The organism is Robertmurraya mangrovi, from assembly GCF_034427655.1.
In the GTDB taxonomy this organism is placed as follows: domain Bacteria; phylum Bacillota; class Bacilli; order Bacillales; family Cytobacillaceae; genus Robertmurraya_A; species Robertmurraya_A mangrovi.
Window position 1 is genome coordinate 173,014 of sequence record NZ_JAXOFX010000005.1, and the last position, 57,671, is coordinate 230,684.

General features: G+C 36.2%; 54 protein-coding genes, 1 other RNA gene and 1 pseudogene (2 of these 56 only partly in view). 19 read left to right on the forward strand and 37 right to left on the reverse strand.

From position 1 onward, the window contains the following. Both SM124_RS10420 and SM124_RS10425 read left to right on the forward strand, forming a co-directional pair. Window positions 1–107 carry the 3' end of a hypothetical protein gene (locus tag SM124_RS10420; RefSeq protein ID WP_322446462.1) on the forward strand. It extends 172 nt beyond the left edge of the window, so 107 of the gene's 279 nt are visible here — the last part of the coding sequence; its start codon lies off the left edge, out of view; its stop codon occupies window positions 105–107. Between the two features lie 16 nt (window positions 108–123). Continuing rightward, window positions 124–495 carry a spore coat protein gene (locus tag SM124_RS10425; RefSeq protein WP_322446463.1) on the forward strand — a complete coding sequence of 124 codons (372 nt, stop codon included), beginning with the start codon at window positions 124–126 and terminating at the stop codon, window positions 493–495. Window positions 496–591: 96 nt separating this feature from the next. Here the strand turns inward: SM124_RS10425 and SM124_RS10430 are convergent, their stop codons facing one another. The 5 genes from SM124_RS10430 to SM124_RS10450 all read right to left on the reverse strand — a co-directional run bounded on the left by SM124_RS10430 (window position 592) and on the right by SM124_RS10450 (window position 4,588). Continuing rightward, the gene (locus SM124_RS10430; RefSeq protein ID WP_322446464.1) at window positions 592–840 is read right to left on the reverse strand and encodes a YusU family protein; all 249 of its coding nucleotides are present in this window, start codon (window positions 838–840) and stop codon (window positions 592–594) included. A gap of 24 nt (window positions 841–864) precedes the next feature. Next, entirely contained in the window at window positions 865–1,635 is a 771-nt protein-coding gene (locus SM124_RS10435; RefSeq protein WP_322446465.1) for an IucA/IucC family C-terminal-domain containing protein, read from the reverse strand. Next, the gene (locus tag SM124_RS10440; protein WP_322446466.1) at window positions 1,628–2,449 is read right to left on the reverse strand and encodes an ABC transporter ATP-binding protein; all 822 of its coding nucleotides are present in this window, start codon (window positions 2,447–2,449) and stop codon (window positions 1,628–1,630) included. The genes SM124_RS10435 and SM124_RS10440 overlap by 8 nt, the downstream gene beginning before the upstream one ends. A gap of 85 nt (window positions 2,450–2,534) precedes the next feature. Then, window positions 2,535–3,587: a FecCD family ABC transporter permease gene (locus SM124_RS10445; protein WP_322446467.1), complete on the reverse strand. Its 1,053-nt coding sequence runs from the start codon at window positions 3,585–3,587 to the stop codon at window positions 2,535–2,537. Continuing rightward, window positions 3,584–4,588 carry a FecCD family ABC transporter permease gene (locus tag SM124_RS10450; protein WP_322446468.1) on the reverse strand — a complete coding sequence of 335 codons (1,005 nt, stop codon included), beginning with the start codon at window positions 4,586–4,588 and terminating at the stop codon, window positions 3,584–3,586. The genes SM124_RS10445 and SM124_RS10450 overlap by 4 nt, the downstream gene beginning before the upstream one ends. A gap of 331 nt (window positions 4,589–4,919) precedes the next feature. On the opposite strand from SM124_RS10450, the gene SM124_RS10455 reads away from it, so the two are divergent. Continuing rightward, window positions 4,920–5,906 (forward strand): ABC transporter substrate-binding protein, encoded by a 987-nt coding sequence (locus SM124_RS10455; protein WP_322446469.1) that lies wholly within the window; start codon window positions 4,920–4,922, stop codon window positions 5,904–5,906. A 417-nt stretch (window positions 5,907–6,323) separates the two neighbouring features. On the opposite strand, the gene rodA is transcribed toward SM124_RS10455, so the two are convergent. The 6 genes from rodA to SM124_RS10485 all read right to left on the reverse strand — a co-directional run bounded on the left by rodA (window position 6,324) and on the right by SM124_RS10485 (window position 11,452). Then, a complete protein-coding gene (gene rodA / locus SM124_RS10460; protein ID WP_322446470.1) occupies window positions 6,324–7,499 on the reverse strand; it encodes a rod shape-determining protein RodA in 1,176 nt (391 codons plus the stop codon). Window positions 7,500–7,749: 250 nt separating this feature from the next. Continuing rightward, window positions 7,750–8,511, reverse strand: coding sequence for a DUF4931 domain-containing protein (locus SM124_RS10465; RefSeq protein ID WP_322446471.1), 762 nt, complete (start codon window positions 8,509–8,511; stop codon window positions 7,750–7,752). A gap of 154 nt (window positions 8,512–8,665) precedes the next feature. Beyond that, window positions 8,666–9,406: a FixH family protein gene (locus SM124_RS10470; RefSeq protein WP_322446472.1), complete on the reverse strand. Its 741-nt coding sequence runs from the start codon at window positions 9,404–9,406 to the stop codon at window positions 8,666–8,668. A gap of 258 nt (window positions 9,407–9,664) precedes the next feature. Further along, on the reverse strand, window positions 9,665–10,147 hold the full coding sequence (locus SM124_RS10475; protein WP_322446473.1) for a spore coat protein: 483 nt from the start codon (window positions 10,145–10,147) through the stop codon (window positions 9,665–9,667). 19 nt (window positions 10,148–10,166) lie between these two features. Next, complete coding sequence (locus tag SM124_RS10480; RefSeq protein ID WP_322446474.1) at window positions 10,167–10,439, reverse strand: hypothetical protein; 273 nt, start codon at window positions 10,437–10,439, stop codon at window positions 10,167–10,169. Between the two features lie 545 nt (window positions 10,440–10,984). Then, window positions 10,985–11,452 (reverse strand): GNAT family N-acetyltransferase, encoded by a 468-nt coding sequence (locus tag SM124_RS10485; RefSeq protein ID WP_322446475.1) that lies wholly within the window; start codon window positions 11,450–11,452, stop codon window positions 10,985–10,987. Between the two features lie 161 nt (window positions 11,453–11,613). Between SM124_RS10485 and spoIIP the strand changes: the two genes are divergently transcribed. From spoIIP to SM124_RS10500, 3 genes are all read left to right on the forward strand, one after another. Beyond that, window positions 11,614–12,741: a stage II sporulation protein P gene (gene spoIIP, locus SM124_RS10490; RefSeq protein WP_322446476.1), complete on the forward strand. Its 1,128-nt coding sequence runs from the start codon at window positions 11,614–11,616 to the stop codon at window positions 12,739–12,741. Next, window positions 12,734–12,922, forward strand: coding sequence for a hypothetical protein (locus SM124_RS10495; protein WP_322446477.1), 189 nt, complete (start codon window positions 12,734–12,736; stop codon window positions 12,920–12,922). Before spoIIP ends, SM124_RS10495 begins: the two co-directional genes overlap by 8 nt. 104 nt (window positions 12,923–13,026) lie before the next feature. Further along, window positions 13,027–13,779 (forward strand): (S)-benzoin forming benzil reductase, encoded by a 753-nt coding sequence (locus SM124_RS10500; protein ID WP_322446478.1) that lies wholly within the window; start codon window positions 13,027–13,029, stop codon window positions 13,777–13,779. Window positions 13,780–13,819: 40 nt separating this feature from the next. On the opposite strand, the gene SM124_RS10505 is transcribed toward SM124_RS10500, so the two are convergent. Then, entirely contained in the window at window positions 13,820–14,893 is a 1,074-nt protein-coding gene (locus SM124_RS10505; protein WP_322446479.1) for a hypothetical protein, read from the reverse strand. Beyond that, window positions 14,890–15,411: a sigma-70 family RNA polymerase sigma factor gene (locus tag SM124_RS10510; RefSeq protein WP_322446480.1), complete on the reverse strand. Its 522-nt coding sequence runs from the start codon at window positions 15,409–15,411 to the stop codon at window positions 14,890–14,892. Before SM124_RS10510 ends, SM124_RS10505 begins: the two co-directional genes overlap by 4 nt. A gap of 441 nt (window positions 15,412–15,852) precedes the next feature. On the opposite strand from SM124_RS10510, the gene SM124_RS10515 reads away from it, so the two are divergent. The 3 genes from SM124_RS10515 (at window position 15,853) to SM124_RS10525 (ending at window position 17,431) form a co-directional block, all read left to right on the forward strand. Continuing rightward, window positions 15,853–16,005: a hypothetical protein gene (locus SM124_RS10515; RefSeq protein WP_322446481.1), complete on the forward strand. Its 153-nt coding sequence runs from the start codon at window positions 15,853–15,855 to the stop codon at window positions 16,003–16,005. Window positions 16,006–16,127: 122 nt separating this feature from the next. Next, window positions 16,128–16,562 (forward strand): MarR family winged helix-turn-helix transcriptional regulator, encoded by a 435-nt coding sequence (locus tag SM124_RS10520; protein WP_322446482.1) that lies wholly within the window; start codon window positions 16,128–16,130, stop codon window positions 16,560–16,562. Between the two features lie 11 nt (window positions 16,563–16,573). Then, window positions 16,574–17,431 carry an SDR family oxidoreductase gene (locus SM124_RS10525; RefSeq protein ID WP_322446483.1) on the forward strand — a complete coding sequence of 286 codons (858 nt, stop codon included), beginning with the start codon at window positions 16,574–16,576 and terminating at the stop codon, window positions 17,429–17,431. 74 nt (window positions 17,432–17,505) lie between these two features. Here the strand turns inward: SM124_RS10525 and SM124_RS10530 are convergent, their stop codons facing one another. The 7 genes and pseudogenes from SM124_RS10530 to SM124_RS10565 all read right to left on the reverse strand — a co-directional run bounded on the left by SM124_RS10530 (window position 17,506) and on the right by SM124_RS10565 (window position 25,348). Then, window positions 17,506–17,673 (reverse strand): aspartyl-phosphate phosphatase Spo0E family protein, encoded by a 168-nt coding sequence (locus SM124_RS10530; RefSeq protein ID WP_322446484.1) that lies wholly within the window; start codon window positions 17,671–17,673, stop codon window positions 17,506–17,508. A gap of 70 nt (window positions 17,674–17,743) precedes the next feature. Further along, window positions 17,744–18,394 (reverse strand): TetR/AcrR family transcriptional regulator, encoded by a 651-nt coding sequence (locus SM124_RS10535; RefSeq protein WP_322446485.1) that lies wholly within the window; start codon window positions 18,392–18,394, stop codon window positions 17,744–17,746. Between the two features lie 158 nt (window positions 18,395–18,552). Beyond that, window positions 18,553–21,681: an MMPL family transporter gene (locus SM124_RS10540; RefSeq protein ID WP_322446486.1), complete on the reverse strand. Its 3,129-nt coding sequence runs from the start codon at window positions 21,679–21,681 to the stop codon at window positions 18,553–18,555. Between the two features lie 2 nt (window positions 21,682–21,683). Then, window positions 21,684–22,145, reverse strand: coding sequence for a MarR family winged helix-turn-helix transcriptional regulator (locus tag SM124_RS10545; RefSeq protein WP_322446487.1), 462 nt, complete (start codon window positions 22,143–22,145; stop codon window positions 21,684–21,686). Between the two features lie 198 nt (window positions 22,146–22,343). Continuing rightward, a complete protein-coding gene (locus SM124_RS10550; protein WP_322446488.1) occupies window positions 22,344–22,529 on the reverse strand; it encodes a Spo0E family sporulation regulatory protein-aspartic acid phosphatase in 186 nt (61 codons plus the stop codon). A 15-nt stretch (window positions 22,530–22,544) separates the two neighbouring features. Beyond that, a pseudogene (locus SM124_RS10560) lies at window positions 22,545–23,353 on the reverse strand (EAL domain-containing protein). A gap of 54 nt (window positions 23,354–23,407) precedes the next feature. Then, window positions 23,408–25,348, reverse strand: coding sequence for a methyl-accepting chemotaxis protein (locus SM124_RS10565; protein WP_322446491.1), 1,941 nt, complete (start codon window positions 25,346–25,348; stop codon window positions 23,408–23,410). Window positions 25,349–25,698: 350 nt separating this feature from the next. On the opposite strand from SM124_RS10565, the gene SM124_RS10570 reads away from it, so the two are divergent. The 5 genes from SM124_RS10570 (at window position 25,699) to SM124_RS10590 (ending at window position 29,668) form a co-directional block, all read left to right on the forward strand. Beyond that, window positions 25,699–26,460, forward strand: coding sequence for a LytR/AlgR family response regulator transcription factor (locus SM124_RS10570; RefSeq protein ID WP_322446492.1), 762 nt, complete (start codon window positions 25,699–25,701; stop codon window positions 26,458–26,460). A gap of 12 nt (window positions 26,461–26,472) precedes the next feature. Further along, a complete protein-coding gene (locus tag SM124_RS10575; RefSeq protein WP_322446493.1) occupies window positions 26,473–27,195 on the forward strand; it encodes a sensor histidine kinase in 723 nt (240 codons plus the stop codon). A 211-nt stretch (window positions 27,196–27,406) separates the two neighbouring features. Next, a complete protein-coding gene (locus SM124_RS10580; RefSeq protein WP_322446494.1) occupies window positions 27,407–28,225 on the forward strand; it encodes an amino acid ABC transporter substrate-binding protein in 819 nt (272 codons plus the stop codon). Further along, window positions 28,212–28,910: an amino acid ABC transporter permease gene (locus tag SM124_RS10585; protein WP_322446495.1), complete on the forward strand. Its 699-nt coding sequence runs from the start codon at window positions 28,212–28,214 to the stop codon at window positions 28,908–28,910. The genes SM124_RS10580 and SM124_RS10585 overlap by 14 nt, the downstream gene beginning before the upstream one ends. Window positions 28,911–28,921: 11 nt before the next feature. Continuing rightward, complete coding sequence (locus SM124_RS10590; protein WP_322446496.1) at window positions 28,922–29,668, forward strand: amino acid ABC transporter ATP-binding protein; 747 nt, start codon at window positions 28,922–28,924, stop codon at window positions 29,666–29,668. A 49-nt stretch (window positions 29,669–29,717) separates the two neighbouring features. Here SM124_RS10590 and aroD read toward each other — a convergent pair whose 3' ends face one another. Further along, the gene (gene aroD / locus SM124_RS10595; protein ID WP_322446497.1) at window positions 29,718–30,482 is read right to left on the reverse strand and encodes a type I 3-dehydroquinate dehydratase; all 765 of its coding nucleotides are present in this window, start codon (window positions 30,480–30,482) and stop codon (window positions 29,718–29,720) included. Window positions 30,483–30,698: 216 nt separating this feature from the next. On the opposite strand from aroD, the gene SM124_RS10600 reads away from it, so the two are divergent. The 3 genes from SM124_RS10600 to SM124_RS10610 are packed head-to-tail and all read left to right on the forward strand — an operon-like array spanning window position 30,699 to window position 34,950. After that, complete coding sequence (locus SM124_RS10600) at window positions 30,699–32,945, forward strand: EAL domain-containing protein (RefSeq protein ID WP_322446498.1); 2,247 nt, start codon at window positions 30,699–30,701, stop codon at window positions 32,943–32,945. Next, the gene (locus SM124_RS10605) at window positions 32,942–34,567 is read left to right on the forward strand and encodes a thiamine pyrophosphate-binding protein (RefSeq protein ID WP_322446499.1); all 1,626 of its coding nucleotides are present in this window, start codon (window positions 32,942–32,944) and stop codon (window positions 34,565–34,567) included. The genes SM124_RS10600 and SM124_RS10605 overlap by 4 nt, the downstream gene beginning before the upstream one ends. An 11-nt stretch (window positions 34,568–34,578) precedes the next feature. Then, window positions 34,579–34,950, forward strand: a complete 372-nt coding sequence (locus tag SM124_RS10610; RefSeq protein WP_322446500.1) for a carboxymuconolactone decarboxylase family protein — start codon at window positions 34,579–34,581, stop codon at window positions 34,948–34,950. Between the two features lie 36 nt (window positions 34,951–34,986). Here the strand turns inward: SM124_RS10610 and SM124_RS10615 are convergent, their stop codons facing one another. The 3 genes from SM124_RS10615 to SM124_RS10625 form a co-directional block, all read right to left on the reverse strand. Continuing rightward, complete coding sequence (locus SM124_RS10615; RefSeq protein ID WP_322446501.1) at window positions 34,987–35,379, reverse strand: GNAT family N-acetyltransferase; 393 nt, start codon at window positions 35,377–35,379, stop codon at window positions 34,987–34,989. A gap of 202 nt (window positions 35,380–35,581) precedes the next feature. After that, window positions 35,582–37,870 (reverse strand): YhgE/Pip family protein, encoded by a 2,289-nt coding sequence (locus tag SM124_RS10620; RefSeq protein ID WP_322446502.1) that lies wholly within the window; start codon window positions 37,868–37,870, stop codon window positions 35,582–35,584. 195 nt (window positions 37,871–38,065) lie between these two features. Then, entirely contained in the window at window positions 38,066–38,638 is a 573-nt protein-coding gene (locus SM124_RS10625; RefSeq protein WP_322446503.1) for a TetR/AcrR family transcriptional regulator, read from the reverse strand. Between the two features lie 300 nt (window positions 38,639–38,938). Between SM124_RS10625 and SM124_RS10630 the strand changes: the two genes are divergently transcribed. After that, window positions 38,939–40,879 carry an alkaline phosphatase gene (locus SM124_RS10630; RefSeq protein ID WP_322446504.1) on the forward strand — a complete coding sequence of 647 codons (1,941 nt, stop codon included), beginning with the start codon at window positions 38,939–38,941 and terminating at the stop codon, window positions 40,877–40,879. Window positions 40,880–40,991: 112 nt separating this feature from the next. On the opposite strand, the gene SM124_RS10635 is transcribed toward SM124_RS10630, so the two are convergent. The 7 genes from SM124_RS10635 to secG all read right to left on the reverse strand — a co-directional run bounded on the left by SM124_RS10635 (window position 40,992) and on the right by secG (window position 49,409). After that, window positions 40,992–42,329 carry a methyl-accepting chemotaxis protein gene (locus SM124_RS10635; protein WP_322446505.1) on the reverse strand — a complete coding sequence of 446 codons (1,338 nt, stop codon included), beginning with the start codon at window positions 42,327–42,329 and terminating at the stop codon, window positions 40,992–40,994. A 298-nt stretch (window positions 42,330–42,627) separates the two neighbouring features. Beyond that, the gene (locus SM124_RS10640; protein ID WP_322446506.1) at window positions 42,628–44,016 is read right to left on the reverse strand and encodes a hypothetical protein; all 1,389 of its coding nucleotides are present in this window, start codon (window positions 44,014–44,016) and stop codon (window positions 42,628–42,630) included. A 680-nt stretch (window positions 44,017–44,696) separates the two neighbouring features. After that, window positions 44,697–45,055: a transfer-messenger RNA gene (gene ssrA / locus SM124_RS10645) on the reverse strand. Between the two features lie 168 nt (window positions 45,056–45,223). Then, on the reverse strand, window positions 45,224–45,691 hold the full coding sequence (smpB, locus tag SM124_RS10650) for an SsrA-binding protein SmpB (protein WP_322446507.1): 468 nt from the start codon (window positions 45,689–45,691) through the stop codon (window positions 45,224–45,226). Between the two features lie 117 nt (window positions 45,692–45,808). Then, entirely contained in the window at window positions 45,809–48,172 is a 2,364-nt protein-coding gene (gene rnr, locus SM124_RS10655) for a ribonuclease R (protein ID WP_322446508.1), read from the reverse strand. 33 nt (window positions 48,173–48,205) lie between these two features. After that, window positions 48,206–48,952: an alpha/beta hydrolase gene (locus tag SM124_RS10660; RefSeq protein WP_322446509.1), complete on the reverse strand. Its 747-nt coding sequence runs from the start codon at window positions 48,950–48,952 to the stop codon at window positions 48,206–48,208. A 226-nt stretch (window positions 48,953–49,178) separates the two neighbouring features. After that, window positions 49,179–49,409: a preprotein translocase subunit SecG gene (gene secG, locus SM124_RS10665; protein WP_322446510.1), complete on the reverse strand. Its 231-nt coding sequence runs from the start codon at window positions 49,407–49,409 to the stop codon at window positions 49,179–49,181. A 105-nt stretch (window positions 49,410–49,514) separates the two neighbouring features. Here secG and SM124_RS10670 point away from each other — a divergent pair, with 105 nt between their 5' ends. Further along, on the forward strand, window positions 49,515–50,549 hold the full coding sequence (locus SM124_RS10670; RefSeq protein WP_322446511.1) for a nuclease-related domain-containing protein: 1,035 nt from the start codon (window positions 49,515–49,517) through the stop codon (window positions 50,547–50,549). Window positions 50,550–50,753: 204 nt separating this feature from the next. Here the strand turns inward: SM124_RS10670 and eno are convergent, their stop codons facing one another. The 6 genes from eno to SM124_RS10700 all read right to left on the reverse strand — a co-directional run. Then, window positions 50,754–52,049, reverse strand: a complete 1,296-nt coding sequence (eno, locus tag SM124_RS10675; RefSeq protein WP_322446512.1) for a phosphopyruvate hydratase — start codon at window positions 52,047–52,049, stop codon at window positions 50,754–50,756. 60 nt (window positions 52,050–52,109) lie between these two features. Further along, entirely contained in the window at window positions 52,110–53,645 is a 1,536-nt protein-coding gene (gene gpmI / locus SM124_RS10680; protein ID WP_322446513.1) for a 2,3-bisphosphoglycerate-independent phosphoglycerate mutase, read from the reverse strand. Continuing rightward, window positions 53,638–54,399: a triose-phosphate isomerase gene (gene tpiA / locus SM124_RS10685; protein ID WP_322446514.1), complete on the reverse strand. Its 762-nt coding sequence runs from the start codon at window positions 54,397–54,399 to the stop codon at window positions 53,638–53,640. Before tpiA ends, gpmI begins: the two co-directional genes overlap by 8 nt. Window positions 54,400–54,477: 78 nt before the next feature. Further along, on the reverse strand, window positions 54,478–55,662 hold the full coding sequence (locus SM124_RS10690) for a phosphoglycerate kinase (RefSeq protein WP_322446515.1): 1,185 nt from the start codon (window positions 55,660–55,662) through the stop codon (window positions 54,478–54,480). Window positions 55,663–55,980: 318 nt separating this feature from the next. After that, window positions 55,981–56,988 carry a type I glyceraldehyde-3-phosphate dehydrogenase gene (gene gap / locus SM124_RS10695; protein ID WP_322446516.1) on the reverse strand — a complete coding sequence of 336 codons (1,008 nt, stop codon included), beginning with the start codon at window positions 56,986–56,988 and terminating at the stop codon, window positions 55,981–55,983. Between the two features lie 52 nt (window positions 56,989–57,040). Then, window positions 57,041–57,671: the 3' portion of a sugar-binding transcriptional regulator gene (locus SM124_RS10700; RefSeq protein ID WP_322446517.1), read on the reverse strand. Its footprint extends 392 nt past the window's final position; the window shows 631 of its 1,023 coding nt (coding positions 393–1,023); its start codon lies beyond the right edge, outside the window; the stop codon is at window positions 57,041–57,043.

Genomic DNA, 57,671 nt, shown 5'->3' on the forward strand with positions numbered 1-57,671 from the left:
TGAATTTAAAAAGTGAATTCGAAAAGTGCGGTCAAATGCACCAAAGACATTACGAGCAAATCCTTTCCCATTTAGACCAACAAAACCAACCATTCATGCAACAATAAGAAAGGACTGATACAGATGAACCAGAATCAAATGCCAAACCAGGGTCAAAGCCAAGGGCAGCAAAAAATTCAAAATCCTGAATCACCTATTGCAAAAAATCCACAAATGAATGATCGTGATTTTACAAATGACCTACTAGCAATGGAAAAATACATGACAGATGCTTATTGTACATACCTCAATGAGGCTAGCCATCAATCACTGTATCAGGATGTATTGAATATTTTTAATGAAACACAAAATGCACAAAGAAACTTTTATGATTTAATGTTCAAAAATGGTTGGTATAGTATTGAGCCAGCAGAACAACAAAAATTACAACAATCCTACCAGCAATTCCAAGGCTACTCTACACAATTTCCATACAGTTTAAATAACTTGCAGTAAGCATAATGTATCTATTTTTCTCAATATACCTCTATCAATTATTTGAAAACAGCCTTACAAAAAGCCGCTCCTACTATAGTGTAGAAACGGCTTTTATTAACTTTGTTTTTGTTGTCGATGTTGATCATTTAGTTGCTTAATCTCACCTATAATTTTCATCATCTCTTCTTTTCCATCCGGGTGCAACTCATTCCAATGTTTCACTAGTGGTGGCATCGACTTACTGATATACGTATATAGTGCCCAAACCTTAATTTTTTCAACTAATTCTTGATCTGCCTCTCCAACCAGTAGTTCCGTATACTTGTTAAGGAGCGCATCAAACTGCTCTTGAAATGTAGACAAAGTAACACCCCCTTTTGTAACTCTTTATTTCTTCCGATTACATGTCTGAGGACAAATTTTACAACGCTCAGATGTCTCTGTAATTTGATAAAAGAAACAGCAGGTTGTTCTTACACGTACGACTTCATCCAAATGCTCAACATATCTTTTCTCATGATAATGTCTTTTAATTGGGTTTTCATGAAACTTTCCAAAGAGAGAACCTGGTGCCTCTTGAACTAGAAAATGTAAGTCTTCCTTCGCTCGTTTTCTTACATCTTCATTTTCGTGCTCAGCAAGAACAGTTTCATATAACCAAAAAATATATATGGCGATGTTTTCCCATAAAATTAATTTTGATTGTTTTGTCACTTTGGTTATTTCGCTAATAACTGGAGAAATGACATTGCTAAAAAAGGATTGAATGCCTTCCCTTCTCCATTCTTCCCTATCTTGACCTGATAACTCCACCGTTAAATCGGAAAAATAAAAAGTAGGTAACCAAATTTTATCTTCATCATTAGTTTGAAGATAAATTTTTTCAAGAGAAGTATTGAACCTTTTATTAAATGCCGTCATTGAATATAAGTAAATAGCTGTAAGAAAAGCATACCTTTTCGAAAACATGGATGCTGTTACTTTCACATTAGGAGATCCAATATGTTTGGTAACGTCCTGAATAAAAGTGAATAGAGTATCATTATCCAATAACTGATCTAATCTTATAGATAATGGCAAATTCGATTGTTCATGTTCGGAGATAAATCGATAATTACTCAGCTCTTCAATTTCATTTTTTAAAAGTTGATTACCCATTGGCTACTCCAACCTCTTTTAAAATGCATCTCCCTTTTCCATATGGAATACATAAAGGAGTTCCAAATAGCGGATCAATCGTTACTTCACAATCCATACCAAATACATTTTTAACTAGATTACAGTTGATAACATGCTCTGGTTTTCCTTGTGCAAAAATTTGCTTATCCTTTATGGCTACAATGTTGTGAGCATAGCGACAAGCTAAGTTTAAATCATGAAGGACCATAACAATCGTTCGGTTTTCTTTTTCATTAAGTTCAAATAAAAGATCTAGTATCTCAATTTGATGTGTCATATCTAAATAAGTGGTAGGTTCATCAAGTAGAACTAGGTCGGTGTCTTGGGCTAAAGTCATAGCAATCCATGCCCTCTGCCTTTGACCACCTGAAAGGGAATCAACAGGACGCTCTTTCAAGTCTTCAATTCCGGTAGCCTTTAAAGCTGCATTTACTTTTTCCTCATCTTCTTGCGTCCATTGTTTAAACCAATTTTGATAAGGGTATCTTCCTTGCTTAACCAGCTGCATAACCGTTAATCCTTCAGGTGCAATAGGAGATTGAGGAAGGATCGCCATTTGCTTTGCCACATCTTTTGTAGACATTTTTGCAATGGCCTTTCCTTCTAACAATACTGCCCCAGACTTAGGTTTTAATAAACGAGCAATCGAGCGAAGAAGGGTGGATTTCCCGCAGCCATTCCCTCCGATAAAAACAGTAATTTCACCTTTAGGGATTTTCACATCTAGCTCATTGATAATAATAGAATCTCCGTAAGACAAAGTTAGACTCTTTGTTTCAATAGCCTGTGCCATTTTATCCGCTCCTTTTAAGGGTTTAGACTTTCTTGGGTAAAGCTTTCCTAATAATTTCTTGAAAGCTATCTATAATAAAACAAACTCATGAATTTCGTGTCTTAAATAATAAATAGATAAAATAAGGTGCACCTATGCCTGCTGTAAAAACACCAGCTGGAATTTCTAGAGGTGAGAATAGTGTTCTTCCAATCAAATCTGCGACCATTACAAGGATAGCTCCAATAAGAGCTGACACTGGAAGTAATGCTCCAAAGGCAGAACCGACTAGTCTTCTTGCCATATGAGGCGCCATTAATCCTACAAACCCAATCCCCCCAGCAAAAGCTACGGAACAACCAACAAGAGCCGTGCTGATCATCAAAAGTATAAATCTTTGACGTTGTACTCTGCCGCCAACACCTGTTGCGATTTCGTCACCTAGTTCTTGAACATTTAACTTACGAGCCATTATGATTGCTACTATAATAAGAATAACAATCCAAGGAACGGCAATGCCCACATTTGCCCAAGTTGAGCCATGAACGGTACCTGTTATCCATATGTTGGCTTGGCTCGCTTTATAAATGGGAGCTAGCATTAACATCATAGTCGTTAATGCTTGCATAAGCGCTGAGATTCCAATTCCTATTAAGACAAGCCTTATAGGAGAAACCCCATTCTTCCATGCTAAAAAATAAACAAGTAATGCTATGAATCCTGCCCCCATAAAGGCTGATAAAGGTAACCAGCTAATACTTAGAGGTTCCGCAGTAAACGTACCGTTAAAGGCTAAAAAGGCTACAACCGCTACAGAAGCTCCCCCCGTCATTCCAAGAATATCCGGTGATGCTAATGGATTACGTATAATCCCTTGCAAGATTCCTCCAGCAACTGCAAGCCCCATCCCCACCATTAATGCCACAATGATTCTAGGGAGTCGAAACGATTTAACGACAAGCTGCTCCATTTCTGTTCCTCCGCCAAAAAACACAGACAAAACAGTAAGTGGGCTTATCTTCATCTCTCCTAAACCAGTGCTTAAGACAAACACGGCAGCCGAGATGACAAGTAAAAGGACAAAAACCTTTATAGCCCTTTTATCTATAAGAAAAGAGACTTTATCTTTATACATTCGAAAACTTTTATAATGGCTCATCGTCCGTTAAACCCCTTTCTCGCTATATAAATAAAGAATGGAGTTCCAATAATGGCTGTCATTACACCAACAGGTACTTCCTGAGGCATAATAATGTAACGGGCCATGATATCTGCTGCTAACAAAAGGATTCCTCCCAAGATACCTGCGTAAGGGATAACCCAACGATGATCAATCCCTACTATAGAACGAGTAATATGCGGAATAACAATCCCAATAAATCCAATTGGACCTGCTATCGCAACAGCTCCACCAGATAAGAGAATAACAAAAAGTGCAACAGCAATTTTTAAAAAGCCAGTATTCAACCCTAATCCTTTTGCCACGTCTTCTCCCATTGAGAGCACATTCATCTTGGAAGCAATTAAAATAGAACCTATCCAACCTACTATTAAATAAGGAAGCACTGATATCAATATCTCAAGCTTTCTTCCTTGGACAGAACCTGCTAACCAAAATAATACTTGGTCTAATGCTGCTTCGTTAATAACGAGAAAACCTTGTGTAAAGGAAGCAAACATGGCTGACATGGCTGCTCCAGCCAATGTTAATTTCATAGGAGTTAATCCTTCTCTACCAAGGGAACCAATGACATAAACACCTATTGCAGCCACTGCTGCTCCTAAAAAGGCAATCCAAGCAAATGCTTGTAAATTCGATATTTGAAATAGAGAAACTGAAATAACGACTGCAAAACCGGCTCCTGCATTGACACCGAAAATCCCTGGTGAAGCTAACGGGTTTTTTGTAAGTGTTTGCATCAATGTTCCAGCGATGGCCAAACTACTCCCCACTGCTGCAGCAATTAACGCTCTAGGTAAGCGGACCGTTTCAAGAACGAGATGTTCATTCGATCCATTGTTACTTTGAAATGCATCCCACGCCATTTTCCAAGTTGTATCTGTATACCCATACACAATGCTCGCGCCTATTAAAAAGATTAATAATAATATAGATACAAAGAGGCCTAGAAATCGTTGGCTATCTGTCTTCAATAACATACAAAAATCCTTCCAACTTCATAATATTTAACAAGTATTTCATCTGATTTCCTTAACGTCTAAATCTTAAAGTTCTACTACCATTAGATTTAGACGTTAAGGAAATCAAAGTTTTTAGCAAAAAAATTTACATTTTAAGTCTATAAAACGAAACAAATACTGTCAATGAGTTTGAAAATCATTTTCATTAATGAACTCTTCTTCTTTGTCACAAATTTGTCACTGCGTATGAAAATCAATCTCAATTAGGTGTTGACAATTGAATCATTCCATTTTATGATTAGGTTGTCATTGAAAATGATTATCATTTACATACCTTTAGGAGGACATTATGAAAGCAAGAACATTAAAAACTTTATTCACGGTTTTATCATTAATGACCGTATTCATTTTAGCTGCATGTGGCGGAGCAAAAGACACTGGCAGTGAAAAGAAAGAGGATACTAATACTAAAACAGAAGATACAAGTTATACGGTAGAACACGCGATGGGATCTACTACACTAGAAAAGACTCCTGAGAAAGTAGTTATTTTAACAAACGAAGGAACAGAAGCCCTTCTTGCTTTAGGAGTTACACCTGTAGGAGCGGTTCAATCTTGGACTCCAAATGGAGATACTTGGTACCAACATATTGCTGAAGATATGAAAGATGTTCAAGTAGTTGGGTTTGAAACAGCTGAGCAAGTTAACTTAGAAGCAATTGCCGCTTTAAAACCAGATTTAATTATTGGAAACAAAATGCGTCAAGAAGCAATTTACGAGCAATTAAGTGCGATTGCACCAACTGTATTTGCTGACACATTACGTGGTAACTGGAAAATTAATTTCGAGCTTTATGCGCAAGCTTTAAATAAAGTAGAAAAAGGTCAAGAAATTATGAAAGCATACGATGATCGTATCGCTTCTCTAAAAACTGAACTTGGCGACAAATTATCTCAAAAAGTTTCTATCGTACGATTCTTAGCTGCAGAAGTACGTATTTATCAAAAAGACTCTTTCTCTGGTGTAATCTTAGACCAACTTGGATTTGCTAGACCAGAAAGTCAAGATGTAAATGAATTCGCTATTAAAGGTGTTACTAAAGAACAAATTCCTTTAATGGATGGAGACATCATGTTCTACTTCACTTATGAAACAGGCGATGGAAAAGCATCTGATGTTGAAAAAGATTGGATTGAAGACCCTATCTTCAAAAACCTAGAAGTAGCTAAAAAAGGTGCTGTTCATAAAATTGATGATGTAATCTGGAATACAGCTGGTGGAGTAAAAGCTGCTAACTTAATGTTAGATGACATCGAAAAGTATTTCTTAAAATAGTTTATTCCTTAACATTGTATATAGAGCGCTCCCTTTATTCCCCCTCTTTATAAATGGAGCATTCCTCAACCCCTTTTAAAAAGAACTCGCGGTACGGCGAGTTCTTTTTTTTCTTAATAGCCGTTGTTGAAATTTGTCGAAAAAACGATATATTGAAAAATCCAATGATATATGGTGCAAAATCGATGATATATTTTTAAATTCGATGATATCCTGAACAGAATCGATGATATAAGTTTAAAACCTATATCATTCCTGAACAAAATCAATGTTTTTTTATAAAAACTGATAGATCACTGAACAGAATAGAGTAATTTTGCTTTTTTTCACTCTAATTTAAGATAATTTTTATAATAACTACCAATTTATTTAAGTACCTCCCCCCAAACAACAAAAAGAGCGAAGGATTTAAATCCCTCACTCATCTTCTCCGAACATATATTTCTTATAATGATATCTAATGGAAAATATCAAACTAATCGCTAGCATACTCCCCATTAAGGAGCTACCACCATAGCTGATAAATGGTAGTGGAATACCTGTAATCGGGAGTAATCCGATTGTCATTCCTATGTTTTGAAACACATGGAATGTAATCATACTAATAACTCCTACACAAATATAGGTGTAAAAATCATTTTTCGTTTCCATACCGACCTTTGTAATATGATAGATCAATAAGAAGAATAAACTAATCAAAATACTAGAACCTAGAAAGCCGAACTCTTCACCTACTACACTAAAGATAAAATCGGTATGACTTTCAGGTAGATAGACTTCCCTAGTTCCAATTCCCTTACCGGTTGTTTCACCTGAACCAATAGCCAATAGTGATCGGGTGAGCTGGAAACCAGTAGAACTTTGATAATTATACGGATCTAACCAAGAATAAATACGCCCAAATTGGTATTCTTTCACTCCAAGGTATTTCACTAGAATATGTGGTTTCCATAACACAAAGTAAAAGATGATAGAAACCAATGAAACGCCTACTCCAAAAATTGGAGCAAGTATTTTCCACGTTACCCCTGAGATAAAAATCATCCCGATCATAATCGCAATAAATACAAGGCTCGTCCCTAAGTCTGGCTGTTGCATAACGAGAAATAAAGGAACTGCCGTAACGATTCCTATTTTAATGAGTAACCATAAATCGGTTTGGATGGTCTTGATTAAATGCTTTTGATGATGATCAACAATAACTCTTGCTAAAGCTAAAATTAGGAACACTTTTACTAATTCGGATGGCTGGATAGACCCCATTCCAGGCACCTTAAACCAGCTTTTTGCACCGTTAATAACGGGGGCAATACTACTTGGCGCAACCATTAGAGCTGAAAGTAAAACAATCCCCAAGCCATATACATACCAAGAAAGCTTTTTTAATTGGTCTGAATCAAGGGTAATGACAGAAATAATAATGGCTATTCCAATCCCGTACCACACCATTTGCTTAAGCAAGAAGTTCTCAGTGTATTGTCCGGTTGTCTGTGCACTATAAATCGCGATACAACTCGAAAGAAATAGAAGAATTAATATAAATACAAGGTTGAAATCTATTTTAGATGTAGGATTATTCGTATTGGAAGTCATGTTTATTCTCCTTTGATGTGTAGGTCTTCTTCTACCTTGCTGAAGATGATATTTAATTAAATCAATTAAATATAACGACCTCTAGAGCAGCCTCTTGAATAAAACATTTTGAAGTTTCTTCAATACTCCATTATATTTTTTCTACGAACAAATCACAACTTTAGTTTAAGTGTTGGGTAATATTACAAAAGATTAACCACAACCTTTAAATACATCACACACCTTACCAGTATTATTAATCCCTCATCCCCTATTTATTAAAGTACTTACCCTTGATATCTTCTTTCATCCACTCTAAATTATTAGGGACCTGCGGAATGGAGTATCCAATGTATATAGGTGTCGTGACGAATCTAGGGACAATTCTTGCATAAATGGATTCTTTACGATGATAAAAGAATAAATTGTAGCTGTTACATTTAAAAGGAAACTGATTCAAGATATAGTGTGTAGCGATTTGTATATAGGAAGAAAATGATTCTATATCCTCTAAGCTTGTCATTTTTACGTTAAATTCATAAAATCCAATCTTCGGTTTAGTTGAAAGAGAAAAATTCGTTCCATTCTCTTCATCTATTGTTAATCCCTCAAAGTATGTTTCTGATATTTTGTCCATGTAATTAATGTCATTCAATCCGACAATTTGCATGTGAGGATGAGAAATGGAACCTCCTGATAATGGTCCATGATTTTTAAAGAAAATAACAGATTCAAATTCCTTGCTCTCTTCTATCCTCATCCAATGCTTTATTCCAAAGGAGATTAGTTTTACTAAATGCTCTTTAGAGTAAAGTGAAAGCTCCCCATGGCAATCATCGGTTTCAATGAGTACCGTTTGATAAGCATTTTCTAATACAGGAAATTTATTTTTCAATAATATGATGGAATCTTTGACGTCAATAATATCAGTTAAATCTTCTGTTGCACAAAAAGGACATTGAACTTCTTTATTCCGGATACTATTTGGTTTTTGTACCCCGATTGATGTATTAAATAATAGATGGCTATTCATATAGTCTCACACCCACTTTGACATGTTCTATTTTAATTGTATTGGATAATAAAGGGTTTTGCGAGTTTGATGTACTGGGAAATTATTAGAAATAACAAAGGGTGAGACACTACAGATGGTGTCTCACCCTTCTAAAAATTATGCTCGACTTCGACTAATGAATGTCAATTAACTCTTCTGAATGCTCATGTAAACCTTCATTATTAGTGGCGTGAATCACTACCTTGTATTGTCCCAGTTTGCTGAAAGTGTACTTCGTTACATATTGTCCTTCTTTTGAAAAAACTGTTTCCACCCATTCTGGAGTGTCTTCTTTTGGTTTATAAATTTCTAGTCTAACAACGGCATTATTGATTGGCTCGTCCTTTTTTCCAAGCTGCACCTTTAGCTCTGTTTCTTTATTTGCGTGAATATGCTCATCTTTTGATAAAGAAATTGTGACATCACCATGATGATGATGGGACGATTCTTCCGCTTCTTCGTGATCATGGCTCTCTTCTACAGGGTTTCCAATTTGGATATTTTCTTTTGGCATAGTGTGCATACTACGAGCCGTTACATGAGATTGAACGGTAAAGATTCCCTCTTTATCAAAGCTCTTAGTTACTGTGTATTTACCGTCTCCAACGGGCTTTGCTTCTATTAATTCACTTTCCTCTTTATGTCCTTCTTCCCAAATTTCAAACTTAACTTCATTTGCATCTTCAACAGCCTCAGCGTCTTGAGTAACTATTACACTAAAAGTAATCTCCTCATCAACTTTTCCTTCTTCAGGCACTTCTAACACTGCTTCAATCATGGCAGGTACTTCTTCACCAGCATTCTTTTTGTCCTCAGATTTACCACAAGCAGTTAAAGCAACTATAGTTAATAAAAATATGAATAGCTTTTTCATTATGTATATCCCTCTCTTTTTCTAATTTCACTCTTGTTAATATAAAGGTCAAATGTGTTAAAAGTATGAAATAATATAGAAATTTTTTATCTGTCTGTTTCTCCTACCTTTTTCTTTTTATAGCCAAATAGTAGATTAGTTAATCTATTTTTTAGCAAGAAAAAAAAGCATTGAAGACTATCCTCAATGCTACAAATATATATATAGGAGGTTGGGTTGTTAGAAAAACAAACTCATAACAAATTACATTTGTTGGCCTTACAGAATATCAATTTCTACTAATAGAGCTAACAATAGTTGGATCATTAATTGTAAAGATACAGCTACATCTGTATCAGTTGTTTCAACTCTAACTTGTCTAGAGTTTTCGATATAGATCTTTTGACGATTTACTTGTTGGATTTGAGTGTATTGAAGTAATTCTTGAGTTACCGCTTCAGCTTGGTCCCCATCAGCAATTGAAAGGTTGATTACTAACGCAATGGCAGCTTGAATAGCTGCTTGCAAGGAAGCTGCTACTTGAGTTTCAGTAGATGTTACTCTAACATCTAAGCTATTTCTAATTACGATATACTCAGAAGAACGTTGCTCAATATCATTTACTTGGTTTCCTTCTTGACGTACATCGTCATCCGTTGTAATTGGAAATACACTCTCAGGATCTAAAGCATCCCATCTCTTACCTCCTGTTGTACCTAGTACGTCACCTCTTGTGCCACAATGGCCTCTTCCACTTAACATAAAATCCTCTCCTTAATTATTATTTTCCTTCTTTTCTTTTCTTCACTACATCCCTTAACGTGGTGCGCGTTTTGTCTTCTACGTCTTCAACTTTGTCTTCTGCCTTTTCTTGGGTTTTCTGTACAAATTGATTTACTTGCTCTTCAAGCTCTTGAAATAAAGTTTTTAGCTTCTTTTTCTCGCTCGAGGAAAGTTTTTTAAACTTTACTCCTTTTTTGTTCACTAAGTCCTTTACTTGAAGGCCCACAAGTTCTTGTGATAATTGTTTTAATTTGTTATTCAAATTTTCCAACACATCTCACCCCCTTGGTGCTTTATACTAATTACATATGATGCTTACCCTAGTTAGTGAGGGCCTTTCCCCCGCTAACTTGAGAAAAGGCATTTGAATCAGTAGATTTGCCCTGTGCTAAGGCAAAGACCACTAATGCTTTTGCCTTTAATACATGTATATAGTTTTTCTAACTATAAGCGAGGGCTTTTCCACTAGTTTTTAATAAAAAGGCGCTTGTACTAATAGAACGGCCTATTGTAAAGAAAACGCTATTATCTAATAGCTTGTTTTTTTTACAATAGGCCGTTCCTTTCCGCTCCAGGCACTTGCTTTCCGCAGGGAGGAAGTCGAGCCTCCTCGCCGTTCCGTCTGTGGGGTCTCGACCTTTCCTCTATATCCTGCTGGAGTCAAGTGCCTTCCGCTTCAATCCACTCAGAAATTCAAATTTTATTAAAAGCAACAATCTTTAATTAGAAAAAGCTAAGAATTAGAACATAAAAAAGCAACACAGTTCTCAACCAATAGGGCAGTTGACATAGTGTTGCTTTGCTTTTCATTCATTTTTAGTTCGTAAACAGTTGAACGGACCTTCTCTTTTCATCATACTTTTCAATAAACTCATTCTTTGTATAGCCTTTGATGACACCTCTCCAAAAGGCTTGAGCATGATAATTTGTTTCTGTTTGTGTGATTTGCCATTTCCCTCTGTAACGATTAAAAATCTCAATAGCCGCCTTTTTTCCGATTCCTTTGCCATTATAGCGGTTTAACACAAAAAATTGCTCGATACTATAATTAAATGGACCATCCTTTTCGATTTTAACAATGACAAACCCAGCGTATTGATTCTCAACCATGATAAAGTAAGATGAATATTGCTCACTTTCCACATATTCTTCAACCTTATCAAATCCGTACTTCCCTTCCTCATTTACATCAATATGTAAATACGGGCTAAATTCATAAACATAGTATTCTAATAAATTGGCTAAAACTGATTTTTTTTCTGATTGTACAGCTACTAATTCCATATGATGAACCCCTTCAATTTTTTTCCTATTTAAATTCTACCGCAGTCCATCGTCTAGTTCCATCTAATCTGGAGAAAGTTTTTTATTAAAATCAATTTTTTTATCCTTCTCCTTCTGAATAGTTGGATAAGCTCATATATTGCTATAGATGGAGGGATGATATGAAAAAAATGAGATCACCATTTTCTTTTTTTAGATTTCTCATTCACGGGTTTATTTTTAGCATATTACTACCATTTCTACTTGCTGGCGTTGTTACAACCTATTCCGCCCCATTCACTTCTGAAACGTTGAAATCTTGGTTTAATAATGTTGAAGTAAACGAGTTATTTATACATTTTATTAAAGCAGAAAATCACTTTTTTATTAATAAAGAAGAAGAGATCCATTCCTATAGTTTATCTAATATAACTTTTAAACTAGCAACTAACATTCAACCTACAGATATTCGGACTTTTTTAGGACGAGAACTCCCTGGGTTTTCTATTTTTGATACGGATATTCTCGTTGCTGGAGAAGGGACGGACTACACAAACTTGCCAATCGAGTCCGCTCCACCAATGGAAGTCCTTTTAAAAGAAAGAGAGATCGCTAAGGAGCAGTTAGGTGAACAAGAAGAAAAACCAACTGTAACAGGAAAAGAGACCGTTCTAATTTATCAAACACATAGTTGGGAAGCCTATCTTCCCCTATTAAATGGTGTTACAAAACCTAATGAAGCAGTGAGCTCAAAAGAACAGGCAAATGTAGTAGGAGTAGGAAAGAGATTAGCGGCAGCGCTACAAGAAAGAGGTATTGGCGTCATACACGACAAAACAAATATGACAGAAAAACTAAAAAATAACGGTTGGAATTACTATCAATCGTATACGATGTCAAGAAATGTGGTTCAAGAAACGTTGGCGACAAATGAGGATTTAAACTTTATTATTGATATTCATAGAGATGCAGCAAGAAAAGAAACGACGACTAAAAAGATAAACGGAAAATCTTATGCAAAGGTTTGGTTTGTAGTTGGGAAGGATCACAAAAACTATGAACAAAACTCAAAAATAGCTCTAGAACTTAACAAAAAGTTGGAAGAAAAGTATCCTGGCATTAGTAGAGGTGTAATCGCTAAAGGAAAATCTCAAGGAGATGGTAGATACAATCAAGATTTATCTGCCCGAGCCATGCTAGTAGAATTTGGAGGAGTCGATAATGACTCAACTGAATTACAAAATACAATAGAAGCTTTTGCTGAAATCTTTAGTGAATATTACTGGAAAGCAGAGATGGTAAATGGCTAACACAATAAAATCCTCTCATTACTGTTTAATATGGACTTTTTTTAGTACGGTCATTGTGTACATGCTATTAGGATTTTCAAGAATAACCTTTGCCTGTTTTCTTGCAGGTTCCATCCTCTCTTTCATCAACTTTATTGAAGATGAAATGAAAAAACATTACGCTGAAAGTGGTTCAGAATAGAGAGTCTAAGTGGGGTTATCCAAGACTGGATAGCTCTTTTTTGTTTTTTCAGTTTTTTTTCGATAAACTTAGGATAACGAAAGATCAGAGTTGGAGTGATAAAAATGAAATATGCTATTATTACCGGTTCATCCAAAGGACTAGGAGCTTCCATAGCAGAGCGATTAATAAAGGAAAACGTGAATATTGTATCAGTTGCAAGAACTGAAAATGAAGGTGTAAGGAAGTTAGCCGCTGAGAAGGATTTGTTTTACAAGCATTTTACTTGTGACCTATCAAAAGTGGATGAGGTTGATTTAGTATTTTCGGAAATCAGTGATATTATTTTTTCTGGTAATACAGAAGAAGTTTTATTAGTTAATAATGCTGGAGTTATTGAACCCATTGATAAAGTGGGAAACTTAGATACGAATAAAGTAAATATAAACATTCAAGTTAACTTATTAGCACCTATTGTCATTTCAAATTTATTTTTACAAAAGGCAAAAGATTGTAAATTAACGATTGTCAATGTAACATCGGGTGCTGGAGAAAGACCTATTCAAGGATGGAGCACTTATTGCAGTACGAAGGCAGCTCTTAATATGTTTACAAAAACAACGGCACTAGAACAGCAGTCAGAACAGTCTAAGCATGTAATCATCGGTTACAGCCCGGGTATTATGGACACTGACATGCAAGTGGAAATAAGATCTTCATCAAAAGACTCTTTCCATGATATTGAGACATTTAAAGGATATAAAGAACAAGGCTTACTAAGAAGTGCAGATGTCGTAGCAAATGCACTAGTGGACCTGCTCATATCTGGTGATGTACAGAGCGGGACGATTTACAATGTAAATGAGCTTCTAAAATAAAGAAGAAGGGTCAGCCCAATTTTTGAGCTGCCCCCTTCTTTTACTCTTTTATTATATTTAAAGGTACTACCAGCTCTTCCTTCGTTTCCTTCACCACGTGTAAATTCAGATCTTTAACCTCTTGATCAAAATATAAGGTAGAGCGGGATTCTAGTTTATAGTCATTAGAATTCACTTGTAATAATCGTAACGGATAAACATTTCCATTATTGTCTTTCAAGTATGGTGAATTCTTTTCATTAGACACCATCTTTAGGAACGCTTCTTCTGAGCCACCCGTTATCTCTAATACCATACGTGTTGGGTAGACAGATAATTTTTCTACGTTAAACGAATTTTGATTTTCTATCTCTATATTTACATTTTGAGCAAGATGTTTTCCTAATTTAATTTTAGATTGGGCTACTGGAACTTCAATACTACTAGTCTTTCCATCAACCGACACATCAAAGGTAAGCGCGTTACGAGGATTGTTCAAAAATTCCTCTACCGAAACTGGGTCAACATATAAAGTATGCTTCATCATGACGTAAAACTCATCTGATATCTTTTGAATTCCGCTTGTTGAAGCCCCACCCGCTACACTTTCTTCATCTCTCTTGAAATCCTTAGACTCAACAGCTACCTCTAAATATTCTCCCATTTTGAAGTTATAACCGTATTTGTCTTTAAAAACGATATCATTGATTCTTCCTCCTTTTACTGCAAGGGTAAAAAAGAGTTCTTTATCCTCTAAATAAAGATGGTCCATCTCCATTTCATACTCTCCAACTGTGAAAGTATACGGGTTTGCAGGTTTATATCCATTCTCTTCTGCTGTTTTTACCCCTTTACTCTCATCGAGTTGTTCAAACCAACTAAGAGCAGCTCCGAGAAGAGGAATTTCCTTTGCATATGTCATTGCCGTTGGTGATAATAACACCGTACCAGCTAAAACAATACCAGCAGCTGCTGCGCCAAGTGAATATTTCAACTTACTACTTCTCTTAGATCTTTTTTTCATCTGAACCCACTTATTAATCCTATTTTCTAACTCATCTGGAACTGGTACTAAATCTAATTTTGTACGGTTCATAATCTCGTCAATTACCTTTTCTTCCTCGTTTGTGCTCATTGTAATGCCTCCCTTTGAACTAATTTCTCTCGTAACTGTTTTAAATTCCGGTAAATTTTTGTTTTAACCGTGGACAATGGCGTATCTGTTACTCTCGAAATCTCCTCAAGGCTGTATCCCAAATAATATTTCATATAAATCATAGACCGTTCAGTTGGTTCAACGGAGTTTAATAACTCTTCCAAATCCTCATTTTTTTCGGGAGTAGCTTTAGAAGGTAAGTTCTCAAACTGTTTCACATCTAACTCCACTACCTGCTGTCTTGAACGCAGAATTTGATTACTCTCGTTTATAACTATTTTTAGGAACCAAGTCTTAAAGTACTTTGGTTCTCTTAATTGATTCAACTTGGTAAACGCTTTTTCCATTGCATTACAAACGGCATCCATACTGTCATGCTCATTATGCAAATAGCAGTAAGCAATTCTATACGCTTGATCTTTAAGTAGCATCATGAGTTGGCCAAAAGACTCATGATCCCCTTTTCTTGCAAGCTTTACGAGTTTAGCTTCCTCCATACGTAATTCTCCTTTTAACCTATTTTTCATTCCAGGCATGCATGCTTCTGAAATAAATACTTATAAGCACTTTCATGTATTAGATACAAAAGATCTGAAAAAGTTTTAGAAATAAGAAATTTTTTTGAAATTATGTAAAGCAATGGATTCACCTATGTGAGAAACAAATTCTTATTTAATTTGAATTCTTAAATTATGTTTATTATAGTGGTATGTAAAGCCCAAATTGTACCAAAAATATGCAATTTTGTAGATGCTTCAACAAAAAATAATATGTAACTAGTTTAGATAATAAATTTTTGGCAATAATGGTAGTACAAGTGTAATTCCCCCTTTTTCTTGACCTCCATTTTGGGAGGTCTTTTTCTATTTCCAGTACATAAATTCCTTTAAAACGCCCTAAACTATAATGGTAAAAACACGAGGAAAAAGGTGAATAGGATGACTAAAAAGTACAACCGCGGTAGTGAAAATCAAAACTCTCCACGAAAAGGAAATGCGAATGCAGCATCTACTGAAGGAATTCAAAGTGGGGACAACAGTAAAGGGAACAAGCGAAATAAAGATCAAAATGATAAAACCGATGTAGACTAACCCGTACTAGTTACGGGTTATTTTTTTGGAGACTTCTCTTGTATTCCAGTTGATTAGCGCACTAACTAGTTGTAAAATATAATTAGTTAGTGCGCTAATTACTATAATGAAAGGAATAGATTATGAATAATCTAGGATATCTTCTTCAATTATCAGCAAAATTAATGAAATACCAACTAAATAAAGAACTAGAACAAAAAGATTTTACTCCAGCACAATGGGCAATCATTAAGCACTTACAAATATTAGAAGAACATGACGCCCCCATTGACCAATTTATGGCTGTATCTATGGCCCATGAACTTGATATGGATAAACCCACTATATCTGGAGTAATTAAGAGGTTAACGGATAAAGGTTTTATTGAAAAGCTACCACATCCTACAGATAAAAGAGCGTTCATTTTATGTCTTACTAGTAAAACAAAAGAGATGATTCCTTCCCTAGAAGAATTAAGTGATAAGACCATTAAAAAAGCAACTACTGGCTTTACCCCTAACGAGTTAGAAGAGTTAACGCGCTACCTAATTCGAGTTAGTCAAAATTTAAAAGAATAGGAGTAATAAGGATGGGAAGAGTTTTAGTTACAGGTGCCGCGGGAAATATTGGTCTATATGTAGTTCGAGAACTTGTAAAAAAAGGTGAAAACGTTACCGCTGGAGTGTACTCGATGGAAAAAGCAAAAGAGATTTTCAGTAATATGGAGATCACGATCGTACCGTTTGATTTTCTCAATACAGATACATTCGAGGAAGCACTTGAAGGGGTGGACAAAGTATTCTTAGTTAGACCTCCAAAATTAGCTAAGCCAAAAGAAGATATGAAGCCCTTTTTAAATGCAGTAAAAGAAAAAGGTATTAAACAAATCGTTTTTGTTTCCTTAATGGGGGTAGAGAAGAACCCTTTTGTTCCTCATCGAAAAATTGAGGATATGATTATGGCAATGGGAATAGATTATACCTTTTTAAGACCCAGCTTCTTTATGCAAAACTTAAACACCACACACCAAGAAGATATTAAACTACGAAATGAATTATATATGCCTGTTGGAAAAGCAAAAACTAGTTTTATAGATACTCGTGATATTGCCTCAGTTGCTGCAGTCTGCTTGACTGAAAATGGACATCTTGGAAAATCCTATACCCTCACAGGTAGTGAAGCATTAGATTATTATAAGGTTGGAGAAATTTTGTCTGAAGTATTAAATAGAAGCATTCATTATAAAAATCCTGGAGTTCTAGAATTTAGGAAGACCCTTGTTAAAAGGGGCACTAAAAAAGAATTTGCCAATGTCATGACGATGCTTTATCTCCTTACTAAAATGAAAACAGCCGAAAAAGTAACAACAGATACAAAAAAGTTACTAGGTAGGAACCCTATTACGTTTAAAGAGTATGCAAATGATTATAAGAGCAGTTGGTGCTGAGCTTGTTTGAACACCATCTAAAAACCCTAATACCATAGGAATGGGCATTAGGGTTATTTTTAAATCTATACTATTTAGTGCTGATAACTTGCTAATTCACTATTTTTTGTCAGTTGATTTAGTAGATGATCCAGTTCAGTACTAAGTTTAACTGTTAACGCGTCAGTGAATCCTTTACTAAGACCAGCCGTAATTAATTCCATTCTTTTTCGTTCAATTTGAGTTAATAGTCGGTCATCCATCGAAACCACTCCCCCGAATACTATATCATTTTTTAAAATATTAATTGAAATGGATAAATAATATGTCGGTCTAGGATGATTGATTGTTAAATAAACATGTTCTTAAATAACTTTTAAAAGTAAGAAATTGGTTTTTAAGAGCTACCCTCTCTGGACCTAAATGGAAGCTACTTATATAAATTCCATCACAAAAGGTAATTATGGTTCGAGCAATGTCTTCAGGAGGAATATCACATTTAAACTCTTGGTCTTCTATTCCTCGTTGAATAATATAAGCCAAACTATTTTTCACCTGTTCAATCCTTGCTTCTAATGAAGGGATATGTTTCTTACTTTCCCAAGCAACAGTAAAATAATATTGATAGAGTGCTGGTACTAATTGGTCTTTTTGATACTCAATCGTGTCGCTTACCGTATCAATTATACTCATTAAAACCTGCCAACTTGTGAGTCCATTTTTATATAAATCTTGAGGCCCCCACACATCTTCAATATCTCTTCGTCTCAGGAGTTCAACAAAGATGTCCTCTGTGTTCTGAAAATATGTATATACTCCACCTCTACTAATATGAGAAGTTTCAATAATATCTTGCATTGTTGTGGCCGTAAAGCCCTTCTTAATGAAAACTTCTTTAGCAGCCTTCAGTATAATATTCTTTCTTTCTTCCCTATGTTTTTCGGAAACAACAGGCATCGAAACACCATCTTCTCTAAAAGTCATGAATGACTTGTTTAGTGTAAAAATAAGAGTCACTATTGACTTTATATTATCATCCTTACTATTAAAGTCAATCCTATTTTACAGAATAATTTTAATTTTTTTACTGCAAAAAAGAGACCACCCTACTTGGTAAGGTGATCGAATGAATCGTTACTTATTTAACTTCCCATGCGCTTAAATGGCCACCAGTTAGCATGACCAAAGTTCTTTACCATTACCGGAATAAATAACGGTAAAATGACTAGGGCGTACAGTAATAAACCAATTAATATAATTGAAGCAATTTGTACTAATGAAAGCATACCAGATGGCATCATAGCAGCAAAAGTACCTCCCAGTATAACTGCCGCTGAGATAATAACCGTTCCCATTTTCCTCATAGAAAGCACCATTGCATCGGCTACGGATAAATCTTTGTATTCGTTGAAGCGATCCATTAAGAAGATACTGTAGTCCACTCCAAGAGCTACGAGGATAATAAAGGCAAAGAATGGAACAGCCCAGCTAATACCTGTGTATCCTAATAAGTCTACGAAAATCACCTCATTAATTGCCATTGAAGTATAGTAGGTTAATATCAATGAAACGATAATATACGCTGGCATAACAATAGAACGGAACAAGAATACTAGAATGAAGGAAATACCAATCATCATATAGACAACGGTTCTAGAGTAATCCTGATCAGACATTGTTTTTAAATCCGCGTTACTACTAGTAATACCATTTACCGCAACGACTGCATTTTCCAGTTTCGTTCCTTTTGTACCCCTGTTTACTGCCTCTTTAATTTCGTCAACTTGAGCAATTGCTTCATTAGAGTACGGATTTGATTTGAAAATAACATCTAAAGTCATTACTTTACGGTCTTTAGACATATACACATCTAATACTTGAGTGAAGTCGTCACTATCTAACACATCACTTGGTAAATAGAAGCCACCTAGATTGTTAGATTCAGATAATCCCGTTAAATATTCTTGTGCAGAGCCTAGACCATCCGATACTTGATTTAACCCGTCAGCACTTTGGATTAATCCATCTGTTAATTGACTAATTTGTCCACCTAAGTCACCAAAACCAGCAAGTAGTTGTTCTTGCCCACCACTAATACCTGCTAATCCGTTCGTTAGTTGAGGGAAACTCTGTACAATTTGGCCTTGGCCGTCAGCTAATTGATTTAATCCAGCCTGTTGTTGACCAATACCATCTATTAGTTGTTGAAGTCCTTTCGCTAACTCAGATTGGCCACCAACTGCCTTTTCAAAACCTTGGTTAGCAGCAGCCATACCATCATTAATTTGAGATAAACCGTTATTTAAATCAGTAAGTCCCTTTGAAGTTTCACCTAGTTTACCTTGTAGTTCCTGAATCATCTTTTTCATACCTAAATACTGTTGGTCACTCGATAAACCTTCATAACTTCCTTCTAAATAACCGAAAAGATTTCCATGAAGCTGCTCCATTCCGCTAGACAATTGTGTGAGTCCTGTCCCAACTTCTTGATATCCTTTATTTAACGTTCCTAAATTACCTTGAATATCTTTATATCCTTTTAATAATTCTTGATAAGCGGCTAATAATTCTTCTGCACCAGCTTTTGTTTGTTCTAAACCTTTTTTAATCTCAGTAGAACCTGCGGAACCTTGACGGATTCCATTTTCTATTTTAGCTAAGTTCGTTTGAATCTCCGTTAAACCTGACTGAATAGCATTGGTTCCCGTAATTAGTTCGTTAATTCCACTTGAGGCTGTTTTTAGTCCTGGTTCTGATTCGGATAGCTTATTTCCAGCCTCTTGAAGACCTTCACTAATTTTAGTAAGACCATCTTTCCCTTCACCTAGACCTTCTTCTAAACTCTCTGCTTGCTTACCAACAAAGAAATCTTCAATAGGTTCACCCGTCGGTCTTGTAACTGAACGAACAGTATCCACTAGATCTACTTTTTCTAATTCTTTGCTAATTTGTTCAGCAATTTCAACATACTCCGTTGAATCCATTTCTTCATCGTTTTTTAATACAATAGTAGTCGGCATAGATTCACCTGGACCAAAGCTATCTGCTATTGCATTAAATGCTTTAATCGAGTTAACATCTCCACCAATTTCTTCTAATGAATTATAAGAAATGTCACCATCATATGTGAATAAGAATGGTGCACAAACGACAGCTACAACGATTAAAGCTCGGAAAGGGTACATAATTGAAAACTTACCTGCAATAGCCCAAAGCTTACTTTCTCCGTGCTCAGCCTTACTTTTTGATGGCCAGAAAATTTTATTACCTAAAACAGCCATAAAGAAAGGTACGATTGTAAATAAAGCGACTAAAAGTATGGCAACCCCGATAGCAACGGCAGAGGCTGATTTATATAAAAGGAACTGTGAAAATCCAATGGTTGCAAACCCTACCATTACAGCTAATCCGCTAAAAAATACGGTACGACCTGCATTGCGATAGGTTTCTACAATGGCTTCTGTTACACTTTCTCTTTGAGATAACTCCTCTTTAAAACGACTTAGTAAGAGAATACAGTAATCTGTTCCAATTCCAAAAAGAATAGCCACTAAAAAGATTTGAGTATAAGTAGATATAGGGAAATCAAATTTATCCACTAGTATAGAAACAATGGATTGGGAAGCTAGATACGTAAAACCTACTGTTAATAAAGGAATAATAGGAGATACAATCGATCTAAATACTAGAAGGAGTACCCCTAAAATAAAGACAACCGTAATTCCTTCCGTTTTCTTAATTCCTTCTTCTGAGCTTCTCATTAAATCTTCGTTTATGAGCCACTGACTCGTGTAGTAATGATCTACATTAAATTCTTCAATCGTACTATATAATACATCGCTCAATTCCTTTGGTTCTCTGTCATTCCAGCTAATAGTTACGGAAGCTAAAATAGACTTTCCATCATCAGAAACGAGTTGTTCTTCTAAACTATCTTCATTAAAATGAGTTAATATATCTGTAATTCCAATTTCGTCTTTCTTATTTTCAAGAGCACGAATGGCTTTTTCAGCCTCGTTAATCTCTTCGTTCGTTAGCTTTTTATCATTATGGAAAACTAGGGCGACCTGGGTTCCGTCTCCCTTCCCTTCATCTTTTTGCACTTCATCCATAATTTCCGATGCTAATCTAGATGAATATCCTTCTGGTACGTTGATTTGCCCTTTTTCTCGAACAAGCTCTGCCATATTCGGAGCTGCTACGAACAATCCCACGACAATAGCAATCCATGCAATCATAACAAGCCATTTTCTTTGTATAATGAAATTCACTGTTATTCCTCCATATTGTCTTTTGCTTCAATCAAAACTTGATTAAGCTTTTCATATGTTTCAATAAATTGCTTAATTTCCTGCTCATCAAATCGCTCAATAAAGGATTCAACTAGCTTATGAACTTTATCTTCTGTTTCGTCAAATAATCCTTTTCCCTGATCAGTTAAGGTTAAGTAAACCACTCTTCGGTCATTATCATCTCTTGTACGCACAATAAGCCCCTTATCGTATAAACGGTTAATAATGGCCGTTATCGCACTTTTTTTCACCTCAAAAGCCTCGGCCAGCTCTGTAGAAGTACAAGAGCCCTTATTATTAATATAACGGAGCATATAGTGCTGATCGCACGTTAGTTCATCACTTTCAATGGTGCCTTTAATTAAAGCCTCAGCCTTTTTCGTTACAGAAAAGGAAACCGCTATGTACCGGTTCACTAAGCTTCCAATATCCTGATTAGACATATTTATCTATTCACCTCGCAGACTAATTATTCTACATATTAACTGTTTTGTTGTTTAATAATTCATCAATTTAATAGTTAAACAATTTAACTATTTTAATTTAATCAATTACTTTGTGGTTGTCAATAAATAAGTCAAAATAAAAAAGCCATTCTCTATTAAAGAAAATCGCTTTTTTATCAAGCCAAGTATATTCTTTTATATTTTGTTTGTGTAATAGTAATTCTTTTCAAAAGAGCTTGCACTATGAGAGATTTTATTAAGCAACCGGTCGAGTTCTTGACTGATTTCAACAGTCATTCTATCTGTAAAACCTTTCGTTAATCCTACAGAAATCATTTCGAGTCTTTTTTGTTCGATTTCTCTCCATATTGATTTACCCATATAAATCCCCCTCATCTATTTTTTAGATAAGATTCGTTCTAATTCATCTGCTGGCATCGGTTTAAAAAAGTAAAAACCTTGTACTCTATTACATTGTTTTTTTAATAAATAGATTAACTGCTCTAAATGCTCTACCCCTTCAGCTACCACCTGTAATCTTAGTTCTGAAGCCAAGTTGATAATGGCATCTAAAACAGGGACTTTTTGTGTTGAATGAATAATTTTCGAAATAAAAACTCGATCCACTTTTAATGTATCAATAGGTAACTTTCCAAATAGCTTAATGAAGAAAAGCCTGTTCCAAAGTCATCAAGAGCTAATCTAAACCCAATTTGTTTTAACCAATCAAGCATAATGAGCAGTTGGCCATTTTCGACAGGAAAACTTTCTGTTAACTCAAACTCAATTTGACTTGGTTGAACTTGATAAAGTTCTAACACTTCCTTAATAAAAGGAATAAGAGATTCATCTGTTAGTTGGACAACAGAGATATTAATAGATAACATTCCTTTGTATCCACTCTGTTGCCATTTAGCTAACTGTAAAACCGAATTTTGAATAATCCATTTCCCCACTGTTATAATTTCCTTTGTTCTTTCTAATTCAGGGATAAACTCATTAGGATTAATAATTTGGTTGTAATGATTTCTTTTCCTTAATAATACCTCTAAGCCTATAATTTCTTGTGAATTTAAACAAATCTGCGGTTGAAAGTATAATACATATGGCGAATGTTTAATATTTGTTATTTCTTCAATCGTTTCTTTCAATCTAGGCGTAGATACTTTTTCCATCTTTCCTCGCCCCTTACAAAAGTTCTTCATCCTCTTGTAAAAATTAGCTCCTCAATCATTGCATGAGGAGCATTAATCATAATTTTAGTGAACCTTAAATTGTGATACTTTGTTTTTTAAATCCTCTACCAATTCGCTGACGTTTGTTGCTGAGGCAATATTTTCTTCAAGAGTCGCCACTTGTTCCTCCGAGGATGCAGCTATCATTCCCATTCCGTCAGTCATTTCTCCGCTTATATCATTTACATTTTGAATTTTCTTATAAGCTATATCCGCCTGTTGATTGATACTTGAGGATGCTTCGTAAATACCTTTTATTTGCTCGTATATTAATTCTACTGACTTTGTAATGTCATCGTAGGAGGAAAGACTAGAATTCATCATTACCCCAACTTCCCCAAAGGAAGAAGCCCCATTTTGAATCACCGTTACTGCTTGGCCAGTTCTCGTCTGGATTTCATCGAGCATAGAAATAATTTCTTCTCCTGCTTTACTAGTGGCTTCTGCCAGTTTCCGAACTTCTTCAGCCACTACCGCAAAACCTTTCCCATGCTCTCCAGCTCTTGCCGCTTCAATGGCTGCGTTTAGAGCTAATAAATTCGTCTGACTGGCGATTTGAGTGATCAATTGAGTAATTTCACCAATTTTTTCTACTCTACTGCCTAATTCTAGTACGACATTAGAGGAATGTTGCACCGTATCGTTTACACGTGCCATTTCACATTGTATCTTAGCGCTCGTCTCTTTTCCTGAGTTAGCGCTCTCTAAAGCATTTTCTACAGAAAATGAAGCAGCTTCTAACTTAGAAGTTACACTTTCTATTTCTGACTGTAATTCTTTTATAATATCTGTCGTGGACTCAACCGTATCTTTCATCCCGACAACATCTTCTGCCATTCTAGTAACAGTCGTTGCTATTTGTTCTGCTGCTTTCCCTGTTTGATCAGAGCCTTCATTTAAATGCTGAGACAGATGTGTGACCTCATTGGTAACTTTTTGTACATCCTTTAGCATTCCACTCATCATCCCATTGGCTGTGTTTAAGTCTTTAGCCAATTTAGCAAATTCATCCTTACCCTTTACTTTAACAACTGTAGTTAAATCTCCTCGTCCAAATCGGTTAATAGCATCTCCCACAATCGAAAGAGCTGTTGCACTTCTGCGTAGGATGATATAGGCAGAAATTAGTCCAAAAGCTGTTGTAATCGATACGATTAGGGCAATAACTGATGCCATTTTATTTACCGGTCCATAAAACTCATGGTAAAAGGATTCACTGGATATAACGAGATCCACACCAGCACCCAATAATTTTTCATTGTTACTCCATGAATCTACTTTTTGCATATTTAGAACCGTTTTATATAGAAGAGAGGGGTCACTGTAATTATCGTTAGCTACACCTGGTAAGGTATTGTAGTTATATTGAAAATCATTTTCTTTATCGCTATCACTTAACATATCAACAACTAATTCTTTATCTAATTTTCCTGCATGACTCCAAAAATCATTTTCTTCAAAAACCATTTTAGCGTATTCTTTAAACCCATCGCTTGGCCATTCGGATTTTTCAAAGTCTTCTCTACTGATAAGCGGAAAGCCTGGAAGTAAATCCTCAGTGACCATTTTGCTGTCCTTATTCCACAAGAATTTCCAACTAAAATCGGATGTATTAATAGCTTGTCCAACTACAGTTCCTTCTCCAAATCGGAACTGGGATTGTGAGGTGTCATGTAGTCCATCTGCACCAACTGGCCCTAATAAAGTATCTTTTGCTTTTTGAATGGCTTGATCCTTCGTTAAGGTTCCTTCATCTACCTGTTTTGCTAGAGAATCTAGAAATCCTTTAGCCATGTTTCCGGTACGAGCCAAGTCTTCTTTACCGCCCTCAATTAGTACATCCTTTGAGTAATAATAAGCAAATATCCCAATGGTAGAACTCGGTATCGTGATACATAAGAGCATTAATAGGAGCATTTTAAATCGAAATGTTTTAACAAATTTTGATACTTTCTGTATTTTCATCTTGTTTTAACTCTCCTTAAAGGTTGTATACTATTTTTCTATCAAATGAACTATTAACTATGGATCTTCGTTTTATAAATTACATCATAAGATGATATTTTCTAGCCTACAATACATACAGGCTAAACTCCCCTATAATAGGGTTAATTCCCACACAAAGAGTAATTTACAAATGATTGGTTATTTTTTTGCCCATTTATGTTATTCATCCTCTCATTTTCGGAATTCATCCATTAATAATCGACAATTATACTTCTAAAAAGGGAAATTCGTGGTACAATCAAGCTATTACAAAAGAACTATAATAATATTGAATATATTAGTTTTAATAGGAAGTGGTATTTAAATATATGAGTAAATGGAAAGTAATTTTAATAGAAGATGATAATGTTATTATGAAGAGAATGAAGAAAATGATTGAGGAAGACACACAAATAGAAGTGATTGGACAAGCTTCATCAGCTAAAGAATTTTACTCTATTTATCTATCATTAAAACCTGATTTTATTATTAGCGACATAGATTTACCTGATTCTGATGGTATACAAATTGCGCAAATCCTCCGTGAAAAACAACAAGACATCCCCTTTATCTTTGTGTCTGGCCATGCTCAATACGCAGTAGAAAGTTATCAAGTTGAGGCTGTTGATTATCTTTTAAAACCAATACAAAGTAGTCAATTAAAAAAATCGCTAGAAAAGATGAAGAAAAGACTTTCAAATGAAAAGATTGAAGTAAAAAATAGAGTACAGCCCTCCACCATTAACAAGCTGTTTGTTAAAAAAGAGGATGGTTTCGTTTTCTTAGATATTCCAACGATCGTTTTAATTCGTAAAGAAGGGAAAAAAACGGCAATCATCACTCTCTATAATGAGGGATCAAAATATTTTACTTCAACATACTTAACGAACCAGACGATGAAGGAGCTGTTTGAAATCCTTGAGCCCCACTCGTTTTTAAGAAGTCACAATAGCTATATAGTTAACTTAAGCTGGATTAAAGAAGTCACCCAATTCACCCCAGAATCCTACAAAATTAAATTTCACAAATTAGAAGAGTACGCATTATTAAATAGAGAGAAATTACCGATTTTAATAGACCAGATCAACTAATGGAGGAACACCATGGTTATTCTAGCAAGTACCTTGTTTGTTATTTTATTAGTCATTGCGATTATAGTTATTGATAAAAAACATGATGAAGATCTTCAAATACACATTCAAGCGGCCGAACAACCGTTAATAGAACAAATAGAGAAAATGTCCTTTCAAATGCGGAGTCATTCTCATGACTTTCATAATCATGTAGAGGTGTTGCAAGGTTTATTAGAAGATGACAAATATGAGGAAGCAAAACTATACATGGAGAGTATACATACGGCTGTTGGAAAAATTCAATCACGTACTTTCCCCTTTCAACAACCGATTGTAAATGCTTTACTCCAAGCAAAAACTACACATGCCGCTCAACAAGGGATTGATATACTAGTTACTAGTAACGAAGCCATTCTCTTCCCTCAAATGATGAGCTACGATATGGTGCGACTACTAGGTAACCTGATCGATAATGCTATTGAAGAATTAGAGGATGTTCAAACTAATCCAAAAACAATTGAAATTATTTACACCAAAAAGTTAAACATTCATATTCTCTCAGTTATAAATAATGGCCCTCCATTAAGTGATGACCAAGCTGAGAACATGTTTACTCTAGGTTATTCAACAAAGGAACATCATCAAGGAACGGGTCTTGCATCCGTTAAGAACATCGTTGAACATTATCTCGGTCAAATTACTGTCTTTAATAAAGAAGAAAAAGTTACTTTTCAAATTGCTATCCCAGAATAAATAAAGATTAATATAATTACCGAGCCAATCTTATGTAACTGTAGCTTCTTAGGCTACAGTTTTTTTGTGTAAAAAAATTATATTGCAGTATAAGAAGCCGTTTATGAAGAAAAATAAACTAAGCCTTCTCGTATTTATTTATTGACTCTATTAGTAAAATTCATTAAAGTAAAAAAGTATTAATTCCAATAAGATTACTGGGGGTTTAAAAATGAAAAGATTACTAGGTATTTTTTCCATTATTTTCTTAAGCTTAATCATTTCTGCTTGTGGAAATACAGATAAAGAACAGGCTGAAAATAAAGAAACAGGCTCTAAAGAAGAACAGAACTTACTTGATAAAGTAAAAGCTGAAGGTAAATTACGAATCGGTACGGAAGGAACATACGCACCATTCACTTTCCATGATGAAAGTGGTAAATTAACAGGATTTGACGTAGAACTTGCAACTGAAGTAGCTAAACGTTTAGGTGTGGAGCCTGAATTTATGGAAACACAATGGGATGCTATGTTTGCTGGTTTAGATTCAGAACGTTTTGATATGATTGCAAACCAAGTGGGAATCCGTCCTGATCGTCAAGAAAAATATGATTTCTCAAACCACTATATTAGCTCTCCAGCTGTACTTATTGCCCATAAGGACAATGATGCAGTAAAAGGTTTCGAAGACATTAAAGGTTTAAAATCTGCACAATCTTTAACAAGTAACTATAGTACTATCGCAAAAGATAATGGTGCTGAGATTGTTGGTGTGGAAGGCTTTAACCAAGCAATTGATTTAATTAACTCTAAGCGTGCAGATGTTACAATTAATGATAAATTATCTGTATTAGACCTTTTAAAACAGAAGCCTGACACACCTATTAAAATTGTCGCTGAGCATGAGGATGCTTCACGCAGTGGCTTTATGTTCCGTAAAAGTAACACTGAATTAGTAGATGCTGTTAATAAGGCTCTTCAAGATATCATTGATGATGGTACTTACGAAGAAATCTCTAAAAAATGGTTTGGCGAAAATGTTCTCAACTAATTTCTTTGCTGATCCACAGACCAACAGGTTAGTTGATATCGCAACAAGCTCCTTTCTGCCTTTGCTGAAAGGAGCCTTTACGTTTACGATATCTTTATCTCTTATCTCTTTCGCCATCGGACTTGTGTTAGCCATTTTTACAGCTTTAGCACGGACATCTACGATTAAACCATTGAACTGGATTGCTCGAATTTACGTATCTATTATTCGAGGAACTCCATTACTTGTTCAATTATTTATTATCTTTTTCGGTTTGCCTAAAATCGGAGTTACCCTTGATCCATTTCCGTCTGCTGTAATCGGATTTTCTTTAAGCGTAGGGGCATATGGATCAGAAGTCATCCGAGCGGCTATTTTGTCTGTTCCAAAAGGACAATGGGAAGCAGCGTATTCGATGGGTATGACCTATCGACAAGCTTTAGTACGTGTCATCATTCCCCAAGCAGCAAGAGTGTCTGTTCCACCATTAGCAAACTCTTTCATCTCCTTAGTGAAAGACACTTCACTTGCAGCTGTTATTTTAGTTCCAGAAATGTTTCGTAAAGCACAAGAAATTGTAGCGGCTACCTATGAGCCTCTCCTTTTATACATTGAAGTAGCTATAATCTATTGGGTCATTTCAACCTTCCTATCCTTTCTCCAAGGAAAATTGGAACAACGATTTGATCGTTATGTCGCAAAGTAGGTGAAAAAAATATGATTCAAATAAAAGATTTGCACAAATCATTCGGAGATCTTCATGTTTTAAGAGGAATTGATTTACAAGTGGAGACAGGTAAAGTGGTGGTCGTTATTGGTCCTTCTGGTTCTGGTAAAACCACCTTCTTGCGCTGTCTAAATGTATTAGAAAGACCTACACAAGGTGAAATAACCATTGGTGATATCCATTTAAACTTTAATGAAAAGCTAAACAATAAGCATATTATCCAACTTAGAAGTAGAACTGGAATGGTTTTTCAAAGCTATAACCTTTTCCCTCACTTAACAGCTCTTCAAAATGTAATGGAAGGCCCTGTGACGGTAAAAAGAAAAGCAAAACAAGAAGCACAGAAGAAAGCTAAAATCTTGTTAGATAAAGTTGGTCTCGGTGACAAGGAGGATTACTATCCTTTTCAGCTCTCAGGAGGACAACAGCAACGTGTAGGAATCGCGAGAGCTTTAGCATTAGAACCAGAAGTGATGCTCTTTGATGAGCCAACTTCTGCTCTTGATCCTGAAGTGGTCGGTGAAGTCCTAAAAGTCATGCGTGACCTGGCAAACGAAGGAATGACGATGGTTGTTGTTACCCATGAAATGCGCTTTGCTAAAGAGGTTGCTGATGAAGTCATCTTTATGGATAACGGAAAAATCATTGAGCAAGGTCCACCTGAGCAAATCTTCGGTTCGCCGAAAGAAGAACGAACTAGACAGTTTTTACAGCTGATTGGTGGCGAAGAAAATTAAGTTGAAAGTGTTCAGCATTAAATTGAGCTGAACACTCTTTTTTTGCTCATTACGAATTTTTATGTATTAGAGACAACACATTCCTAAGCTCAGCAATATCTACCTGCCCAGGTGCAGATAAACGTCCAACTGTCCCAAATGTAACAGCAGAACCAAATATTTCCCCCGCTAGTCTACTAATGACGCCTTTTGCAGCCATTGACATGGTGATGATAGGACGATCAGCGTATTGTTCATTCATGGTGAGTGTTGCATCAAGCAAGGTCAACACGTCAGCTTTCGTTTGTGGCATTACGGCGATTTTCGGTAAATCTCCACCAAGTGCTTGAGCTCTTTTTAACCTCGAGATGATTTCCTCCTTTGACGGAGTTTGTTTAAAATCATGGTTAGAGAGAATAACATATAGATTGTTAGCATGAGCAAGGCTAATTAAGTTTTTAACTATCCTTTCATCGTTAAATAGTTCCACATCAATAAGATCAACCATTCCCGTTTCAATGATGGACTCATTTAACTCAACATAGTATGAAGGACTTATCTCCCTTTCTCCACCTTCCCTCGCACTTCTGAAGGTGAAAACTAGAGGTAAACCAATGAGAACTTCTCTCATCTGATTCAAAGCTTCTTTCACTTTTGCGATATCTTCGACTTGATGGAAAAAATCTGCCCTCCATTCAACTAAATCAGGTTTGAACTCATTGATGCTTGTGGCTTCTTCTAATATTTCAGAAATGGTCGAACCTACTAAAGGAACACAAATTTTCGGAGTTCCTTTTCCAATAATCAAATCTTTCACTTCTACAAATTTGGTCACTCTATCCCTCCTTACAATTGAATCTATCTTTAGACAGAAAACATATTTCAATAAAATAAAAATATTATAGGTAATTATTCACTAATTTCATGTAGAAACTTGAAACACCAGTAGCACTAAGGACTCATTTAAGTGAAATCCTATAAAAAACTAGACTAATATAATTATTTTTTTTGATAAAATGAAAATTATTACAACCTTGAATGGAGTTACTTTATGAGTGGTTTAGCAAAATTAGACAATACAATCATTATTTTAGAATCAAAACAAAAGTGTAGGGAATTAGGATTAAATCCTACTGATATCCCTAGTCCTCTTTTTATAGATGAAGATACACTAAAAGAAGTTCAAAGTGAATACTCGGAAATACTAGAGGTAGTAAATTTTTTCGTCTTAAAGTTTTTTGATATGCTGCAAGGCACACCGATTTTATTTGTAGTCTCAGATGACCAAGGAACCATATTGGAAGTTCAAGGTGATTTAACGATTAAGAAAATGATTGAACAATTAGGTTTTAAACCTGGCGTTATTTTTAGAGAATCTCATAATGGTACAAATGCCATTAACTTGGCTCTTGAGAAGAAACAACCGGTTCAATTATTAGGTGATCAGCACTATCACCACTTCTTACATCAATCTGCTTGCTATACTGTTCCTATTAATTGTGTCAGCCATACCGAAAAAACAGGAACCATTTCCATCATGACATTAATTGAATACAGTAGTCCTCTTCTGCTGACGATGTTAACTACTGTAGTTGATTCCATTGAAAGAGAACTGATTACTCGTCATCAAAATAGGGAGTTAAACATCTTTAATCAAATTATGTCTGATTCAACTGGTACTGGCTTTATTATGACAGATAAACAAGGATATATTAAAGAGTTTAGCAAATTTGCAGAAAAACTTACTGGCATGTCTAAAGAAAGTACGTTAGGCAGACCGGTTGAGGACATTAAACCAATAGGGAAATGCCTAAAAGAGGTTCTCGATTCAAACCAGTTCTTTTCAGATATTGACCTTCCTATCATCAATAAAATTACTAGTAAAAAGACAATGTGTTTATTTGATGGAATGCCTATCTATGATGAGCGGGGCGAGCTTATTGGTGCCTTTGGAAAATTTAAAGATATAACTGAACGTTACGAGGCTGAAGAAAAAATAAATTATCTTGCGTACCATGATGATTTAACAGGTCTACCTAATCGACGTGCATTTCAACAACGCTTAACAAAAGAATTAGAAGAAGCGATACGCAATAAAAGCATGCTGGCTTTATTTGTATTAGATTTAGATCGTTTTAAATTGATTAATGATACTCTAGGCCATGATAAGGGTGATTTACTGCTCATTGAAGTGGCAAACAAAATTAAGAATCACCTTAATCATAAAGCCTCCCTCTTTAGAATGGGTGGAGATGAGTTTACCATTATTCTCACAAATGTTCATCATCAACAAGAGGTTAACGATTTAGGTAAAAGTCTGATTGAATTATTTAAAGACCCTTTCACGATAAAAGATATTGAGTTTCATGTAAGTACAAGTATCGGAATTTCATTTTACCCTCACGACGGTCATGATATTGATACTTTATTTAGTCAAGCTGATACAGCCATGTACCGTGCTAAAGATCAGGGGAAAAACACTTACATGATTTATCACTCGAATATGAAAGAAAGATTCTTTGAAAAGCTAACATTAGAGAATCAAATCAGAACAGCTATTCAAAATAATCAGTTTGAGCTGCATTATCAGCCACAAATTGACTTAAAGACAGGAAATATGGTAGGTGCTGAAGCTCTTATACGCTGGAATCACCCTCATTTAGGAATGATTTCACCTCAAGACTTCATTCCACTTGTTGAGGAAATGGGTCTCGCCGTATTGATGGGAGAATGGGTCATTGAAACAGCCTGTAAACAGTTAAAGTCCTGGCTGAACAAAGGTGTAGAGCCATTTAGAGTATCTGTCAATTTGTCTCCACAACAATTTATTAAACAAAATTTAGTGGATACGATTGAGAGAATCTTGACAGAAGTAGATTTAGAACCTCAATTTTTAGAAATTGAAATTACAGAATCAATGACCATGGATGTTGAAAGAGCCATCATTACATTAGATAAGCTGAATAAGCTTGGTGTAAAGATTGCCATTGATGACTTTGGAACAGGTTATAGTTCATTGAACTACTTAAAGAATTTCTCCATCCATAGACTTAAAATTGACCGTACATTCGTAAAAGACATTATGAATAATGAAAACGATGCAAAAATCGTTAGTACCATTATTTCAATGGCACATGGTCTTAAACTAGAAGTATTAGCTGAGGGTGTAGAAACGCAAGATCAAGCTGCTTACCTTTCAAGATTGAATTGTAACCAAGCACAAGGTTTCTATTATAGTAAACCACTTCCCTCAGTTGAAATTGAAAATAGATTCTTAACTAAAGGACAATCATTATGAAAAAGACAGTAGCGACCATACTAGTTGAACATTTAAGAAAGTTTGGAGTACAGTACTCCTTTGGGATTCCAGGCAAAGCCGTTGTCCCTCTCATTCTAGAAATGGAAAAACAGGATATTCCTTTTCTATTAGCCAGACATGAATCAGGTGCAGGCTTTATGGCAAGTGGATATGCATTTAAAAATAATACTCTTGGTGTTGCTATCGGGACCTCAGGACCGGGTGGAACCAATCTATTAACATCTGCTGGACAAGCTTTAGCCTTTCATCAGCCTGTATTGTTTATTACAGGTCATCCTAGTATGAAGGAAACAGGTAAAGCCATGGGACAGGACTCTAGTTACTTTGGAACGGATTTAGTGAAAATGTTTGAATCGGTCACATTATTTAGTACAAGAGTGGAACGTGCGGAGTTGTTTGAGATGTACTTTAGACACGCATTAGAAAAAGCACTAGTCGGCAGAAAGGGACCTGTACACTTATCTATTCCAGCCGATATTTTAAGAGAAGAAATAGAAGAATTTTCATTAGATTTGCCGCACGATTATAAATACATATCTTCTGAACTTGATCGTGCTGTAAACTTGATCGAACAAGCAAAGTCCCCTCTTCTCTTTGTGGGCAAAGGGGCACATCTTTCTGAATGCTATGAAGAAATTAAAGATTTATCCCTTAAGTACAATATTCCTATCATCACTACGCCTGGAGGAAAAGGTAGTATACGTTCGGACCATCCTACTTACTTGGGTCCCTTCGGATTAGGAGGAACCGAAGAAGCTTCACATTATTTACAGCTTGGAGTGGATCTCTTAATCGTAGTGGGTACTAAATTATCCGATATGACCCTTGCTGGCTTTACATCGGATTACTATCCAGAACAAGTAATCCAATTTGATATCGAGCCTACCTTTGTTGGCAAATCCATACCTATTCCAACCCTTCCTGTTATAGGAGATGCAAAGGAAAATCTTAAACAAATTTTAATTAGAGGCACACAAAATAGAGAGATTACTAGCTTTACACATGGTTTCGATACTCAAATATTGGAACCATCTTCTGATCGCTATATTTCAGCTGTTGACGCTGTTAAAGTGCTTAGAAATGAGTTACCAAATGACACAATGGTCTTTGGTGATGATGGAAGTCATTCCTTTTATGCTATCCGACACTTCACCATTTTAGAAGAAGGAACCTTTCTTTTTGACGATGTATTTGGAACAATGGGGAATGCCATAGGTTACTCCATTGGAGCAAAACTAGCCAATCCAAATCAGACCGTTGTTTGTCTCTCTGGTGATGGATGTACATTAATGCACGGGACTGAAATCTCTACGGCCGTCTGCCACTCTATCCCAGTGATATTTGTCATTTTTAATAATGGTAGACTGGATATGGTTGACAAAGGAATGAGATATAATATCGGTCGTTCAACTGGAACGGTTTATGAAGCTCCCGTAGATATTCAATTATTTGCGCAAGCCCTAGGAGCCGATTCGTACAAGTGTCAAACTTTAGTTGAAATACAAGAAGCCATTGCTATTGGCTTACAAAACTCGGGACCAACCGTAATAGAAATTATGGTAGATCCTGAAGAAATTCCTCCAACTTTGAAAAGAGGATAAAGGAGCTAACTATGAAGAGTGAACGTTTTGAAAAAGGAACCGAGATGTTAGAGAAATTAACAGGCGGTGAAAGTGATCATGTGATTGAAAATATCATGTCCTTTGCACCTGATTTTGGAAAAATGATTATAGAGTTTGGTTTTGGTGAGATATACGGTAGAGAGACATTCGATGTCAAACAGCGTTCTATTATTACTTTAACCTCTTTAATTAGCCAAGGAGCCGGAGAAAGACAACTCACTTTCCACTTCAAAGCTGGCTTACATGCCGGATTAACAAAAGAAGAAATTATTGAAATCATTATTCATTGTGCTGGCTATGCTGGATTTCCAAAGGCTGCAAATGCTTTAGAGATTTTTAAGACTATTGTTGAAGCTAAATAAAAATTGGGGAGGAGCTATTTGTGCTCCTCTTTCTATTTAAATCTCTTTCATAAAAACAACACGGTCTCCACCCTGTCCATCGTAGTCTACGTGAACCGGGATGCCATCTACTTCTATATCACCTCGTTGGCAAATAAAACCCATTTTAGTATGGTAGGCAATGGATGTTTTATTAATTGGAGAGGTCACACAGCTTACCTTATTTACACCCATCCCCTTCACTACTTCAAAAAATGCTTCATAAAGCTTTCTTGCAATACCGTCTTTTCTAAAGCCAGGATGTACCCCAACAAAATGAATATAAGCTTCATTTTGTATTGATTGTGAGCAAAATCCAATGATGAAGCCAACAATCTCATTCTCTTTTTCTATAATAAAACTAGTATTGGTAAAATGTTTAAAAAAGAGCTTCGGAAGCATATCAGACATATTTCTGCCTCCCCACCAATCATTCAGGACAGAAATAATTGGCTTGTAATCTTCTTCTGTATATTTCTTTGATTCATATGTACCTCCAAGTTAACATCTCTTAAAGTAATACTTGTTCTTTAAAAACCCCTGTTATTCCTTCTTTTTCTCCTTAAAAAAGGCTACCTAATTTTTTAATAATTAAGGTAGCCTTACAAGTATATTATTCCGCTGTATAACTAAATTTCTTTTTAAATAATCCAGTAAAGAAGATCATGGTAATGATTGCAAACGTGATGGTATAACCAAGTAAAATAAAGAGGTTATTCCACATGAATGAGTAATCACCTGAAGAAATTACCGCTTTAAACGCTGAAACGGAATACGTCATTGGTAGAAATGCACTGATTGGTTGCAGGGCACTTGGAATTAATTCAAGTGGGAAAGTTCCTGCACTTGTTGTTAATTGTAGAATAAGAACAATGATCGCAACAAATCTACCTGGGTCCCCTAAGATGGAAACAAGCATTTGGATTAGGGTCATAAAAGTTAAACTTGTAATAATCGTTGTCATAATAAACAAAGGTAGATTTTGTACTTCAAGTCCTAATCCAAACAAAATGATAGATACCGCTACTAATGCCTGAATGATTCCTACACCAAATAGAATCGTTAACTTACTTGTAAACCAAGATAAACCACTCTCTGGTTTTATCGCTGGCTCTACTAGTGGATACACAATTGAAATCAGTAAAGCTCCGACAAACAATCCTAATGATAAGAAGTACGGTGTAAATCCTGTTCCATAGTTTGGAACCTTGTTCACTCCTTTTTGGTCAACCTTTACAGGACTTGCCATCATGTCAAAGTTGTCGTCTTCTGCCTTAACCGAACTTGTTTTTTCAGAGGCATCTCCTAATTTTTTAGAAAGCTCCTCCGTTCCATCAGCTAACTTATTAGTTCCTGATGATAATTCTTTTGAACCATCTGCCAATTTTACCGTACCTTCACTAATTTTTTCTGAACCATCCACTAATTGTGAAAGCCCGTACGTTAACGATGATGTTCCACTAACGATTTTTTCTGAACCTGCAGCAGCAGCTTGAAGCTTCTCGTTGAATACTTTTGTTCCAGCTAAAAGTTCTGATTGTCCTGCTTCTAATTTATTGATTCCATCATTTAAGTCTACGGAACCTTGAACAAGCTGATGAACACCGTCGCCTAATTGTTTCTGACCAGCAGAGATTTGTTTTACTCCTTCATTTAATTTAGAAACATTAGGACCCACTTGAGTAGTTAATGAACTCTCTAATTGGCCAGCACCTGCTACAAGCTGGGAGCTTCCGGTTTTTAATTGGTCAAACCCACCAGAGATTTGTTTTTGCATCATCACTTGCTGTTGTTCCATTTGTTGTTTTAATCCAGCCAGCTGCTCTGGAGTCATGCTTTGCTGTAAATATGGAAGTAATTGTTCAAATTGCTGCTTTGAAGCTTTTTCTAGCTGAGCTGTTAACTCCTGTTCAAACTGCTTAATTCCACTATCTAAAGCCACTGCTCCGTTTGCTAAATCCTTTGATCCTTTTTCTAACTCAGGAACTTTTTGATTAAATTGTTCTAAACCGGAACTGATTTGTTCTGTTCCCTTCATTAACTCTTCCATTTTAGAATCAATGGTTTTTAACCCACTATTTACTTGACCAAAGCCTTCTGATAATTGGTTTGTTCCGCTATTCGCAGCGATTGATCCTTGTAGTAGCTGGTCATGGCCTTTCTTTAGTTGCTCTAAACCTGATGACAACTCTGTAGCACCTGCTGCTAATTGATTGGAACCATCACTTGCAGTCTCAACACCTTGCTTAAATTCAACTGACTTCTCCGCTAAAAGGGCTAGATTTTCTTTTATTTGCTCTGTTCCTTCAGAAAGCATAATGGCACCATCGTTTAATTTCCCTGCACCATCACTTGCTTGAGTAAAACCATCAGCCATTTCTTCTACCTTTTTAAATATAGCTTCTGTGTAGGTTTTGGTCACATTTTCTTGGATAGATGCTTGTATTTTCAACATAGCTGTATTCCCAATTTGACCTGATAAAAAGTTAAAGCCTTCATTAGGAACATACATTAGTTCCATTTTCTTTGGTTTTTCATCTAATAAAGTGGTTGCATTTTCAGAGAAGTTTTCAGGTATCTCGACAACCATATAGTACTTCTGTTTTTCTAAGTCTGAATATGCCTTATCACGATCTATTATACTGAACTTAAAATCATCACTTTCTCCGAGCTTCTTAACCAGCTCTTCCCCTATATTTAATTCAGTTCCCTCAAAATCTGCTCCTGAATCACTGTTTACGACGGCAACAGGCAAGTCACTTAAATGATCGTATGGATCCCAAAATGCCCAAAGAAACATACCTGAATACAGTACTGGAATAAATAGTACTGCGATTGTAGGGATTAATAATTTTCGGTTTGATAAGATTGCTTTTAATTCACCTATGAGTGAACGTCCCATATATATAAACCTCCTAATTAACACTTTTTATAAAAAATGTGACCATTTTGTTCAATTGGTCAATTTTAACCAAAATAAAAACCTTACTGGAAAACCTTTATTGTTTACTTTCAGATAGTTATAGAAGTGGCTACCGCAAAATTTATGACCAATTTACTCATCTGGTCATTTTTATCCAAAGTGATAGGATCACCTTTAATTAGATAATCCTTTAAATAAGTATCGCTCGAATAGCTCAGCAATTTCATTTTTTTCTAATGGTTCATGATTCTTTTCCCAATCAAAAATCAATGATATATATAACTTGAGCATAATAAACGCGGTTAGCTCTGGATTACAATTCTCTATCTCACCTTTTTCAATGGCTTGCTGTACTTTGCCTTTTATAAAGGTTAGTATCGTGTTCTCCACTTTTTCTACTACATCCAAAACTTCCGGAGTACCCATTTCTTTCTTTTCTTGAAATAACTTAATCGTAAGCTGATGTTCTTTGCGAAATTCTAACAAGCGGTAAATCGCTCGGTGGACATTTTCAATAAAAGGAGCATTCTCATCAATCGCTTCGTCCGCTGCAACCTTCATTTCTAATATGAGCTTTGAAATAATCTCATCGAATAACTCTTCTTTATTCTTGAAAAAAGTATAAATCGTTCCTTTTCCAACATTAGCTGTCTTAGCTACCTGATCCATCGTCGTTGCCTTATACCCAAACAACGAAAAAGACTTGGTCGCTGCCTCCACAATTAACTGCCTTCGGTCAACTGACATAAGTTCCACCTCTTTACAAATTGACTAAATGAGTGATTTGGTCAATTTGTAATATAACATTATATTACTTAAATTGCAAAGGAGTAACTTCATTAAATAGAAAAAAACTAAACTATCATTAATTTAGTGTTTAATTAAAAATTATTGAACCTATTATTATATTAAAATATCTTATTTTTACTTTTTAAGTTTTTACACTATGAATATATAAAAAAACAATTGACAATATCCGACAAACCCAATAAATTTAAATAGGTTTACAACTCTAAATATTCTCAAAAAACAACAGGGGGAACTAAAATGACTTTAAGGTCCAAAGTATTAAATGTAACCATAGCAGCAAGTGTTGCGCTTGGGGGCTTAGGCGGCTTTGCACTTTTTAACAATATTCAAGCAGATGCTGCTAATCAAAGCACTCAACTAAAAGAGAAAGCACCTAAAAACATTATCGTAATGGTTGGAGACGGTATGGGATTAGGGCAAATGGAAGTTGCTCGACAATTAGAATATGGAAAAACAGGCGTCCTTAACATGGAAAAGCTTGAAAACGTTGCTTTAATGCGTACATATTCAGCTAACAATATGGTTACTGACTCTGGTGCAGCTGGAACTGCTATTGCAACTGGACAAAAGACAAACAACGAGGTAATTGGCTCTGATCCAGAAGGTAAAGAAGTTGATAGTATTTTAGACTTATTCCAAGCTAACGGTAAAAAAGTAGGTATTATTTCTACAAACACTGTTTTTGATGCTACACCTGCTGCTTTTGGTGGTTCTGCACCTAACCGTTGGACAGGCAGCGATGCACTTGCTCAACAATTTTACGATAATAAAATAGATGTAATCTTAGGTGGAGGTTCTAAACCATTTAGCGAAGAATTATTAGCTAAATTTAAAAACGACAACTACGCAATCGCAAAAGATAAAACCGAACTAAAAAATGCAGAAAACACAGGTAAGCTTTTAGGTTTATTCCACCCATCATACATGAACTATAATTTAGATAAAGAAGAAAATAATTCTCAAGAACCAACATTAAATGAAATGACTTCTAAAGCACTTGATGTTTTATCAAAAGGTAAAAAAGGTTTCTTCCTTATGGTTGAAGGAGCTCGTATTGACCATGCTGCTCACGCTGCTGATATTACAGGAGTATGGAAAGAGACAATTGAATTTGATAACACAGTTAAAGATATTGTAAATTGGGCAAAAAAAGATAAAAATACTTTAGTTGTAGTTTTAGCAGACCATGAAACGATGGGTATTTCTGCAACTGAAAATATGAACATTGAAGCTTTGAAAAAGATTGAAGTTTCTCCTGAATACATGGCTAGTAAACTTGAAAAAGATGCTAACGGGGAGTACACACTTGAAACTGTTAAATCTGTTTTCAGCACATATGCACATATTGAGTTAACAGATGAAGAAGCTACCACTTTCCTACAAAATGTTAAGGATAATCAAGGAAAAGTATACCCTGCACACAAAATTGGTTGGGAAATTGGAAGTGTAATCGCTAAGTACAATAAAGTTGGTGTAAGTGATCGTACAGTCCGTGCAGAAAGCTCTACTGGTGGACATACAGCAAACATGGTTCCTGTATTTGCTACAGGTTTAGGAAGCTCTGACTTTGAGGGAGTATTAGATAACACAGATATTTCAAAACTAATCGCAAAAGCTGCAAAACTTGAATTTGTTCCTGGTCAAGAAGTTGAAAAACAATATACAGATTTCCCAAAAAGTTCTACAGGTTATAAAGAAGTAAAGAAATTAGCTGATAAAGGTTTAGTAGTTGAGCAAGAAGACGGCACATTTGCACCAAAAGAATCAATCACTTTAGGTGAAGCTGCTTATGTCCTAGCTAAAGTAAAAGGTCTTAAAGATCCAAAGAGCTTGAAATCATTTAAAGATGTTTCTTCTAAACACAAGTATGCTAAAGAAATTGCTGCATTAAAAGAAGCGGGTGTGTTAACTGCAAAGAAGGATGGAAAACTTGGGGTTAACGACTCTGTTTCACGCGAAAAACTTGCTAAACTATTAGTAAAAACATTTAAACTAAAAGATACAGGTAAAAAAGTTTCTGTAAAAGACCTATCTAAAGGCTCTAAATCATACCAAAGCTATGTTAAAGTTTTAAACCAACATGTTTCTGCTAAGAAAAAGGATGGGTCATTTGCACCAAAAGACAAAACTACTCGTGTTGACTTTTATGTGTTAGTTAGTAAGGTATCAGATAAGTAATAACATAAATATTGACATTGATGTAATACCGACTTGTATTATTAAATATTCTGACTGCAAAAAAGCCCGTTTCTAACAGAGAAGCGGGCTTTTTTGTAGACTTTTATAGTTCCTATTGAATTTTAAAGTTTTTAATATCTTCTTTTAGATTATGAGATAGGTTATTTAACAAAACAGAGGAAGATGCGATTTGTTGCATGGTTGCAATCTGTTCCTCGATGGCAGCAGCAACATGTTGTGTACTTCCATTCGTTTGGTCTGCAATGCTAGCTATGTTTTCAATCATTTCGATCATTGTTTTTGAACTCTCATTAGCTGTCTCGATGGCGCTTGCAGCTCCTTGTGCCTGTTCTGTAACTATTTGAATATATTTGAAAATCCCCTTAAAAGAGTCACCTGTTTCATGCACCATTTTAATACCTTTTTCAACGATATTAGTACCCGATTTCATAGAATCTACGGCATTATTTGTTTCCTTTTGGATATCTTCAATTAATTTTTGAATAGTCTTAGCTGCATGACCGGATTGCTCTGCTAACTTACGAACTTCATCAGCTACAACTGCAAATCCTTTACCATGTTCGCCTGCCCGCGCTGCTTCTATGGCGGCATTTAGTGCAAGAAGATTAGTTTGATCAGCTATTTGAGTAATTACTTCAACAATTTGTCCGATTTCACTTGACTTATCTCCAAGAGCATCGATTAACATAGACGTTTCAGAAACCGAGGTTTGTACTAAATTCATTTGTTTAATGGTGCCGTTAACTGTCATAATCCCCTCATCCGCTTCCTTTGAGGCTACGTTTGAAGCTTTAGAAACCTCTTGAATTAATAAGTAGGTTTGATCCATTTGTTTCGCAATATTTTGAGAAGAATGATTTAGATTAGTCGCGCTATGTGCTTGGTTTTCTGCACCGCTGACTACTTCTTGAACAGATGTTGATATTTGTTCAATTGTACTATTATTTTGGTCTGCACCTAGTTTTAACTCCTCTGATGATTGAGATACTTTTAGGGCAGTATCGTTGGTTTTTTGAATTAAATTTCGGAGGTTTTGGAGCATTAAATTATAAGCAGTTGCTAACTGCCCAATTTCATCTTGTGACTGGTAATCTACTGAAGCTGTTAAATCACCTTCCGAGGCGTTTTTAGTAGCTTCCACCAATTTGCTTAGGGGTTTAATTACAATAAATTGGATAAATAAAGTGATGATAACGGTTGCAACTAATAGAGTGACAGCAGTATTAACATATACTCCGTAGCTACCTTCCACAAATTTCTTTATATAAGAATTGATGTATGTTGAGATTGGGGAACTAATTAGTAAACTAGCCACTACAGCTAACATCATCTTGGTTCTTAAACTTCTACTTACACTCGTCAAATTTACTACATGATTAATATTGCTGTTTAGTTTCTTGGATAACTGTTCTTGTTGTGGTTCTATCATTATTCTCTCTCCTAGCTAAATTTGTCAGTATCTTCTAGCACGAAATTACTATCCTCCTTTTTTTCGAAGTAGTTATTCTCTCTTATTTTATCAAAATTTTCTTTCAAATGAAAAAATAACTGTTAACTTCTTTGACAAACTAGTTTTTGGATTAAAGTTCTAAAATTAGAACTTAGATAGTAGAGGGGATTTTTGTCATTTTTCTTAAATAAAATAGCAATCCTAATAAGATTGCTACTTTGTCTTTAAAGCCTTCAATGAAATTTTTTGTTTTGCTTATTTATCTTACTAAGTATCATTACCAACTCAAAATATCAACATATTGTACATCATAGTAAGGCATGGCTTCTTGATAATAAATCGTGTCATAAGAAAATATTGAGGTTAAATCAAACTTCAATACCGAAGAACTAACACCATTAAATTTCCCATAAAAGGCAATGTAATCGTTGGGTATGACATTCATCTCTAAATTTGCTTTTGGAACAGCCATAATGATTAAAGAACCCGGTGCCACCTCTACCACACTAATAATATTTTTACCAAGTGAATCCGTAGTAAGGATAGTCCCATAGTTTACGAGCTCCATACCCTCATAGTTTTGAGGCAATCTTGTTAATTCTGAATAATCTACATATTGGTATTGGGCCTTTTTAGCCTCAGGAGAATTAGCTTCAATCTCGGCTTGCTGTTCTGCTTCCTTACGTGCATCTTCCACCATTGCCTCTATTGCTTTCTCATCTTTTCTTGCTTGAATTTTTTCTTTTAATTTTTCCTTTAAAGCAGCATAGTCCCCCTTAGACTCTTCGACCATTAGGTCAATTCTTTGTTTTAAATCTACAGAATCTTCCTTTCTTTCTATTAACACTTCCAATAACTTATCTTTTAAAGAATTATCATCATTTTGAGATTCATTAATTGCTTGTTCAATCTCCAGTTCCTGTTTAGATTTCGGTTTTTCTGGCTCTTTTGTAAGAGAACTTTTTAGCTTTTCCTGCAAAACTGCTAGATCCCCTTTGGCTTCCTGAATTGCAGATGAAATGGCTGCTTTTAATTCAGACTTATCAGTTTCTGTGGTATTAGTTTCAACAGCAGACGTTTCTGTCTCCTCTATATCGGTGGCAGTCTCTTCGTCAATCACCTCAACTAATTTTTCCTCAAGTTTTGTTGCATTACCCTTAGAATTATCAACCGCCATTGCGATTTTTTCTTGTAATTCGGCCTCTTTCTTTGCTTTTCGCTCCGCCTCTCTTTGTGCCAGCTTTTGAGCTTCTTCCCGTTCTTTAGCTTCCTTTTTCAGTCTCGCTTCAATTTCCCTTTGTTGCTTTTTCACAAGCTCGATTGCTTTTTGCTGAGGCGAAAGCAATCCCTCTGTTGCCCCAAAAACCGCTGTAAATGATAGTAAAATAACCAGTGACCAGATTGCAGTCCCCATGATTATTTTCCCAATCGTTCTACCCTCTTTTTTTAATAATGGGATTCTCTCCCGTATATTCCCAAAGTTAGTGAGGAGCATATAAGGAATGATCATAAAAATCAGCATCCTCGCCCCATTAATCAACTTATCACCTACTGTAACTCCATTAAAGGAGGATATAATCAAAAGCATAATCAATAGATGCCCAACCAAACTAACAATCATCTTCCATTTTGCACCTGTTCTAAATCCTGGTATTTTCTTTAACATAATTCAATCCTTATCCCTTCGACGCACTTTTTAAATAATGATATTGCGAATGTATGAACACACAGGAGGAAACTGATATCTCTGCTGCGAGCTACTTTTGCCACCCATTTACTTATCAAAAACTAAAGATCCCTCAGGAAATAAATTCTTCATCTTCTTTTCATTTATGTACGATAATAATCCATAATAGTGAAAAGCCAATTTTCCTCACGATCTAGCTTCTCTACTGAACCCGTTTTCAAGTAATTCACTTACAATTCTAATACTGTCACATACTGATAATGTACCCGTCCCTCTTCGCTTAATATTTATTCTAACAATTTTAAAACCACCTACACCTCCCTATTATTTAACAATATAGGAATATAACGTATACTTTAAAGCATACTACAAGTATTTCATTTAAAAATTGATTATTTGACGTTATATTACAATTTTCAACATTTATTTTAACTTTTCTCTTTTTTTACACACACAAACCTATACCAAATTCATAAAAATTCCACAATAAAATACTATAACATCAAGGTCTTAAACCAACTAATCCTAGAAGAGGATCATAAGTGCTTGACAAAAATTTCAACATTAATCTTCCTAAAACTAAATAAAGCATAAACCTTCCAACGGAAGATTTATGCTTTAAGGTCACAAGACAAATAAAAAACCACCAAATATGTATTTGGTGGAGACGGTGGGAATCGAACCCACGTCCAACGATATCGCCACTTAAGCGTCTACGAGTGTAGTCGACATATTATTATTTCACTGCATCATCTGCCTATCGACAGGCGTCCGAGCAGCTAGTCTGGTTGTTCTCTTCCTTCATCCTCAGACGGTGGAATCCGGCGTAGCCTACTTAGAGTGAGTCCCTTACCCTACCACATAGGCGATGGAGGGAGGAACAGCTACGCGCTATTAAGCAGCGAAAGCTAAGTTGTTGTTTTGTTTGCCAGTTATAGGCTTTGACGTTTTAACGAGGCCGATCCCCTCGACTCGCAACCTAAGCTCGAACTACCCCTGTCGAATCCGTAACGTCCCCTTAATAGAAGGTCCGTACTGTTGTTAAACAGATACGTACGTTAGGAAAGCTCAAAAATAGAAGAGCTAAGTTATGTGTCACACGTGGTGACAAATATTATTATAACATAGTTTAACTTAATTTCAATTGTAAGATACTGTAAGACTTTTTCCAATTTGAAATGAGCAGCTACATTTTCTGTCTATCACGGAAAGCACGCTCAATTTCACGCTTTGCTTCTTTGTTCTTCAGATCTTCTCTCTTATCATAATTCTTTTTACCCTTTGCTAGTCCGATTAAAACCTTCGCAAACCCATCTTTAAGATACATTTTTAACGGAACTAATGAATAACCAGCAACCTTTGTTTCACCAATAAGCTTATTAATTTCTTTCCTATGAAGAAGCAGCTTTCGAGATCTTAAAGGGTCGTGATTAAAACGATTTCCTTGTTCATATGGACTAATATGAACTCCTAACAAAAAGACTTCACCATTTTTGATTTGTGCATATGAATCCTTTAAATTGATTCGACCACCGCGAATGGATTTAATCTCTGTACCCTGAAGAACAATCCCAGCTTCATATGTTTCTTCAATAAAATAGTCATGATAAGCTTTCTTGTTTTGTGCAAATACCTTACCTGTTCCTTTAGGCATCTTTATTTCCCCCTTCCCTTGTGAACAGTTGTTTCTCTATTTTATCAAATTTTTCAAGTGCTCACAAATTCAAGCTAAAGTGTAAGAAAAGAGAGCCTAGTATGGCCCTCTTCTACATTATCGCTTCTTCTTACGTTTTGCTTTTGGTGCATTCTCAAAGTATTTCTTTTTCTTTTTTGCTGGTCCACTTGAAGTTTTGCCATTTCGAGAACCCCTAGTGCCACCACCAGAACCTTTTCCGTTTCCTCTGTCGCCACCTTCTGATTTACGTCTAGGCTTTCTTTCGGAACTTCCGGTTCTAAAAATTTTCGCTGGGCCTTCTTTTTCTCTTGGACGGCTCCCTTTCATACCAACAATTTCAAAATCAATGGAACGTTCATCTTTATTTACATTAATGACTCGAATCGTGATTTCGTCACCGATTCTATATACATTACCTGTACGCTCACCGATCATTGCATATTGACGCTCATCATAACGGTAATAGTCATCGGTCATATAGCTTACGTGGACAAGACCTTCGATGGTATTAGGTAGCTCGACGAACATTCCGAAGTTTGTTACTGAGCTAATTATTCCATCATATTCTTCTCCAATTTTATCAGCCATGAATTCTGCCTTTTTCAACTCGTCCGTTTCACGTTCAGCTTCAACTGCACGACGCTCCATTTTAGAAGAGTGATCAGCAATATCTGGAAGTAATGCATTCCATTTTTCTCTTGTTGCTGGATCTAATTGCCCTTCTATTAAATACGTTCGAATGAGACGATGTACGATTAAATCTGGATAACGTCTAATCGGAGACGTGAAGTGTGTGTAGAACTCCGTTGATAGACCAAAGTGACCTAGACTCTCCGGATCATACTTGGCCTGTTGCATCGAACGTAACATAACAGTTGATACAACCATTTCTTCAGGTTTCCCTTGTACCTCTTCAATAATCTCTTGAAGAGCTCTTGGATGTACAGCGTTCGCCGTTCCTCTAACAAGGTATCCAAAGTTTGTAATAAACTCAAAAAATCTTCTTAACTTATCTTCTTTCGGATCTTCATGGATACGATAAATGAATGGAACATCCAGCCAATGGAAATGCTCAGCAACGGTTTCATTTGCTGCTAACATAAATTCCTCAATTAAACGCTCAGCAACAGAACGCTCACGAATTACTACGTCTGTTGGCTTACCATCTTCTTCAACGAGTACTTTCGCTTCTTTAAAATCAAAGTCGATAGCCCCACGATTCATACGCTTTGTTCTAAGAATTTGCGCTAACTCTTCCATTAACTCAAACATTGGAACAAGCGGCTTATATCTCTCGAGTAGCTCCTCATCTTTATCCGTTAAAATTTTGTTTACATCACTATATGTCATACGTTCAACGGTTTTAATTACACTTTGGAAGATTTCATGGCTAAACACTTCCCCTTCAGGTGTAATTTCCATCTCACATGATAATGTTAATCGGTCCACTTGTGGATTTAAAGAACATATTCCATTTGAAAGTCGATGCGGAATCATTGGAATCACTCGGTCAACCAAGTACACACTCGTTCCTCTGTCTGAAGCCTCTCTATCGATTGGAGAATCTTCCGTTACATAGTAAGTAACATCTGCAATATGAACACCTAGCTTATAGTTGCCATTCTCTAGCTTAGTAACCGTAACAGCATCATCTAAGTCTTTTGCATCTGCACCATCTATTGTCACGATTGTCTGATCTCTGAGGTCTCGACGATTTTTGATTTCACTTTCATCAATGGAGTCTGGAGTTTCATTCGCTTGCTTTAATGCCTCATCTGGGAATGGTCCTGGAAGTCCATGTTTATGAATAACCGATAGGATATCTACTCCAGGGTCATTTTTATGGCCAAGAATTTCTGTTACTTCACCTTCAGCACTCTTTCTTCCATCAGGATACATCGTTAACTGAACAACTACTTTATGACCTTCTACTGCCCCTTTAGAAGCCGCTTTTGGAATAAAGATATCGCTCGTGAACTTTTTATCATCTGGGATAACAAAGCCAAAGTGTTTGCTTTCTGTATATGTACCAACAATCTGCTGGATACCTCTTTCTATAATACGTACAATTGTACCTTCTCTTCTCTGACCGGAAACCTCAGTAGATACACGAGCTAAAACCGTATCCCCATGCATAGCATTATTCGTTTCATTCGGCGGAATAAAGATATCATCCATTCCTGGTTCATCAGGTATCACGAATGCAAACCCTTTAGCATGCCCGGTTAATTTCCCACGAATTAAATTCATTTTACCTGGCAGGCCATAACGGTTGTTCCGAGTTCTAACCACTAGCCCTCTTTCTTCCATTACAACAAGGGCCTTAACGAAGTCCTTAAAATCACTAGAGTCTTCAATCCCAAAAGCTGACTCAAGTTCTTGAACAGTCAGAGGTTTATATGCCTCGTCCTCCATATAGTGTAGTAATTTATCTATATGCTGTTGAATATTTTCATCCATGTGTTACCCCTCCTTTATAAGATTTCTAATATTTTATTCTTCCCAATCGAGTGTTTCTAAAAACTGATAAACATCCTCATGTAATTGATCGCGTTCTTTATCTAGTGTAATAACATGCCCAGACTCTTCATACCATTTCAGTTTTTTATTATCATTTTCTACTTCATTAAAAATGATATTCGCACTATCCGTATTTATCATATGGTCATGACGAGCTTGAACGACAAAAGTTGGGGCATAAATCATATCGACATGATTTCTGACATCCGAAATTAAATTCTGAAGAGCTTTTAACGTTTTCATAGGAGTTTTTTGAAACTCATTCATTTCTTCTTCGATTAGTTCAGCCGATTTCCCTTCTCGCTTTTTATAATCTCGAGCATAATCTAGGATTCCTTGATACATAATCTCTTCACTCTTGATGTACATAGGTGCGCACATAGGGACAATACCCTTTATAGGTACAGTGTAACCCAATTTCAACGAAAATACGCCACCTAATGAAAGCCCTACAGCTGCAATTTCTTTATGGCCTTTATTTTTTAAAAAATCATAAGCATTTATTACATCTTGCCACCAGTCATCCGGTCCTGTATGTACTAATTCTTCAGGTGGTACCCCATGCCCTTTATATTGTGGACCATGACAAGTATACCCTCTCTTTTCTAGATAACGAGCAAGCATCCTACAGTCCGCACTGTTACCTGTAAACCCATGCAATAGTAGAACCGCTCTTTTTCCTCCTTCAAATGTAAAAGGTTTTGGTTGAACGAATTTCATTTTATGATTGACTCCTTTGTTTTAGATGAACATTTTGGGGAGCTGAAAACTCCTCTGGATTTAAACAAACGTTTGATTAAATGGTGAAAACCATTGATAATATAGCTATTTTTAGTTTAAACAAACGTTTGATTAACAATCCAATGAAACGACTCCTTCTAACTTTATGGAAAAATTTTCTTAACCAGATAAATAAAAAACCTGACCGGATAAGGCCAGGTAAATTTTATAAAATATATGCAACAGTAATCGTTAGTACAAAGAAAAGTACTGATAACACGATTGTAATACGGTGGAGTACTAAATCAAGACCACGTGCTTTTTGTTTACCGAAAAGTTGCTCTGCTCCCCCAGAGATGGCACCTGAAAGACCTGCGCTTTTCCCAGATTGAAGTAATACAACAACAATCAATGCGATTGATACGATAACTAATAATGTAATAAATAGAGTATGCATGAAAGTCCACCTCCCGAAAAATCCACATTTACAGTATTTTTAATGTAACATATTTTTATGATAGAAACAATAGTTTTTGGACTTGGGAGATAAAAAGAGGATATTTTGTATGGATTAGCGAAATTAACAGCTAACTTATTGAAGGATGTGATTGATTTGATTGCTAAAGAATTATATGTACCGATAAAACTTCAGACATTGGAAGCGACATTAAGAAGGTTCCACCAAAATGTTCATAAAAGACCAAACATTGAAACTGACTTCGCAAAAAGCTGGGCAGGTTATCATGGTGAACGTTCCTTAAAATACTACTTAAATTTCCTCCCTGAAAGAGATTATATCATCTTCTTTGATCTCCGCCTCTTAAATTTTGATAACCCCTTTCAAATGGATATTCTAGTCCTCTCTAGCAAATATGCCCTTATACTTGAAGTGAAAAACATCCTTGGAACATTATATTTTGATCAGGACTTCCAACAACTTATACGGACCATTAATGACAAAGAAGAAGGGCTTCCCAATCCCATTGTTCAGGCTAAAAAACAAAAGAGACAGCTATCTATCTGGCTCGATTCCCATCATATTAATCTCCCTGTTGACTATCTTGTCGTGATTAGTAACCCTTCTACCATTTTAAAAACTCATCCAACAACGCGGTCCGAAGTATTAAAAAGAGTGGTTCATAGTAATCTTTTATTAGATCGTATAGAGGCTATGAACCGAAAATACCAGGAGGATATCTTAGATCCAAAGCAACTTCGAAAACTTACAAAAGGAATATTAAAGAGCCACACTCCTACTGATATTGATATCTATAAATTATATGGAGTTTCAGAACATGACCTAATAACGGGAGTTCATTGCCCCGTCTGTTCTTACATCCCGATGATACGTCGAAAAAGAAGCTGGTATTGTGAAAAATGTAATTCTTACCATAAGGATGCCCATGTGCGTACACTAAAGGACTACTTTTTACTGATAAATAAGACGATAACGAATGAAAAATGCCGTAGTTTCCTCCAACTTTCCTCACCTGATGTTGCTAATCGGCTATTAACTTCAATGAATCTGGTTAGCACAGCACAAACAAGGGACGAATTTATACTCCCGAAGCCAAATTTTTCGAGATATCCGCGTTAAAATAGATATATCCGCGCTTGTTTAAATATATCCGCGAAAAATTGAATATATCCGCGCTCATTTGAATATATCCGCGAAAATCCAATTTTATCCGCGAAACGCCACTTCAAGAAGGACTCAAGCTCAGACTTAGGCCCACTAGCAAGTACACTCTAAACAAAACAGCCGCTACACATCATGTGCAGCGGCCATTCCCAAGCTAAATTACTTCTTTAAATTATAGAAAGACTTCAATCCATCATAAACCGCTAATTCACCAAGCTCGTCTTCGATGCGAAGAAGTTGGTTGTATTTCGCGATACGATCTGTACGTGACATTGAACCTGTTTTAATTTGACCAGCGTTTGTTGCAACCGCGATGTCAGCGATTGTTGCATCTTCTGTTTCACCAGAACGGTGAGAAACTACTGCTGTGTAGCCAGCACGTTTCGCCATTTCGATCGCTTCAAATGTTTCTGTTAATGTACCGATTTGGTTCACTTTGATTAGGATAGAATTTGCGATACCTTTTTCAATACCTTCAGCAAGCTTCTTCGTATTTGTTACGAATAAATCGTCTCCAACTAACTGAACTCTTCCACCGATACGATCTGTTAATAGCTTGTGACCTTCCCAGTCGTTTTCGTCTAAACCGTCTTCGATTGATACGATAGGGAATTCGTTTACTAGCTCTTCATAGAAATTAACCATGTCTAATGAAGATAAACCTGTGCGGCCTTCACCAGCTAAATCATATTTGCCTGTTTCTTTGTTATAGAACTCTGAAGAAGCAACGTCCATTGCTAGTAAAATGTCTTTTCCTGGCTCATAACCAGCGTTGCGGATAGCTGTCATGATTACTTCTAATGCTTCACGGTTTGAACCAAGGTTTGGAGCGAATCCACCTTCGTCACCTACAGCTGTGTTTAAACCTTTTTCAGATAATACTTTCTTTAATGAGTGGAATACTTCTGCGCCCATACGGATTGCTTCTTTGAATGTTGGAGCTCCAACAGGCATAACCATAAATTCTTGGAAGTCCACGTTGTTGTCAGCGTGAGATCCACCGTTGATGATGTTCATCATTGGAGTTGGAAGTTGTTTTGCGTTGAATCCACCTAAATAACGGTATAAAGGAAGACCTACGAAATCAGCTGCTGCATGTGCACAAGCCATAGAAACACCTAGGATTGCGTTAGCACCTAATTTACCTTTGTTTTCAGTTCCGTCTAACTCGATCATTGTGCGGTCAATACCTACTTGATCTGTTACATCCATTCCGATTAATTCTTCAGCAATAATGTTGTTAACGTTATCTACTGCTTTTTGTACCCCTTTACCTAGGTAACGAGATTTGTCACCGTCACGAAGTTCTACTGCTTCGTGCTCACCAGTTGAAGCACCAGATGGTACGATTGCACGACCGAAGTAACCAGAATCAGTAATTACTTCAACCTCTACTGTTGGATTTCCACGAGAATCTAAAACTTCACGAGCGTATACGTGTTGGATAAATGGCATAATCAATCTCTCCTTAATATTAATAATTTTTTTTGGCCTATTAAAATGGATTCAATAATCCTATTTCTTAATTAATGTTGTACCAGTCATTTCAGCTGGTTTCTCTAAATTCAATAAATCAAGAATCGTTGGAGCTAAGTCTCCTAGAATACCGTCATCACGCAATTCAGCTCCTGCTTTTGTCACAATAACAGGTACAGGATTTGTCGTGTGTGCAGTCATCGGATTTCCTTCAAGGGTCACTACTTCATCTGCATTCCCATGGTCAGCAGTGATAATAGCGGTACCACCCTTTTCAAGAATTAAGTCAACGACTCTACCTAAACACTCGTCTACTGTTTCAATAGCCTTAATTGTCGGCTCTAGCATTCCAGAGTGTCCAACCATATCTGGATTTGCGAAGTTTAAGATAATAGCATCAAAATTATCATCTTGAATCTCTTTTACTAGAGCATCGGTTACTTCATACGCACTCATTTCAGGCTGTAAATCATATGTAGCAACTTTAGGTGAATTAATTAAGATACGTGTTTCACCAGGAAACTCAGCTTCACGTCCACCACTCATAAAGAAGGTAACGTGCGGATACTTTTCAGTCTCAGCAATACGCAGTTGTTTTAAGCCATTCTGAGATAAAACTTCTCCGATTGTATTGTCTAGGTTCGTTGGTTTAAAAGCAACATAACCATCAACGGTCTCACTAAAATGAGTTAAACATACAAAGTGTAAATCTTGTGGATGCTTTTCCCCTCTATCAAAGGAACGGAAATCTTTGTTTGTAAAAGTATTTGAAATTTGAATCGCACGATCTGGTCGGAAGTTGTAGAAAATAACCGCATCATTATCTTGAATCGTCGCGACCGGACTTCCATCTTCTTTTGTCATTACAGATGGTAAGACGAACTCATCATAAATTCCATTACTATAAGAGTCTTTTATAAGCTCTAATGGATTAGTGTAAGTTGGACCATCGCCGTAAACCATGGCACGATAGGATTTTTCTACGCGTTCCCAACGCTTGTCACGGTCCATTGAGTAATAACGACCAGAAATCGTTGCAAATTCACCTACGCCATACTCCTTCATTTTGTCCATTGCATCCTTAATATATGTCTCTGCTGTTTGAGGACCAACATCACGTCCATCAAGGAAACCATGTACATATACATTTTTGATTCCTTCACTAGCAGCTAAACGAAGTAAGGCATACATGTGCTGAATATGACTGTGTACTCCACCGTCAGACAATAATCCGAACAGGTGAAGATTCGTACCATTCTTTTTCGCATGATTCATCGCTTCGATAAAAGTGTCATTCTTTTCAAATTCACCTTCACGAATCGCTATATTAACCTTAGTTAAACTTTGATAGACCACTCGGCCGGCACCAATGTTTAAATGACCTACTTCCGAGTTTCCCATTTGGCCTTCAGGTAGACCAACGGCTTCACCCGAGGCCACTAAAGTAGAATGAGGAAATGTGTTCCAATAACGATCAAAGTTTGGTTTGTTCGATTGGGCAACCGCGTTTCCGCTTCTTTCTCCCCTTAGGGCGAACCCGTCTAAAATAATTAACGCAACAGGTGCCTTACTCATTCTTACCTGCCTCCAATAATTGTAGGAATGATGGTGCTTCAAGGCTTGCTCCGCCAACTAAAGCACCATCAATATCAGGCTGAGCCATGTATTCACCAATATTGCCAGGTTTTACGCTACCACCATATTGAATACGAACCGCATCAGCTACATCTTGAGAGAACTGCTCGCTGATTACTTTTCGGATATGTGAACAAGTTTCATTTGCATCTTCAGCTGTAGATGATTTTCCTGTTCCAATAGCCCAAATTGGTTCATATGCAATAACCGTTTGCTTTACTTGCTCTTCTGTTAATCCAACTAAAGCATTCTTAATTTGAGTTCCAACAAACTCGTTTGTTTCGCCGTTTTCACGCTGCTCTAATGTTTCACCACAACAAACAATTGGAGTGATTCCATGTTTGAATGCTGCTAATGTTTTTTTGTTAACAGACTCATCTGTTTCATTAAACATTTCACGACGCTCTGAATGTCCGATGATGACATATTTGACACCCAAATCAGCTAATGCAACTGGACTGATTTCGCCAGTAAAAGCACCGCTTTCTTCAAAATGCATATTTTGTGCTCCAATTTCCACATCATAATCTTTAGAAATTTCCACTAATCTTTCTAAAAATAATGCAGGTGCACAAACTACAGAATCTACTTTTTCTTTAGAAGGAACTAATCCATTAACCTCTTCTAGGAAGCTTTTTGCTTCTGAGATCGTTTTATGCATTTTCCAGTTCCCAGCAATAATTGGTTTACGCATGCTGTTCATTCCTTTCATGCTATCAAAAGCTAGATTTACTTGAGAGGCTTTCATATTGAGATAAAAGCTTCAAAAAGATTACTTATCGTTTAATGCTACAACTCCAGGTAAGGCTTTACCTTCCATGAATTCAAGAGAAGCTCCGCCACCTGTAGAAATATGACTCATTTTATCTGCAAGGTTGAACTTTTCTACTGCCGCAGCTGAATCTCCACCGCCGATAACAGAATAAGTATCTGCTGACTCTGCAAGTGCTTCTGCTACTGCCTTTGTTCCACCTGCGAATTTTTCCATTTCAAACACACCCATTGGACCGTTCCAAATCACAAGCTTAGACTCTTTAATCACTCCACGATATAGCTCTGCAGTTTTTGGACCAATGTCAAGGGCTTCCCAATCAGAAGGAATTTCTTCGATTGCCACTTCTTTAGTGTTAGCTGTTTCAGAAAAATCATCGGCTACGATGGCATCAACAGGCATATAAAATTTAACACCTTTTTCTTCAGCCTTTTGCATAAATGTTTTAGCCAGCTCGATTTTATCTTCTTCTAGAAGACTTTTACCAACTTCATGTCCTTGTGCTTTTACGAAGGTATAAGCTAGGCCACCACCGATAATTAAGTTATCTACTTTTTCTAATAGATTATCGATAACACCAATCTTATCTTTTACTTTAGCCCCACCAATAATCGCAGTGAAAGGTCTTTCAGGATTTGATAATGCTTTACCTAAAACATCTAATTCTTTTTCCATTAACAGTCCAGATACTGCTGGAAGATGGTGTGCAATTCCTTCTGTTGATGCGTGAGCACGATGAGCAGCACCGAAAGCATCGTTTACATATACATCTGCTAGTTCAGCAAATGACTTAGCTAATTCTGAATCATTTTTCTCTTCACCAGGATAAAAACGAACGTTTTCTAAAAGAAGAACATCTCCTTCATTCATTGTATCCACAAGAGCTTTTACAGAATCTCCATAAGCTTCATCTGCTTTTTTAACTTCTTTACCTAAAAGCTCCGATAGTCTTGTTGCAACAGGAGTCAGTCTCATTTCTTCAACAACTGCCCCTTTTGGACGACCTAGGTGACTAGCTAAAATCACTTTTCCACCTTGATCCATTATGTATTGAATAGTAGGAAGAGCAGCACGAATACGAGTTTCATCTGTGATTTTACCGTCTTTCATCGGTACGTTAAAATCAACACGACAGAATACACGTTTTCCTTTTAAATCAACATCTTTAACACTTTTCTTGTTCATCGCAAAGGACCTCCTAAATAGTTCGGCTAATTTTAGCCACAAAATGAAAAGGAGTGGGGAAAATCCCCGCTCCCCTTTTTAAAACCTTATCTTGTTCTGATAGTTAGTAAACTCGTGCTAGCGAATTCTTACTTGGACGAACTTGATATTGTTTGCACCCTTCTGGAAACGATATCCTAGTAAGGTAGGTTTCACCTTTTTCATTATAGTCGTTCACGGTATTAGAATCCATAAGTTGTGTGAACAAATTTAGGATAATAATTTTGCATCTGAATCTCAATGCCTTGTTTAGAAAATCAAATTTTCAAAGTCAGCTAATTAAAGTCCTTTTTTAGCAATGTAATCGATTAAGTCAACTACACGATGAGAGTAACCTGACTCGTTGTCGTACCAAGAGATTACTTTTACCATGCTGCCTTCCATTACCATTGTAGAAAGAGCATCGATTGTTGAAGAGTAAGGATTTCCGTTGTAGTCACCAGATACTAATGGCTCTTCACTGTAACCAAGGATTCCAGCTAAGTTACCTTCTGCTGCCTCTTTGAATTTAGCATTTACTTCTTCAGCTGTAACTTCTTTTTCTAATTCAACAACTAAGTCTACTAAAGATACGTTTGGAGTTGGAACACGCATTGCTCCACCATTTAACTTACCTTTTAACTCAGGTAATACTAATGAAACAGCTTTAGCCGCACCAGTAGTTGTAGGAATGATGTTTTCAGCTGCCGCACGAGCACGACGGTAGTCTTTATGTGGTAAGTCTAAAATTTGTTGGTCATTTGTGTATGAGTGAACAGTTGTCATCATACCGCGTTTAATTCCAAAGTTTTCGTGTAGAACTTTAGCAAATGGAGCTAAACAGTTTGTAGTACAAGATGCATTAGAAATGACATGGTGGTTAGCAGGATCGTACTTGTCATCATTTACACCCATAACGATAGTAATATCTTCGTTTGATGCAGGAGCAGAGATGATAACTTTTTTCGCACCAGCTTCTAAATGTTTTGCAGCATCTTCGCGTTTTGTGAAGCGACCAGTTGATTCAACAACTACTTCTACACCAAGATCTCCCCAACCTAATTGAGCTGGATCACGTTCAGCAAGAACTTTTACTTTTTTGCCTCCAACTACTAATGAATCACCATCTACAGTAACTTCCTGATCAAGCTTACCGTGAACAGAGTCATATTTTAAAAGGTGTGCAAGCATGTTAGCATCTGTTAAATCGTTAACTGCTACTACCTCTACATTTGGGTTCTTTAAAGCTGCACGGAATACGATACGTCCAATTCTACCAAATCCATTAATACCAATTTTTACTGCCATGTTTATTTCCTCCTTTAATATGTGTAAGGATTAATTTTATTTTTAAAGGGAGTTACCCTTTTAATAACTGTAAGGCTGCACCTTCATCTGTGATGAGTACGGTGTTTTTGGGTGCTTGTTTCATGTAGGCTCTAATGGCTTTCCCCTTAGAAGAACCTCCAGCTACTGCAATGACGTGTTCGGCGTGTTCTAAGTCATCTAATTGAAGTCCTATTGTATGTACTTTATGAACAACTTCTCCAGATTCATTAAAATAGTATCCGAACGCTTCCCCTACTGCATCTGCTTGTTGGATTTTATACAAATCCTCTCGGCTCGTTTTACGGCGTTCTGCCATTGTAATAGCGTCTCCAATTCCATGTAAAACCATGCTTGCAGATTTAATTAAACTTAAAACTTCTTTAATATGAGGCTCTTTCATAATCGTTTGATACGTTTCACTGCTTACTTGATCAGGAACATATAAAACTCTATGCTTAGAATGAGTTCTTTCCGCCATCTTCGCACAAATTGTGTTTGCTTGATTCTGAACGTCTTCCCCAATTCCACCTCTTGCAGGAACAAAGACAAAGTCTTTACTTACTTCTGGAGTTAGCATTTCGGCCACAGCTGCCATCGTTGATCCGCCAGTTACTGCGATAATATTTTCTCCCTGTAATGACTGATTCATACGCATAGCGCAT

Bases quoted from the DNA above. Each gene is read 5' to 3' on its own strand.
- spoIIP (WP_322446476.1), top strand. From the start codon at position 11,614: ATGAAAAAAATGAGATCACCATTTTCTTTTTTTAGATTTCTCATTCAC.
- SM124_RS10465 (WP_322446471.1), bottom strand. From the start codon at position 8,511: ATGAATAGCCATCTATTATTTAATACATCAATCGGGGTACAAAAACCA.
- SM124_RS10530 (WP_322446484.1), bottom strand. From the start codon at position 17,673: ATGGATGACCGACTATTAACTCAAATTGAACGAAAAAGAATGGAATTA.
- SM124_RS10510 (WP_322446480.1), bottom strand. From the start codon at position 15,411: ATGGAGGAAGCTAAACTCGTAAAGCTTGCAAGAAAAGGGGATCATGAG.
- SM124_RS10690 (WP_322446515.1), bottom strand. From the start codon at position 55,662: ATGAACAAGAAAAGTGTTAAAGATGTTGATTTAAAAGGAAAACGTGTA.
- SM124_RS10435 (WP_322446465.1), bottom strand. From the start codon at position 1,635: ATGGGTAATCAACTTTTAAAAAATGAAATTGAAGAGCTGAGTAATTAT.
- SM124_RS10635 (WP_322446505.1), bottom strand. From the start codon at position 42,329: ATGATAGAACCACAACAAGAACAGTTATCCAAGAAACTAAACAGCAAT.
- SM124_RS10525 (WP_322446483.1), top strand. From the start codon at position 16,574: ATGGGAAGAGTTTTAGTTACAGGTGCCGCGGGAAATATTGGTCTATAT.
- tpiA (WP_322446514.1), bottom strand. From the start codon at position 54,399: ATGCGTAAACCAATTATTGCTGGGAACTGGAAAATGCATAAAACGATC.
- SM124_RS10625 (WP_322446503.1), bottom strand. From the start codon at position 38,638: ATGTCAGTTGACCGAAGGCAGTTAATTGTGGAGGCAGCGACCAAGTCT.
- SM124_RS10640 (WP_322446506.1), bottom strand. From the start codon at position 44,016: ATGTTAAAGAAAATACCAGGATTTAGAACAGGTGCAAAATGGAAGATG.
- gpmI (WP_322446513.1), bottom strand. From the start codon at position 53,645: ATGAGTAAGGCACCTGTTGCGTTAATTATTTTAGACGGGTTCGCCCTA.
- SM124_RS10450 (WP_322446468.1), bottom strand. From the start codon at position 4,588: ATGTTATTGAAGACAGATAGCCAACGATTTCTAGGCCTCTTTGTATCT.
- SM124_RS10630 (WP_322446504.1), top strand. From the start codon at position 38,939: ATGACTTTAAGGTCCAAAGTATTAAATGTAACCATAGCAGCAAGTGTT.
- SM124_RS10455 (WP_322446469.1), top strand. From the start codon at position 4,920: ATGAAAGCAAGAACATTAAAAACTTTATTCACGGTTTTATCATTAATG.
- SM124_RS10660 (WP_322446509.1), bottom strand. From the start codon at position 48,952: ATGAAATTCGTTCAACCAAAACCTTTTACATTTGAAGGAGGAAAAAGA.
- SM124_RS10585 (WP_322446495.1), top strand. From the start codon at position 28,212: ATGTTCTCAACTAATTTCTTTGCTGATCCACAGACCAACAGGTTAGTT.
- eno (WP_322446512.1), bottom strand. From the start codon at position 52,049: ATGCCATTTATCCAACACGTATACGCTCGTGAAGTTTTAGATTCTCGT.
- secG (WP_322446510.1), bottom strand. From the start codon at position 49,409: ATGCATACTCTATTTATTACATTATTAGTTATCGTATCAATCGCATTG.
- SM124_RS10605 (WP_322446499.1), top strand. From the start codon at position 32,942: ATGAAAAAGACAGTAGCGACCATACTAGTTGAACATTTAAGAAAGTTT.
- SM124_RS10620 (WP_322446502.1), bottom strand. From the start codon at position 37,870: ATGGGACGTTCACTCATAGGTGAATTAAAAGCAATCTTATCAAACCGA.
- SM124_RS10565 (WP_322446491.1), bottom strand. From the start codon at position 25,348: ATGAAAATACAGAAAGTATCAAAATTTGTTAAAACATTTCGATTTAAA.
- rodA (WP_322446470.1), bottom strand. From the start codon at position 7,499: ATGACTTCCAATACGAATAATCCTACATCTAAAATAGATTTCAACCTT.
- SM124_RS10440 (WP_322446466.1), bottom strand. From the start codon at position 2,449: ATGGCACAGGCTATTGAAACAAAGAGTCTAACTTTGTCTTACGGAGAT.
- SM124_RS10600 (WP_322446498.1), top strand. From the start codon at position 30,699: ATGAGTGGTTTAGCAAAATTAGACAATACAATCATTATTTTAGAATCA.
- SM124_RS10470 (WP_322446472.1), bottom strand. From the start codon at position 9,406: ATGAAAAAGCTATTCATATTTTTATTAACTATAGTTGCTTTAACTGCT.
- SM124_RS10575 (WP_322446493.1), top strand. From the start codon at position 26,473: ATGGTTATTCTAGCAAGTACCTTGTTTGTTATTTTATTAGTCATTGCG.
- rnr (WP_322446508.1), bottom strand. From the start codon at position 48,172: ATGGATGAAAATATTCAACAGCATATAGATAAATTACTACACTATATG.
- gap (WP_322446516.1), bottom strand. From the start codon at position 56,988: ATGGCAGTAAAAATTGGTATTAATGGATTTGGTAGAATTGGACGTATC.
- SM124_RS10570 (WP_322446492.1), top strand. From the start codon at position 25,699: ATGAGTAAATGGAAAGTAATTTTAATAGAAGATGATAATGTTATTATG.
- smpB (WP_322446507.1), bottom strand. From the start codon at position 45,691: ATGCCTAAAGGAACAGGTAAGGTATTTGCACAAAACAAGAAAGCTTAT.
- SM124_RS10610 (WP_322446500.1), top strand. From the start codon at position 34,579: ATGAAGAGTGAACGTTTTGAAAAAGGAACCGAGATGTTAGAGAAATTA.
- SM124_RS10580 (WP_322446494.1), top strand. From the start codon at position 27,407: ATGAAAAGATTACTAGGTATTTTTTCCATTATTTTCTTAAGCTTAATC.
- SM124_RS10505 (WP_322446479.1), bottom strand. From the start codon at position 14,893: ATGAGCACAAACGAGGAAGAAAAGGTAATTGACGAGATTATGAACCGT.
- SM124_RS10500 (WP_322446478.1), top strand. From the start codon at position 13,027: ATGAAATATGCTATTATTACCGGTTCATCCAAAGGACTAGGAGCTTCC.
- SM124_RS10535 (WP_322446485.1), bottom strand. From the start codon at position 18,394: ATGACTTTTAGAGAAGATGGTGTTTCGATGCCTGTTGTTTCCGAAAAA.
- SM124_RS10475 (WP_322446473.1), bottom strand. From the start codon at position 10,147: ATGTTAAGTGGAAGAGGCCATTGTGGCACAAGAGGTGACGTACTAGGT.
- SM124_RS10550 (WP_322446488.1), bottom strand. From the start codon at position 22,529: ATGGGTAAATCAATATGGAGAGAAATCGAACAAAAAAGACTCGAAATG.
- SM124_RS10615 (WP_322446501.1), bottom strand. From the start codon at position 35,379: ATGTCTGATATGCTTCCGAAGCTCTTTTTTAAACATTTTACCAATACT.
- SM124_RS10520 (WP_322446482.1), top strand. From the start codon at position 16,128: ATGAATAATCTAGGATATCTTCTTCAATTATCAGCAAAATTAATGAAA.
- SM124_RS10590 (WP_322446496.1), top strand. From the start codon at position 28,922: ATGATTCAAATAAAAGATTTGCACAAATCATTCGGAGATCTTCATGTT.
- SM124_RS10545 (WP_322446487.1), bottom strand. From the start codon at position 22,145: ATGTCTAATCAGGATATTGGAAGCTTAGTGAACCGGTACATAGCGGTT.
- SM124_RS10445 (WP_322446467.1), bottom strand. From the start codon at position 3,587: ATGAGCCATTATAAAAGTTTTCGAATGTATAAAGATAAAGTCTCTTTT.
- SM124_RS10495 (WP_322446477.1), top strand. From the start codon at position 12,734: ATGGCTAACACAATAAAATCCTCTCATTACTGTTTAATATGGACTTTT.
- SM124_RS10485 (WP_322446475.1), bottom strand. From the start codon at position 11,452: ATGGAATTAGTAGCTGTACAATCAGAAAAAAAATCAGTTTTAGCCAAT.
- SM124_RS10515 (WP_322446481.1), top strand. From the start codon at position 15,853: ATGACTAAAAAGTACAACCGCGGTAGTGAAAATCAAAACTCTCCACGA.
- SM124_RS10425 (WP_322446463.1), top strand. From the start codon at position 124: ATGAACCAGAATCAAATGCCAAACCAGGGTCAAAGCCAAGGGCAGCAA.